The sequence below is a fragment of the Methyloferula stellata AR4 genome (assembly GCF_000385335.1).
Classification (GTDB): Bacteria; Pseudomonadota; Alphaproteobacteria; order Rhizobiales; family Beijerinckiaceae; genus Methyloferula; species Methyloferula stellata.
Genome location: NZ_ARWA01000001.1, coordinates 1,331,155 through 1,388,825, shown reverse-complemented (window position 1 = coordinate 1,388,825; position 57,671 = coordinate 1,331,155). Strand labels below are relative to the sequence as shown.

General features: G+C 56.7%; 41 protein-coding genes (1 of these 41 running past the window's edge). 17 read left to right on the top strand and 24 right to left on the bottom strand.

Going from position 1 to position 57,671, the window contains the following annotated elements; translation table 11 throughout:
* The 3 genes from A3OQ_RS0106810 to A3OQ_RS21570 form a co-directional block, all read left to right on the top strand.
* Positions 1 to 99 carry the final stretch of a putative 2OG-Fe(II) oxygenase gene (locus tag A3OQ_RS0106810; protein WP_020174621.1) on the top strand. It extends 561 nt beyond the left edge of the window, so only the last 99 of its 660 coding nucleotides appear in the window; the start codon falls outside the window, past its left edge; its stop codon occupies positions 97 to 99.
* Between the two features lie 259 nt (positions 100 to 358).
* Positions 359 to 634 (top strand): hypothetical protein, encoded by a 276-nt coding sequence (locus tag A3OQ_RS0106805; protein ID WP_152428342.1) that lies wholly within the window; start codon positions 359 to 361, stop codon positions 632 to 634.
* A 447-nt stretch (positions 635 to 1,081) separates the two neighbouring features.
* A complete protein-coding gene (locus A3OQ_RS21570) occupies positions 1,082 to 2,845 on the top strand; it encodes a hypothetical protein (protein ID WP_152428341.1) in 1,764 nt (587 codons plus the stop codon).
* 489 nt (positions 2,846 to 3,334) lie between these two features.
* On the opposite strand, the gene A3OQ_RS21565 is transcribed toward A3OQ_RS21570, so the two are convergent.
* Genes A3OQ_RS21565 through A3OQ_RS21560 form a run of 3 tightly spaced genes read right to left on the bottom strand, consistent with a single transcriptional unit; the run spans position 3,335 to position 9,405 of the window.
* Positions 3,335 to 4,876 (bottom strand): efflux transporter outer membrane subunit, encoded by a 1,542-nt coding sequence (locus A3OQ_RS21565; protein WP_020174616.1) that lies wholly within the window; start codon positions 4,874 to 4,876, stop codon positions 3,335 to 3,337.
* Between the two features lie 30 nt (positions 4,877 to 4,906).
* Positions 4,907 to 6,178: an efflux RND transporter periplasmic adaptor subunit gene (locus tag A3OQ_RS0106780; protein WP_020174615.1), complete on the bottom strand. Its 1,272-nt coding sequence runs from the start codon at positions 6,176 to 6,178 to the stop codon at positions 4,907 to 4,909.
* A gap of 29 nt (positions 6,179 to 6,207) precedes the next feature.
* A complete protein-coding gene (locus A3OQ_RS21560; RefSeq protein WP_020174614.1) occupies positions 6,208 to 9,405 on the bottom strand; it encodes an efflux RND transporter permease subunit in 3,198 nt (1,065 codons plus the stop codon).
* 745 nt (positions 9,406 to 10,150) lie between these two features.
* On the opposite strand from A3OQ_RS21560, the gene A3OQ_RS0106770 reads away from it, so the two are divergent.
* Positions 10,151 to 10,357, top strand: coding sequence for a hypothetical protein (locus tag A3OQ_RS0106770; RefSeq protein ID WP_020174613.1), 207 nt, complete (start codon positions 10,151 to 10,153; stop codon positions 10,355 to 10,357).
* A gap of 196 nt (positions 10,358 to 10,553) precedes the next feature.
* Positions 10,554 to 11,867, top strand: coding sequence for a glycosyltransferase family 4 protein (locus tag A3OQ_RS0106765; protein WP_020174612.1), 1,314 nt, complete (start codon positions 10,554 to 10,556; stop codon positions 11,865 to 11,867).
* Here the strand turns inward: A3OQ_RS0106765 and A3OQ_RS21555 are convergent.
* From A3OQ_RS21555 to A3OQ_RS24670, 10 genes are all read right to left on the bottom strand, one after another.
* Entirely contained in the window at positions 11,858 to 13,075 is a 1,218-nt protein-coding gene (locus A3OQ_RS21555) for a glycosyltransferase (RefSeq protein WP_020174611.1), read from the bottom strand. The two genes, A3OQ_RS0106765 and A3OQ_RS21555, sit on opposite strands and share 10 nt — an antisense overlap.
* Before the next feature lie 22 nt (positions 13,076 to 13,097).
* Positions 13,098 to 13,727 carry a class I SAM-dependent methyltransferase gene (locus tag A3OQ_RS0106755; protein WP_026595577.1) on the bottom strand — a complete coding sequence of 210 codons (630 nt, stop codon included), beginning with the start codon at positions 13,725 to 13,727 and terminating at the stop codon, positions 13,098 to 13,100.
* An 84-nt stretch (positions 13,728 to 13,811) separates the two neighbouring features.
* Positions 13,812 to 16,136, bottom strand: coding sequence for a glycosyltransferase family 2 protein (locus A3OQ_RS0106750; protein ID WP_020174609.1), 2,325 nt, complete (start codon positions 16,134 to 16,136; stop codon positions 13,812 to 13,814).
* A 4-nt stretch (positions 16,137 to 16,140) separates the two neighbouring features.
* Positions 16,141 to 18,705, bottom strand: a complete 2,565-nt coding sequence (locus tag A3OQ_RS23435) for a glycosyltransferase family 2 protein (protein ID WP_020174608.1) — start codon at positions 18,703 to 18,705, stop codon at positions 16,141 to 16,143.
* A gap of 175 nt (positions 18,706 to 18,880) precedes the next feature.
* Positions 18,881 to 20,158, bottom strand: a complete 1,278-nt coding sequence (locus A3OQ_RS0106740) for a calcium-binding protein (protein ID WP_020174607.1) — start codon at positions 20,156 to 20,158, stop codon at positions 18,881 to 18,883.
* Positions 20,159 to 20,185: 27 nt separating this feature from the next.
* Complete coding sequence (locus A3OQ_RS0106735) at positions 20,186 to 20,938, bottom strand: hypothetical protein (RefSeq protein ID WP_020174606.1); 753 nt, start codon at positions 20,936 to 20,938, stop codon at positions 20,186 to 20,188.
* Between the two features lie 596 nt (positions 20,939 to 21,534).
* Positions 21,535 to 23,478: an SEL1-like repeat protein gene (locus tag A3OQ_RS0106730; protein ID WP_020174605.1), complete on the bottom strand. Its 1,944-nt coding sequence runs from the start codon at positions 23,476 to 23,478 to the stop codon at positions 21,535 to 21,537.
* A 113-nt stretch (positions 23,479 to 23,591) separates the two neighbouring features.
* Positions 23,592 to 24,980: an HlyD family type I secretion periplasmic adaptor subunit gene (locus tag A3OQ_RS0106725; RefSeq protein WP_020174604.1), complete on the bottom strand. Its 1,389-nt coding sequence runs from the start codon at positions 24,978 to 24,980 to the stop codon at positions 23,592 to 23,594.
* Positions 24,928 to 27,126, bottom strand: a complete 2,199-nt coding sequence (locus A3OQ_RS0106720) for a peptidase domain-containing ABC transporter (protein ID WP_020174603.1) — start codon at positions 27,124 to 27,126, stop codon at positions 24,928 to 24,930. Before A3OQ_RS0106720 ends, A3OQ_RS0106725 begins: the two co-directional genes overlap by 53 nt.
* A 969-nt stretch (positions 27,127 to 28,095) precedes the next feature.
* Positions 28,096 to 28,527, bottom strand: coding sequence for a hypothetical protein (locus A3OQ_RS24670; RefSeq protein ID WP_161607313.1), 432 nt, complete (start codon positions 28,525 to 28,527; stop codon positions 28,096 to 28,098).
* A 306-nt stretch (positions 28,528 to 28,833) separates the two neighbouring features.
* Here A3OQ_RS24670 and A3OQ_RS23430 point away from each other — a divergent pair, with 306 nt between their 5' ends.
* The 3 genes from A3OQ_RS23430 (at position 28,834) to A3OQ_RS0106705 (ending at position 34,438) form a co-directional block, all read left to right on the top strand.
* Positions 28,834 to 32,430, top strand: coding sequence for a glycosyltransferase (locus A3OQ_RS23430; protein ID WP_161607312.1), 3,597 nt, complete (start codon positions 28,834 to 28,836; stop codon positions 32,428 to 32,430).
* Positions 32,431 to 32,503: 73 nt separating this feature from the next.
* The gene (locus tag A3OQ_RS0106710; protein WP_083931520.1) at positions 32,504 to 33,265 is read left to right on the top strand and encodes a class I SAM-dependent methyltransferase; all 762 of its coding nucleotides are present in this window, start codon (positions 32,504 to 32,506) and stop codon (positions 33,263 to 33,265) included.
* A 120-nt stretch (positions 33,266 to 33,385) separates the two neighbouring features.
* The gene (locus A3OQ_RS0106705; RefSeq protein ID WP_020174600.1) at positions 33,386 to 34,438 is read left to right on the top strand and encodes a heparin lyase I family protein; all 1,053 of its coding nucleotides are present in this window, start codon (positions 33,386 to 33,388) and stop codon (positions 34,436 to 34,438) included.
* Here the strand turns inward: A3OQ_RS0106705 and A3OQ_RS21540 are convergent.
* The 10 genes from A3OQ_RS21540 to A3OQ_RS0106655 all read right to left on the bottom strand — a co-directional run bounded on the left by A3OQ_RS21540 (position 34,361) and on the right by A3OQ_RS0106655 (position 45,342).
* Complete coding sequence (locus A3OQ_RS21540) at positions 34,361 to 35,200, bottom strand: class I SAM-dependent methyltransferase (RefSeq protein WP_020174599.1); 840 nt, start codon at positions 35,198 to 35,200, stop codon at positions 34,361 to 34,363. The genes A3OQ_RS0106705 and A3OQ_RS21540 overlap by 78 nt on opposite strands.
* Positions 35,201 to 35,331: 131 nt before the next feature.
* Positions 35,332 to 35,997 carry an FkbM family methyltransferase gene (locus A3OQ_RS0106695; protein ID WP_020174598.1) on the bottom strand — a complete coding sequence of 222 codons (666 nt, stop codon included), beginning with the start codon at positions 35,995 to 35,997 and terminating at the stop codon, positions 35,332 to 35,334.
* 64 nt (positions 35,998 to 36,061) lie between these two features.
* Positions 36,062 to 37,033: a hypothetical protein gene (locus tag A3OQ_RS0106690; RefSeq protein WP_020174597.1), complete on the bottom strand. Its 972-nt coding sequence runs from the start codon at positions 37,031 to 37,033 to the stop codon at positions 36,062 to 36,064.
* A gap of 76 nt (positions 37,034 to 37,109) precedes the next feature.
* Positions 37,110 to 37,712, bottom strand: coding sequence for a hypothetical protein (locus tag A3OQ_RS0106685; RefSeq protein WP_152428338.1), 603 nt, complete (start codon positions 37,710 to 37,712; stop codon positions 37,110 to 37,112).
* Between the two features lie 486 nt (positions 37,713 to 38,198).
* Positions 38,199 to 39,578: a glycosyltransferase family 2 protein gene (locus A3OQ_RS0106680; protein ID WP_020174594.1), complete on the bottom strand. Its 1,380-nt coding sequence runs from the start codon at positions 39,576 to 39,578 to the stop codon at positions 38,199 to 38,201.
* Between the two features lie 143 nt (positions 39,579 to 39,721).
* Positions 39,722 to 41,065, bottom strand: a complete 1,344-nt coding sequence (locus tag A3OQ_RS0106675; protein WP_020174593.1) for a UDP-glucose dehydrogenase family protein — start codon at positions 41,063 to 41,065, stop codon at positions 39,722 to 39,724.
* A 570-nt stretch (positions 41,066 to 41,635) separates the two neighbouring features.
* The gene (locus A3OQ_RS0106670) at positions 41,636 to 42,607 is read right to left on the bottom strand and encodes an MBL fold metallo-hydrolase (RefSeq protein ID WP_152428337.1); all 972 of its coding nucleotides are present in this window, start codon (positions 42,605 to 42,607) and stop codon (positions 41,636 to 41,638) included.
* Positions 42,608 to 43,002: 395 nt separating this feature from the next.
* A complete protein-coding gene (locus A3OQ_RS25335; protein ID WP_083931518.1) occupies positions 43,003 to 43,293 on the bottom strand; it encodes a 4Fe-4S binding protein in 291 nt (96 codons plus the stop codon).
* A gap of 82 nt (positions 43,294 to 43,375) precedes the next feature.
* Positions 43,376 to 44,308, bottom strand: a complete 933-nt coding sequence (locus A3OQ_RS0106665) for an NADP-dependent oxidoreductase (protein ID WP_020174591.1) — start codon at positions 44,306 to 44,308, stop codon at positions 43,376 to 43,378.
* A gap of 488 nt (positions 44,309 to 44,796) precedes the next feature.
* The gene (locus tag A3OQ_RS0106655) at positions 44,797 to 45,342 is read right to left on the bottom strand and encodes a carboxymuconolactone decarboxylase family protein (RefSeq protein WP_020174590.1); all 546 of its coding nucleotides are present in this window, start codon (positions 45,340 to 45,342) and stop codon (positions 44,797 to 44,799) included.
* Positions 45,343 to 45,457: 115 nt separating this feature from the next.
* Between A3OQ_RS0106655 and A3OQ_RS0106650 the strand changes: the two genes are divergently transcribed.
* Positions 45,458 to 46,363, top strand: coding sequence for a LysR family transcriptional regulator (locus A3OQ_RS0106650; protein WP_020174589.1), 906 nt, complete (start codon positions 45,458 to 45,460; stop codon positions 46,361 to 46,363).
* A 458-nt stretch (positions 46,364 to 46,821) separates the two neighbouring features.
* Here the strand turns inward: A3OQ_RS0106650 and A3OQ_RS0106640 are convergent, their stop codons facing one another.
* A complete protein-coding gene (locus A3OQ_RS0106640) occupies positions 46,822 to 47,700 on the bottom strand; it encodes a copper chaperone PCu(A)C domain-containing protein (protein ID WP_020174587.1) in 879 nt (292 codons plus the stop codon).
* A gap of 881 nt (positions 47,701 to 48,581) precedes the next feature.
* Between A3OQ_RS0106640 and A3OQ_RS0106635 the strand changes: the two genes are divergently transcribed.
* The 8 genes from A3OQ_RS0106635 (at position 48,582) to A3OQ_RS23980 (ending at position 56,979) form a co-directional block, all read left to right on the top strand.
* Entirely contained in the window at positions 48,582 to 49,226 is a 645-nt protein-coding gene (locus A3OQ_RS0106635) for an SCO family protein (RefSeq protein ID WP_020174586.1), read from the top strand.
* Between the two features lie 256 nt (positions 49,227 to 49,482).
* The gene (locus A3OQ_RS21535; RefSeq protein WP_020174585.1) at positions 49,483 to 49,863 is read left to right on the top strand and encodes a hypothetical protein; all 381 of its coding nucleotides are present in this window, start codon (positions 49,483 to 49,485) and stop codon (positions 49,861 to 49,863) included.
* Between the two features lie 182 nt (positions 49,864 to 50,045).
* On the top strand, positions 50,046 to 51,455 hold the full coding sequence (locus A3OQ_RS0106625) for a c-type cytochrome (RefSeq protein ID WP_020174584.1): 1,410 nt from the start codon (positions 50,046 to 50,048) through the stop codon (positions 51,453 to 51,455).
* 2 nt (positions 51,456 to 51,457) lie between these two features.
* Complete coding sequence (locus tag A3OQ_RS0106620; protein WP_020174583.1) at positions 51,458 to 52,678, top strand: hypothetical protein; 1,221 nt, start codon at positions 51,458 to 51,460, stop codon at positions 52,676 to 52,678.
* Between the two features lie 17 nt (positions 52,679 to 52,695).
* On the top strand, positions 52,696 to 53,034 hold the full coding sequence (locus tag A3OQ_RS0106615; RefSeq protein WP_020174582.1) for a c-type cytochrome: 339 nt from the start codon (positions 52,696 to 52,698) through the stop codon (positions 53,032 to 53,034).
* Positions 53,035 to 53,312: 278 nt separating this feature from the next.
* Positions 53,313 to 53,591, top strand: a complete 279-nt coding sequence (locus A3OQ_RS0106610; RefSeq protein WP_020174581.1) for a FeoA family protein — start codon at positions 53,313 to 53,315, stop codon at positions 53,589 to 53,591.
* Positions 53,588 to 55,471 carry a ferrous iron transporter B gene (feoB, locus tag A3OQ_RS0106605; protein WP_020174580.1) on the top strand — a complete coding sequence of 628 codons (1,884 nt, stop codon included), beginning with the start codon at positions 53,588 to 53,590 and terminating at the stop codon, positions 55,469 to 55,471. Before A3OQ_RS0106610 ends, feoB begins: the two co-directional genes overlap by 4 nt.
* 911 nt (positions 55,472 to 56,382) lie before the next feature.
* Positions 56,383 to 56,979: a DUF29 family protein gene (locus A3OQ_RS23980; RefSeq protein WP_083931516.1), complete on the top strand. Its 597-nt coding sequence runs from the start codon at positions 56,383 to 56,385 to the stop codon at positions 56,977 to 56,979.
* Positions 56,980 to 57,671: the final 692 nt, after the last annotated feature.

Below are 57,671 nucleotides of genomic sequence, written 5' to 3'. Positions count from 1 at the left end.
TTATATGTCTTCCCTGGTTGGCTGCTGCATGTGGCAGAACCATTCCTTGGCCCAGGCGAACGCCGTTCGCTTTCGTTTAACGCCATTGTCGGCGAATGAGCGGCGCGTTGCCCTCATTCTCAGCTCTCTGTCGACTCGATGCGAATGATGGTCTGAGGTTCGAATGAACAGTCGGCGCCAACGCAAGACCTTTGCGCACAAGGCGGGTGGTCAGTGCACGACGGACGCGTTTTCACGGCTCTCCCACACATGCGACTCTAAAAAATAATTCAACTATTTCAAGTACAACTTCTAGTGCTCCGGCATCTATATTTCGCCGCGCCGTATAAGGCTCGATGATGATGACTGGAGCAGTCCCATGCAAACAACTATGAAAAACAAAATCGTTTGCGTCAGTCTGCGCCTCTTGGCTTGCGCCGGTTCGATCGCAATCGCTTCGATCGGAGTCGCGGCGGCACAACAGGCCTATCCAGACCAGCCGCATCGATATAATGGCGTCTACCAGGAGAGCCACGGCACCGTACCGGCATATTCGCGTCAGGATCGCGCCGACTTCGATCGCTCCGGCACGCGCGGTCGCATGGGCCTCGGTGCGAGCCCCCTTCATCCCGAAGGGGCCGGCAATCCCAACTAATTAATGCCAGACGCGAACCGGCTATAGCGATCTGCGCATCATGCACAGGCGCGGCTTCCCATCGCGCCCACATTCTTTGCTCGCGAAAACCGGCATGAGGAACACGCAGGCTTATCACACATAGCGGCGCCATTTGGATTACGGAGTCGCACACATGTTGGGATATGCAGGTCGAACCTCTTAGAATGACGACCGTTTGACAAAAAGAGCGATAAAAACGCCATCAAGGCCAATGCGACAAACCTGCAACAGGCGCTTTCAAAACTTAAAACTAAATTTTTTTTCAATGGTATCCCAGCCCATCCGTATTGATGCTGATACAGCAAAGACCGGCCCGTTGCCGGCTTGAGGTTGGGGGATCTCATGAATTTTAAGAACAAGCCTTCGCGGCTGACGAAGGCTATACCTTGTCCGGCGGAAGATAATGACGCGCGGACCATCCGGTCCATGACCGACTTTGGCACGAGGGCCGCTCGCTATTGGCCCCTGGGCCTCGCAGCAAGCCTCATGCTCACCTGCGCGCCGGCTGCCCTGCACGCCGAGCCGACCGTGACGGTGCAGGAGCTTGCCGCGGAAATCGCGGCGCTGAAGGCCGAAAACCGCGAGATGAAAGCCGCGATTTCCAGCATGAAAGGCGAGACCAAGCGCACGCAAGAAAAGGTCCGCAAGGTTGAAGAGCAGCGGCCTGTCTATGTGGCTCAGCCTGCCGCCGCCGCGATCCCGCCGGGAGCACTTCCGGCCTTCGTTACCGCCGATAAGAAATTGGTGTTTGGCGGAATTACCCTTTCGCCCGGCGGCTTCCTGGCCGGCGAAAGCGTGTTCAGAGGCAAGACGACCAATTCCGACATCAACAGCGCCTGGGGTAATATTCCGCTCGGCAACAATCCGCTTTCACACACGAACGAATATCGTCTGACGGGTCGCCAAAGCCGCGCCGCGCTTCTCGCCGAAGGCTATGTCAATCCGGCGACCTTGGCCTCGGGCTACGCCGAGTTCGACTTCCTCGGCGCCGGCACGACGTCGAACGCGACGGATACGAACAGCTACGCGCCGCGCATCCGCCAACTCTACGCAGCCGTCGATTGGAACGACATCGGCGTGCATCTGGCGGGCGGTCAGATGTGGTCTCTGACCACGCTGAACAGCAGGGGCATCACCCTGCGTAACGAAGTGCTGCCGCCGGTCATCGACGGCCAATTCCTGCCGGGTGTCATTTTTGCGCGTCAGGCAGGCGTCCGCCTGACGAAGAATTTCGGCCAGGATCTGTGGTTCTCTCTGGCGCTTGAGGAAGCTCAGACAACGTTCGCGACAAGCGCATGCAGCGGGGGGGCCATCGCGAGTGGCGTCGGATCGACAGGTATCGGATCGGGTGCTGCCGTTACGACACCCGTCGGAGGACTGACGGCTATCTGTTCCGCAACCGCGAGCGGCGCCGGTTTCAGCCAATATGGTCAGCCTTACTCGTTGAACCATGTGCCTGATGTGATCGGCAAAGTGGCCTATGAGGCCCGGTTCGCCGACCGCGATATCCATCTCGAAGCGATGGGCATTTACAAGGATCTCTACGATGCCTCGTATATAACCGGAACGACGGGAGTCCTCGCAAAACACGATACGACGGGCTACGGCGTTGGCGGTGGTGTCGTCGTGCCGATCATCCCGAAAATGCTCGACTTCCAGGGAAGTGCAATGGTTGGGCGCGGTATCGGCCGCTATGGCGCTGGTCTGCTTGCCGATGCGACCTTCAATCCCGACGGCTCGCTTCGGCCGATCGGCGAGGTCATGGGTTCCGCCGGACTCACGTTGCATGCCACTTCGGCGCTCGATATTTACGCCTTTGCTGGCATCGAGAAAGAAAACCGCGCCTACGGAACCTCTTCGACCGGTACCATCATTGGTTATGGTATCCCGAATGCCGACAACTCCGGTTGCGGTACGCTCAATGCCGCTGGCGCGCTGTGTTCGGGTCAAACCCAGGCTCTTTGGGAAATCACCGGCGGTTTCTGGGATAAGGTCTATAGCGGCTCCTTCGGTGAAGTCCGCGTCGGCCTGCAATATTCCTTCACCCAGCGCGATATCTTTACAACTCAGACAGCTCTGACGGCTCCCTCCTATTCGGCAAAAGCGGACCAGCACATGTTCTTGACCAGCATGCGCTACTATCCGTTCGCGGCTCCGCCGGTGGCGCCGCCGCTGGTTGCGAAATACTGAGCCTCAACCAGGTTGAGACGAATCTTGAAAGCGGGCCTCCGGGCCCGCTTTTTTCTTGCCGTCGTCACGGCCATATTTGCGCGAGCGCCGCTGACTAAACGCGATTTCAAATGAGAATACGGAACATGCGCCACGGCATTCCCGTTTTGAGTTGAAGCGAACAACGAAGTGATTCGCTTTGCTTCAACGGGAGGCGCTCAACATGAAACGGACCATAGCTTTTGCATTGCCGTTGTCGGTTGTATTAGCCGGCGGCTTGGCCATTTCCGCGGCACATGCGGCGCAAGTCTTCTACCCGCCCGCATATCAATATGGCGCAACCTCCGCGCCGGATCAGTATCAGGGGCCGCACGGCAGATATGGCAGTCAGACCGACTTCATCCGGTCGCTCGAAGGTATTCCTTGCGGCTTTAGCTGCTCCGCAAGAGCGGCGGCGCGCTGGCATCGGCCTTATTGACATCGGCGAAGTGCAGCATTGCACCGCCTCGTCTATGGACGCGGTTGCGGACCGAACAACTGCCGCGCAGCCGCAATGATCGCCGGCTGCGGCTGGCGGAGCGGCGGCAGCAGTTCATTGAGCGGCCAGCCTCCCCCAAGCGCTTTGTAAAGTGCGATAAGCTCTTGCGCAGCCTTGCGGCGAGCCGCGACCTGTTGCTCCTCAAGGTCGAATTCCTGTCGTTCGGCGTCGACGACATTGAGGAAATCGGTCAGGCCGCGATCATATTGTTCCGTCGCAAGCTTCGTGGTTTTGTGGGCCGCCGCGAGGGCGCGATCGAGATTTCGCAGGCGGTCCTGCTCGGCACGGAACAGGGCGATCGCATCGTCGACCTGCTGTACGGCCGCTAAAATGCTCTGCCTGTAGCTGACCATCAGCTCGTGGGTTTGCAGGTCGGCGATTTCGATTTTGGCATCGAGCGTGCCGAAGTCGAGCACCGGCCAATAGAGCGCCGGGCCAAGCGATCCGATCATCGTCAAGGGAATGACCGAAGCGGACGTCCGCGGGCCGCCTTGCGCGCCGCCGGCGGCGCTGACGATCACGCTTGGAAAAAGATCGGCCGTCGCGACGCCTATGCGCGCCGTCGCCGCCGCGAGGCGCCGTTCAGCCTCGTGAATATCGGGCCTCCGCCGCAGAAGATCGACGGGCAGGCCGACGGGAATATGGGCCGGGAGGACCGGGATAGGCCCAGGCTTTGCCAATTCTTTGGCGAGGTCCTCCGGGAATTGCCCGAGAAGAGTAGCAATCACATGCTGGCTGACCGCGATTTGCGCTTCGAGCGGTGCGACATCGGATTGCAACGTCGCCAATTGCCGTTGCGCCAAGGTCACATCCATCTCATTGGTGAGGCCTCGGTTGAAACGCGTCTGAGCGAGATCCAAACCGTTTTGCGCGACTCGAATGTTCAGTTGCAAGACGCTCAACTCGCCTTGAAGCGCCCGCATATCGAGATAGGCGCGCGCGACGTCGGCTGCGACCGTTACGAAGACCCAATCGCGCGCGTCGGCCAGGGCTTCGGCATCGGCATTCGCAGCTTCGATCCGGCGCCGGAATTTGCCGAAAATATCGAGTTCCCAGCTCGCCGCGAGACCGCCAAGCTCGTCGATGCGCGTCAGATTGGTCCTATTGTCACCGGATCTGAGCAAAGATAAAGCGCGGCCGTTCGTGTTGTCCGTGCCAGTGCCGGTCGCCGCGCCGCCCGAACCATCGACGCTCGGAAGCGCCTGCCCGATCTCGACACCCATCTGGGCCTGAGCTTCCTGCAGCCGGGTCAGCGCTATTTCAAGATCGAGATTCGATTGAAGCGCGCGAGCGATCAGCGAATCAAGTTCGCGGTCGCGCAGAGAGCGCCACCATTGGTTGAGATCGACGCTCGGGCGTTCCTCGGATTTCGAGACATGCTCGACAGGCTTGCCGATGAACGTCTCGGGAACCGACAGAATCGGCATTTGATAATCGGGCCCGACGGCGCAACCGGCCAAACCGGTGGTGAGCAAAAGCGCGCCAGCGAAAATCTGCCGCCTCACGCTCGCCATTCCAATGTCGAGACGCCCCGCCGGAGAGGATTATGGTGCTGAGGCAGCATGCTTGGGTTCCTGATCGATTTCGTTGGCTTGGACTTTTTCTCCCGCCACGATCTGGCTGCTCATATTGAGTGCCACTTTGTCGCCCATTTCAAGTCCGGAGCCTATATCGACCACGTTCCCATTATCTCTGGCAATCGAAACGCTTTGAAATCTAACTACGTTCTGGTCATCCACGACAGCGACCTGCGGACCGCCGGAGCGAAACAAAAGCGCCGCTGCCGGCACTTGGATCAGGCCGCTACTCTTAAGCCTGAAAGCGACCTGCACATACATTCCAGACACAAGCCTGCCCTTCGGGTTGCTGATATCGACCTCAACCCGAAGCGTACGCGCCTGCGGGTTGATGGCGCGCGCCGTGCGGGTGACTTTGCCTTCGATTCGCAAATCCGGCCGGTTGCTCGATGTGATCGTGGCTGGCGTACCAAGCTGCATCAGCTCCTGCGCGGCACTCTGCGGCGCGTTCACGAAGACGCGGATCGGGTCATCCTGCGTGAGCCGGAAAAGCGAAGATGTGCTGTTCGTGCTTCCGGCCGTCACAAGATCGCCTACGTCAATGTGCCTCTGCACGATCGTGCCATCAAAGGGCGCCTTGACTTTCTTGAATTCGGTCAGCGCCGAGAGCCGGTCGACCTCGGCCTGCTGAAGCACAACTTGGGCGCGCGCCGCGTTGAGTTCGGCAACGGCTTCCGCGCTTTCCGATTTTTTGGATTCCCTATCCTGGTCGGATACGACTCCCTTAGGCGAGTCCCGCCAGCGATCATAGGTCGTTTTAGCGAAATCGGCACGCGCCTGCCGAACCTGCACTTGCGCTTCGCTCGCGTTCAATTTTGCTTTCGCAGCCTGGAGCTCGGCGTCGAGTTCCGGCGTATCGATCGTCGCAAGGACCTGTCCGGCATGGACGCGATCGCCGATATCGACAAGCCACTTGTCGACATAACCGTTCACACGTGCATAAAGCGTCGTCGCATACCAGGCCGCGGTTTCGCCCGGCAGCGACAAAGGTTCCGCTGTCGAAGATGCATTCGCCGTCACAACATCGACGGTCGGCGGTGCGGCCACGTCTTGCCGCGTCGTTTCCGCCAGATGCGCCTCAGCCGTAGCTCTCTCACGATGTGTCAAGACAAAGCCGACGCCGAGCGCGATTGCGACCGAGGCCGCGAGCCAGATCATGCCGCGCCCGCCCGCAGGCTTGGCCGAAGGTCCGCTTTCGCCATCTCTCGAATTCGGATTCGCGGCATCCCTAAGCGACATTATGATTCCTGCTGATTGAAAGGCTGCGCTCATGCATTCTGGAGACTCCTGTCCAGATGAAATCCGACTTCAGCCTTGGTCTTCGGCCGCAGCGTCCGATAGACGACCGGCACAAAAATCAAGGTCGCGAAAGTTGCAAAGAGAAGCCCGCCGATAACGGCGCGTGCGAGGGGCGCATTTTGTTCGCCACCCTCGCCGACGCCCAGAGCCATGGGGATCATGCCCAAGATCATCGCACCGGCCGTCATCAACACCGGCCGAAGCCGCGTATAGCCAGCAACGACCGCCGCGGTCGCCTTGTCGTCGCCTATATCCATCCGTTGATTGGCGAAGCTGACCACAAGAATACTGTTCGCGGAGGTGAGCCCGATGCACATCAAGGAGCCCATCAAAGCCGGCACGCTGATATGGGTCCCGGTGAGGAACAACATCCAGGTGACGCCAGCCAAAGTGAAAGGCACCGCCGCAAGCACGATGATCGGATCGATCCAGCTTTGGAAGTTGATGACAAGAATAAGATAGACAAGCACCACGGCGACCGCCATGCCGGAGAACAGGCCGTTGAAACTTTCACGCATAGTCTCAACCTGCCCGCTGAGCGTCATCGTAATGGCGGAGGCCGGCTTATCGGCTGCAAGCACCTTGTCGATTTCTACGGCCGCCGAAGCCAGATCACGGCCCTGCACATCGGCGTTCACGTCGAAGACGGGCCTGATATTAAGCTGAGACGTCACAATCGGGACGTTCTTACGTCCGAAGTTTGCAATATTCATCAGCAACTGATTGGGCGCCTCTCCCGCCGCCGGCGTCACGGGGATGCTCGACAGATCCTGCGTTGAATTGATGCGATAGGTCGGCACCTGCACGACCAGCGGATAACTCACGCTGTTTTTCGGATCGATCCAGAAATTCGGCACCGTCTGGCCGCTCGAATTCGTGGTGACGAGCACGTTTTTGACGACTTGCTCTTCGCTCAAGCCGAGTTCCCGGGCCAGCGTACGATCGACATCGATCGTGAGCGCCGGCGCGTCGGGCACCTGAAACACATGCGAGTCCACAATTCCCGGGATCGATTTGAGATCGCGCGCGACCTTCTGAGCCAGCGCATAGGTTTCATGGGCGTCAGGACCCGAGACTCTGACATCGATCGGCGCGGGCTGTCCGAAATTCAGGACCTGATTGACGATATCGGCCGGTTGAAAGAAGAATTGCAGATCGGGAAACCGCTGCGGAAGCATGCGCCGTAAATCGGCGACATGTTCCGCAGTCGGCGTGTGCTTTTTTTTGAGCGATATCAGGATTTCGCCGTCCATCGGACCGACCGTCGCGGAATCGCTCAAGGCGATATTGATGCCACTATAAGGCAGGCCGATATTGTCGAGAATCACATCGATCTGGTCCTGCCCCACGATCTGACGGATCGCAGCTTCGACCTCGGCGAAATAATGCTGCGTCTCTTCGATACGCGTGGCCGGCGGCGCCCGCACGTGAAGGCGCATCTGGCCTGCGTCGACCTGCGGGAAAAAATCCCTCCCGAGCTGCGGGAAAAGCATCAAGGAACAGACGATCAAAAGCAGAAAGAACAGGCTCGTCACGCCGGCCCGCGCGACGCAAAAAGCGACGCTGTTGTGATAGGCCTCGCGAAACCGGTTGAAGCCTGATTCAAACCCGCGGTGAATCAGACTGAAAGGGTTGGGGATGCGCCGGCGCACCCGCGCCGCCGGATGGCTTTGCTGATGGGCTCCAACCGAACCACGCATCAGATAGGCAAACAGCACCGGAACAAGCGTGAAGGATAGCGCGAGGCTTGCGATCAACGACACGCAGACCGAGAGCGACAAGGGGGAAAAAAGATATTTGGCCGTGCCCTGGAGCAAGAAAACCGGCACGAAGACGATGCAGATGGCCAATGTCGACAGCACTGTCGGCACCGCGACTTCGCTGCAGCCGGTCACGATCGCTTGGATTAAGGGATCGCCCTCATGTACGTGGCGCTCGATGTTCTCGATCACGACCGTGCTATTGTCGACGAGAATGCCGACGGCGAGCGCGAAGCCGCCAAGCGTCATGGTGTTCAAGGTCTCGCCGCCAAGATAGATCACCAGAACCGCCGCGATGATGGCGAGCGGAATTGTCGCGAGAATGATGAGCGTCAGACGCCAATTGCCCAAAAACAAAAGGATCATGAGCGCGGTCAGTCCGGCCGCCATAGCGCCACCCATGAGCACGCTATCGAGCGAAGCCTTGACGAAGACCGATTGATCGAAAATCGGCTTGATGGTCACGCCCGGCGGCAGCAATTTGGCGATCTGCGGCATAGCCTCCTTGATGCCGTCGATCACGGCAAGCGTCGAGACGCCGCCGGTCTTGCGTACCATCATCAATGCGCCGGGGCGCCCATCGACGGCGACCGAATTGGTTTGAATCTGATAGCCGTCATGAACATGCGCCACGTCGCCGACGAAGACCGTCCGCCCCGCGACCTGCTTCACCGGAAACCGGTTGATGGCAGCAATCGCGTCAGGACTATTGTTCATCGCAAGCGTGTAATCCTTAGCGCCGATTTTCACGTCGCCGGACGGCAGAATGACGTTTTGCTGCTGGATGGCCTGGGCGACATCCGATGGCGAGAGGCCGCGTGAATCAAGCGCCTCCTGATCAAGATCGACCATGATGACGCGGGGCTTGCCGCCATAAGGATAGGGAACCTCGGCGCCATGCACGACCGCGAGATTGGGGCGGATCGTGTTTTGACCGAGATCGTTCAGCTTCGTGTCCGGCAGAGAGCTGCTTGAAAGACTGAGCTGAATGATCGGCACATCCGTCGCGCCATAGCGCAAGACGAGCGGCGGCGTAATATTCGGCGGCATATATTTTAAAACGACGAGCGCGCTGCTCGCCAATTGCGTGATGGCGCGGGTAACATCGGCGCCTTCGTGCAAGTAGACCTTTTCGACGCCGACACCATTATAGGCCGTCGCCTCGATCCGGCTGATGTCATCGACGAGCGACGCGAGCTGACGCTCATGTAGCGTTAGAATGCGGTTCTGGATATCCGGCGCGCTCATGCCGCTATAGGTCCAAACGACGCTGACAACCGGTATGTTGATTTCAGGAAAAATATCGATCGGCATGCGCAGACCCGCGCCAATGCCCATGATGCAAACAAGCATGAGACCGGCGACCACCGTATAGGGTCGTTTGAGCACAAACAGGACCAGCTGCATTAGGATCCCAAAGTCGAGTGCGATTTAAAAAGGATCGGGTTCAATTCACTCTCTGCCCAAACGTGAGGCATGAATCGTGAAATCGTTGTGCTCTCCAATGAATGCCCGGCTGAGTAGGGCGCCATCATTTGGTGCTGTGAACATCTGAACAATTCGAGTTGTTTGCTCCGGCATTTCAGACATGGGCGGCAAAGGTTGGGAGGGCGGTAAACCTATACGCCGTCTATACATATCGGTTCGTCACCGGACCATTGAAATAAATTTCATCTCAACCAGTAGAAGCGCTGCATAAGCTGCCGGTGTGTCAGACGTTGCTATCGATTGAACGCGCTCATCTGAAATTTAAATACTTACGTTGCTGAAAGTTGCAGTGAGAGCATCGAACGAATCCAGGCAAATTTGCCGACCGGAGGGAGCTTTCATCAATCTATTCGATGGGTGAGAGGCTGGGCCCGCAACGGAGCGTCAAGCCTATGCTTCGCTCGATGAGGCTTTCATCGAACCGTCACGGATGACACAAAACTATGAATTGAGCCGATCCCGCCGCTGCGCTATCGAACGGCCGTCGATCCCCCAGATCGTCACGACTACTGGCCCCGCTGGCTGCGCTAGCGGGGCTTTTTGCGCCTTACGTCGGCGCGGCTGTAGAGGCCGGATTGGAATGTGCGATTTCGCACAGCGCGCTTGGCGCGGATCGCCAATCTTTTAGGTTCGTCGAATCACGCTTGAAGATCGGCAGAGCAGCATGGCTGAGCCCAATCCTTCTATCTATCGAGTCTTTCGTCTTGATATCGAGGGGCGCATCACAGGATCGGAGATCCTGGAAGCGGAAGACGACCTCGATGCTTTGACGAGAGCGCAAACCAAAATAGACGCGTTCGGCATAGAGCTTTGGGACCGCGACCGGCTGATTGCACGGCTTGGGCCGGAAAAGCTTTCAGCAACGCAGTGAGCCTTCTCCAGCCGCCTGTAGCGTAGCCGGCAGGCAATTGCCCAAAATCATAGGCTTCCAAGCGCTGTCCTTAACAGTGATGATCGGAATACCGTGCGGGTCCGTGGAAGCTGCTAACTGCGCCGGCCGGCGCATTGCAGAGCCACGCTGAGCTGTCTAAAAGCAGAGGCGCCAACCTTGTCGAGATCACGCCTCAATGCGCATCTTGCACGTGAGTTATCTCCATCCCGCAATAACGCCGGGCGGCGCGCAACAGGTCGCATTTGAACTCTTCCAGGCCAGCATCGACCAAGGCCACGAGGCCGTGCTCATCAGCGCTCTCGAAATCGGACACGAAGACGCATTCGGCAAACCTGGCGCACCGATTGTTCCGTTTCACGGACAATCCAATCAATATTTGTTTTTCCCTCAGTTCTACGAGTTCCCGCATCTTTCGACCGGCGATTGGCGGTCGGTGCAGTTCTTTCGGGAATTCGTCGAGCAATTCTCGCCCGACGTTATCCATTTTCATCACTATCATCGGATAGGCGTCGAATGTATTCGAGCCGCGCGGCTCGGCGCGCCGCACGCGGTCATATCGCTGTCCTTTCACGAGATGCTGGCCATATGCATGGCCGATGGTCAGATGGTGACGACGAAAGATCGGCAGCTTTGCCATGCGGCGACGCCATTGGCCTGTCACCTTTGCTTCAGCCATCTGCGGCCTGAATTTTTCACGCTGCGCACACAGCGGCTGCAAGCCTTGTTGGATGAATGCGACGCCTTCATCTTCCCGTCGGAATTCCTGTCCGACCGTTATTTGTCCTGGGGACTGTCCGGTTCCAAGTCCGTGGTCATTCCGAACGGTCAAATCGACCTGAGTGGCGCCTTCAATCGCACGTCGCATTCGAAAACGCTGAATCGCTTCGGTTTTTTCGGCCAGTTCATCGACAATAAAGGGATAGATATCGTCCTCGAAGCCCTGATCCTGCTTGCTCGCGAAAAGCGCGTGCCGACAGGCGGGATCATCTTCGAAATCAACGGCAGCAGCAAAAATTTCGCGAGCGGCGCTTATCTCGAACGGATCCAGCAGCTTTTGGAAACCCTGAGTTCGATGGAAAATACCGGCATCCGCATCATAGACCGCGGCCGCTATGACCGGCATGAACTGGCGGGGCGCATGAGCACGATCGATTGGGTCTTGGTCCCCTCGACTTGGTGGGAGGTCTTCGGACTGGTCGTGTCGGAAGCGTGGATGTTTGGGCGGCCTGTCATCGCGGCGGCGATCGGCGGTCTGGCCGAGCGGGTCAAGGACGATGTGAACGGCTATACGTTTTCGCCCCGCGATCCAAGATCGCTAGCGGATCGGCTCAGCGATCTGATCGGAAATGAAGAGCGATGGGAAGCCGCGCATACGGGTTGCGAACGGCCATGGACCCATGTCGACATGTTGAACGCGCATATCTCGATTTGGCAGGAGATGCGCCGGCCGAAAATACCGCCCCTGCCGCCGCTCAAACGTCAAGCCTGACTTGCGGTCAAGAAAGCTCTCAACTTCGGCACGCAGATCCGCTTGGCATCATAAGCGGCGACGACTTTCGCCCGGGCCTGTTGGGCCCGCGCGCGAAACGGTTTCGGATCGCGTAGAATCTCAACGACTTGAGCAGCAAGCGCGGCATGATCGAAAAACGAAACGATGGACGCGCTGTCATTGTCGAGCAGTTCGCGAACCGGCGCGGTATCCGAGGCGACGATATTGCACTCCGCGCTCATCGCCTCGACGAGAGACCAGGACAAGACGAAGGGATAGGTCAGATAGACATGCGCGGTAGAGATCTGAAGCACCTTCAGGTAGGTCTGATAGGACGTGTGACCTAGAAAATGGATTCGCCTTCGATCGATCTGCCCGGCGATTTCGTTGAAATAAAGCGCCTTCCATGTCGTGCCGGGCGGCGGCAGCGCTCCATAAGAAACTTGATCCCCGCCGACGATCACGACATGGGCATTAGGCCGCTCCCGCAAAATGCGCGGGATTGCTCGCATGAATATGTGATAGCCGCGCAACGGCTCGAGATTGCGCGAGACAAAGGTGACGATCTCGTCGCCCGCCCGAAGAACCCGGCCAAGGGGAAGCTTGAGTTCGGCATTCGAGTCGGCGCGCACGAGATCGACATCGACGCCTTCATGCACGATTGAGATTTTGGACTGAAGCTCCTTTGGATATGTCGATTGCTGCCAAACCGTCGGCGTCAGACCATGATCGCAATCGATAAGAGCGAGGAGACCATTGGCGTTCTTCGCCGCGAGAGCGACGAGGCCGTCTGCGCTCAGCTCCGGGAATTCGGGATCGAAATTGACGTCCTGTCCATGCGGACGATAATAAAACTCGCAATAGCTGATGATGCGCGCCTTTGGGAAAATGGCACGCAACGGCAGATTTTCACCCCACCCGCTGTGAACGACGATGATATCGGGCCGAAATCCGGTTCCTGCGAGGAAGGACGCCGTATAGAGAACCTGTTCGGCGCGCCGGCATTCGAGATCGAACCGCCGCGCGAAAGGATGCGTCAGCACCACGTCTTGCTTTTCGAGATCGTAGCGATGGAGATCGACGCCGGGCATGGGCTGTGCCGTCCGCGCACCGATCGCCGCGATCTTGCAGTCGGGCTCTTTCGCAAGCGCCTCCACCAGATGTTTATATTGTGCCGGGAAATTATTATGAACGAAAAGAATGTTCATCTTCGACCGTTGGATTCCGTCGTCACGCCATGAGCACGCGCTCGGGCGTATTCACAAGCCAGGATTTAACGGCGTCGAGGTCTGTTTGCGGCAGGCTCATCAAAGCCCACAGGTCATACATTCTTCCTTTTCCCATCCGCACCTCTAAAAATCCGGCCTCTATGGCAGCATTGGCCAGCGATTGAGCCGTGAATCCGCTGTTATGGCACATGAATGTATTGCCGACGGCGATCGAAGCCGCGTGACCAAAAAGCATATCCGCGACTTTGATCGGGCCGGCCGGCGACATGTAAATATCCGCATGCGGCCCTTGCTCCAGCAGAAGCTGGCAAACGGCTTCGAGATCCGGACAAGTCAATAGAACGAAGCCTTGCGGCTTGAGAATCCGGCGGAAGTCCCGCAAGGCAGGGATCACCTCGTGAAAATGAAGATGCTCGATATTATGCGACGACCATATGGCATCGAAGCTTCCATCCGGGATCTTGTCTCGCATGTTTTTAATGTTTGCGAGGACATCTGGATTGACACCTGGGTCGATATCGAGGCGGACCTCATCCCAATACGCGCGATCGAACGCGGGATGCAATTTATTTGGAACAGAGGGGCCGGACCCGGTGTTCAGGACTCGTCGAAGCGGATGCCTACCGTGCATGTGGCCAATATCCTATTGCCATTGGCTCGGTTGAAAGCCGCCGCCAAAACATTTCAAGAATTCGCTTCTGTCGCGATCGCCTTTTCAACGCAGGATCTCATCTCGAAAACGCGCCTCTCTATTCCGCGGAGGCCAAGCCAGACCCGAAAACGGCACATCGAGCGATAGGCACGGATTGTAATAGGGATCGCGCATCAGATCGTGGCCCCAGCGATGACGGAATGCGGCAAGCTCTCGCGTGAAATTCGCGTGTGCTTCAGTGCTCTCAAGACAATCGGTCTTGGCTATTCCATGTGAAACCGCCTTCACGCGCGGTGTTACCACCGTTCGGCGTCCAAGCTGATCCTGTCTGAGACAATAATCCGCAACGGCGAAGACATGAGGAAACGTCTTATGATCGAGACCGCCCGCCTGGAGATAATGATCACGGCGTGTCAGAAACGGCACGGCCGAAAGCGCGGAGCATTCGCGCGCGGCCGCGAGCATGTCGGCAAAACCAAAGGCCTGCGCCGCATAACCGGCACCGCTTGGCGCGAGACTGAAATTCGGCCCCAATACAGCGCCAACGTCACGGACAGTTCCACCAGGCCAAGTGAGGCAAGGGCCGACGGCTCCGACGTCCGGCCGCGCCTGGCGTGACATAAGTTCATCGATTGTGCCGTGATCGCCAAGTTCAACCTGATGATCGAGGAAGAGCAGGTAATCTCCGCTTGCGGCGGCAGCTCCCTCGTGAAACATCGACATCAACGAAGCAGAGGGTTTGAAGCCTATAAATTTCGCGGGGTGCCCTTCGATTTCGTTCAAATAGTCCAGACCGCCAAGCTTGGATGATGCACCCTCGAGTATGATCAATTCCAACTCATGTTGCGTATCCTGTGTCCACAGGGACTCAAGGCAGGCGCGCAGAGACTCAGCGCGGTCGCGGCAGCAGACGAGCACGCTCAAACGCTGGCGCGATGACGAACGCGAGATGTGTATGCTCGGAAGAATCCAGCCACTCGCAGCTTCGACACGTGCCTCGGTTCCCTTTTGTTCGAGATGGTCTTTCGCCGCCGAAAGGAGAGCACCGCTCAATTTATCCGCATCGAAGCTCGGACATTCCGCCAGGAATCCGGGAAAATGGATTGGCATTTTCCGATCGGAAGCGTTTTCATCGGGGCAACTATCCAGCAACAGATGGAAGAGGTTTCCCTGCCCCGCCGACAAGGCTGCGATCACGTCGCCGCGTCGCATGGCGAAAAGATAGATCGCATAGCCCTGCTCAAGCAGACGCTCGTAGTCGAAAGCGGGCAGAGCGAGAGGATGACGCACGCCCCGCGAATCGATCACAACAACATCGCCATAGGCGAGGCTTGCTCGTGGAAATTGCTCAAGCGCGAGTGCCAGCGTTTGAAGCGCTTCGCTCTCGAATATACTTCCGGCCCGCGCGAAGATGATGTGCTCGCAACTCGCACCTTCGTTCGACAAGAACTCCAAGAGCTGATCTTGGTGGAATAGTCCTTCGCCGTCGGAAGACGTAATATTCGCGGCGATCCAATCTCCAAGACAGCGCTCAAGGCTCGCCAGACTGGCCTCGACGTCGAACTCCCCCATGAGGATCACGGCAATGGGCGAAGCAACGTCAACATCGGACGCAAGCGGGAAACGCTTCCGCCAAACGTCGAGCCAGGCAAACGGCATGGACTGGGGACTCAGAGCCTCCGCCAACCGCCCGCGGAGCGCGTCGGGCGCCGTCTCCGCATGGGCTTCAAGGAATCGTTCAAGCCCGTCGGGAAATGCGACGAACGGCACTGGCGAACCTCTCAAAGGTTCCCCGCATGCGTTGACGACTTGAAGCCGCCGCACATGCCCGTCGGCAAAATGCAGGGGAAGATGAAAATCGAAGGTGGGAACGGATTGCCCAGTCGGGCCATAGTCCTGCACCGCCCATCCGGAGGCCATGATGTCGATGACGATCACTTCATCGATGAGGCCGCGAATGCTCGAAGGAATGTCGCTCCTTGGTGCCAGCCAACCGCTGAACCGGAGGCCGCCCTGCCATTTGATCTCGCCCGGGCCCAGCGCTTCGCCAGCCTCCTCATCGGAAAGCCGATCGAGCCCGAACTGATCCAAAACGATGTCGGTATTCGCAATCCGGATTTGCGCCATCGTCTCCGCCAGGCACAGCCCCTCCGGAAGGCAGAACAAAAACCCATGAAAGGCATTCGATACGCCGGTCTCTGCAAGCTGCTGGCTGAAAAGCTCGGCCCTGCACAATTGCGCATGCCATCCGTTCAGGCGCAGTTCAACCGCAAAGCAGGTGTTCTCCCATTCGGGATCGAAGACGAAACCGCTGATCGTGGCCGCATGCGGAAAAACAGCCGAGCGCAACCGGCTGAGCGCGAGCGCCGAACGATCATGCTCCGTCATCGGCTCATTGCCGAAAGAGTGAGTGAACCCAAGTGGCAATTTGTCGGCTTGCTGCATCATCACAGACTCGCGGGTCGATAGCGAGATCATGATCCCGTCGCGACATCGCGCCGAAAGACCAATCGAAATAGGCTTGCGGGCAAGCCAAGTCCTCGCTCAGCCGATCCGCCACCGTAAAGCCTGCCCAACGGTGCGGAAAAAATAAGGCGTCGATTTGGTAATTCCGCAGGACGTCGAGATAATCGTCCCGTGGCACAAAACCTGTGACGAAGGCATTGCCGGCGGACATAAGTCGCAAATCATCCAATGCGTTTCCGATTACCACAACGCGTATATCCAACCGCATGTGCGCAATATATTGGATCAATGTCAGCAAGAGCCGTTCCGTTTCGAATGCGGACTTGAAGTTGAGAATGCCCAATACATTTTGCACGTCGCGCGCTGATTCTGTCGTCATCCCGCTACCGTCGGATCGAAATTCCGGCGTGGCCTCGATGCGGAATTTTTGCGCCACCGCCGCGGCCATGCGGTTGGTGACCACCGTCCGCATTCCGGTCGATCGCATCGACATTGCGATGAAAGACTCCTGCGCCGTCGCTGCCCGCATTCGCTTTGAAAAATCGTCGCTGCAGCCGGCGCAAGGCCGCCCTTCGCCGGGGCTTTGGCAGGGATGATGATAGGCGGGCGAGGCTTTTATGGGCGCCCCATCGAAGAGCAATGTTGCTTCCATGGGCTGTTCGAGGATGAAATCGACGAATTCTTTTGTGCAAGGCGCGCTGGCATCGAGTTCGATTTGCTTGATGTTCGATCGCAACAAATAGGCAGTCAAATTCGAAAATCCGTCGGGATCGCATGCGAAATCAATTACCCATCCATCGTCATCCGAGGAACGCAGGCAAAGCCCACACGGCCCCGCCTGTTGCAGATCGAGATGAAAGACGGTCTTTCCCTGAGCGTTGAGCCAGGCCGTTCGCTCCGTCTTCAGGCTCGAACCGGCGCCAAAGAGCACGATAGCTTCGTCGACTTTCTCCGGATGGGCGGAGGCCAGAAGAGCGCGCGTCTCAGCGAGAGGATCGGCCTTCATGAATGCGGCGCTTTCGGCGCTATGATCGGGAAAACGCGCCGACAGAACGCGCAGGTTGCGAACCACAAGCGCTCGTTTGGAGATCTTGAACGAAGCGCTGCCTTTATGGCCGACATAAACGTCGGCCGCGCAAACATTACGGAACCCCGCATCCCGCAATCTCAGGCAGAAGTCGACGTCTTCGTAGTAGCCGCGCCCGTAATAATCAGGCAGCCGATTCGAGACAGCCAAGGCGGCATGTTTAATATAAAGGCAAAAGCCGATGCCCGTGGGAAGGGTGATGATGGCGCCCGCGTTGGCTTTCGCCAAAGTTGCGTTGATGGCTTCAATCTCGTCGAGGCTTTTGAGGGGATTTGCCTTGAAGGCCGCCGGAACGCTTGTCAGTTCTCCATTATTCGTCAGCGGCGTGACCGTTGCGATATCACCAGCCGAATAGGCAGCCTTGTGGAGTCGTTCGACGCCGCCCTCGGGCAGAATAATATCCGAGTTGAGGAGCAAAACATCGCCGGATTCGATTTGCGCCAGCGCTCTATTGATCGAGCGGGCGAAGCCAAGATTTTCCGGGTTATCGACCACACGGAAACCGGCGTCTTGCTGCGCCTCCTGCGCAAGAGCCTGGAGCTCAACATGGCCCGGATTGTCATTGACCAATATGCAGTCGATCTTGATCGACGCCTTCTGCTTCTTCAAATGCTCCAGGCAGACTCGGGTCATGTCGACATCGTCGTAAAGCGGTACGACGACGGTACAGAGATCAGCCTCCGGCGCCTGTGCGGTACGATGGTTCACGCGCGGGGACTGGGCTTTCAGCGGCGGATCTACATGGATGAAGATGGGATGAAAGGACCCATCCGGGTCGGAGATACGAATGGAATCATGGTCGCCATCTCCGATCGCGACCGCGAAATCCCTGGCGTGGAGGCCTCCTTTCGAAAGCCGATGATGAGGATCACTCTCGATGATCAATTCCTTGGCTTGAACTTCGTCATGATCCGATAGACTGAGAGTCAGGATCATGGAATCGCTGCCACGCCAAACAGCCCATCCATTCAGCGTGTTCGATTGAGGTGAGATGTGGACGACAGCTTGATAGGCCGCTTGCCAAAACACGTTCAGCGCAGTGTCGAGGGCGGTTTCTTCCGCGCGGGGCGAGGCGATTATGTTTTGCGCGAGTTCGATCGGCTCAACCGCGAAGCCTTCCTCCAAAATGGTCTGATTGATTCTCGCGTCGGTCGGATCGAGCTCGTAGGCCCGCATAAAGTCTCGGCGCGCGGCCTCCCTGTCATCCAAAGCGCTTAGGCACAAGGCTCTGAGAACATAGTCCTGGGCGCCCGCGCGGGGAGATATGCGGCATCGCCGATCCGCGAACATGAAGGCGGCCGCCGCTTCGCGCCGCGTGAGATAATGCGCGGCAAGCCTGACCAGCGTCGTCGGATGATAATCTTTATTGGTGAACCGGTGCGCAGCCGCTTCAACGGAGAGCATGAGGCGGCAGCTTATGAAGGTATTTTCGCAAATCACCTCCCCATGCAAGGAGCCGTTTTATGTGTGAACCGGGGCTGCGCGATGCGCACAGCCCCGGTTCGGGATTGGAGTGGAAAGGTGTTCGATTAGGCGAACTCGCTTTCCAATCTGTCTATTCCGGCATGCTCAGATCCGCTCATCCCTTGTGGAATGGATCGGAAGTGCCGATGCCAGATCCGCTATGATGCTGATCTGGTTCACTTGAACCAAATCCATGGGACGATGGATTGGATGCATTCCCAGCCACGCCGCTCTGACCGAAGTCATGGTCATGGTTGCCGGTCCCGCCATCATGGGGATCCTGACCATGTTGGCTTCCATCAAATCCGCCATGCGGCAGGTGGGTGTGACCACCACCCTGAGAGTTGCCGCCCTGGTTGAGATCGGTCTCGCTGCCGTCAGACCAGTAGATCGAATTCACATCGCTCAAGGTCTCGGTCTGCGAGCTATTATCGAAGGTAATGGTCGTTACACCATGCGAGGTATGGATGTTCGCCTGATCTTCAGTGTAGCCGGTGAAGATCACCGAATTCGTACCGGCGCCGCCATCGATCGTGTCATGGCCGGAACCGTTATTCACGAAGACGGTGTCATTGCCGGCGCCGCCCTGAACGGAAGTGCTGCCCGCGCCGATTTCGTAATCAGTGGCATTGTGGTTGCCGGTGAGCGTGTCATGACCGGCCCCTGCGATGAGCGTGTCGTTCGTGCCGGAATTGGTCGTGTCGGCATAGAGCCTGTTGTTGCCTTCGGAAACGCTCAAAGTTTGATCGTCGCCGGTTCCGGCGATCAGAGTGTCATGCGCGTGCTCGGAACTGCCGCCAAACAATTGGCTCTGCCCGGAACCGCCGACGAGCAGGCTGTGACCGCCGCCGATCAGCGTATCCGACCCCTGTCCACCGAACAGATCATTATGGCCGCTTCCGGCAATCAAAAGAGCCTGACCGTCTGGCGACGTGCTGCCATATAAGGTGTCGGCGCCCGAGCCACCCATCACGGTGGAAGATCCAGATCCGGCATGAAGCTCGTGATCGCCGCCATTCGTGCCGGCGAAAAGGAAATTGTTGCCCTCGCCTCCGTAAACCGTCGAGGCAGCGGGGTCTCCGGTGAAGAAAAGGTCTCCGTGTCCGCCGACGACTGTCGTCGCCGCGTCACCTGTGAGCCGGATATCGGTCGAGGCGCCTGCCGCATAAATGACCGGATCGCCGCTCGCATCGATGCTGTTGACGCCATGGTCGTCGATGACGAGCAGATTGACGCCTGACGGCGGCGTGATGTTTCCCGCCGTATTTATGACGTCGACCGAAACCTCGGATAAACCTCTAAGCGATTCTTCGATGGCGTGTAGCGCAGAGGGCGGGACTTGACCGGCTAAGATCTGATCAAGTTGGCCTTGGGGGAGATCATAAACTGCCATTAGATAATCCTTCGTCGAGTTGCCTGTTTATGCCGACGTCGAAACCCGATCACGCGACGCACGAAAAACGCGGACGCCACTTCGCGTACGCTCGTGATTGAGTGTGGAAAGTGCACTCTTTGGCATTGCACTCTCTTCAGCCGCAGGTCCCACGGACCTGGACCGAAGAGCAATCGACTCGAGCTTGATTTTGACGCCGATGAGGGGATCAATCCCAGCACCGCTTCGAAACTCGAGATTCGCACCACTCTTGCGAATGACGGTGGTACCGAGGAAAAGCGCCTCCACGGCTAGTCGATACCTTGATGCTAAAGGACCCGTAAGCCGCACATGAAATCCGGTCAACGACCGCGCATGGCCGCGCGAGCCCGCGAATTCATGCCCAGGACGCCACGGCGTCCATTGTGCATCGCCTGCGATCAGAACGCGCTGTTCTACAAACAGACCGTCGATGAAAGAGCCGGTAAATTGAAGACCCTCGATCGGCGCGGGCGCATCCGGGCCGCCGATCCAATCGCCTAATTTCTGAAAGACATCGCCGCGCCGCGCGACATGCGCCATCAGCAACAAGTCTTCCGGCGGCACCGTGGCGGCCATCGACCTTTGCAAGGAAGGACGCGCATCGCCGTCCTGAGTCGCACTCTGCTGCACGGACACGTGATTGAGGGGCTCGATTTGCAACTTGGCTTGGAGGGAACCGCTCGCAGCATTCGCGCGAACGGTAATTTGCAGTGTGGACGGCCGTTCGGCCACGACGACCATGAGATCGCCGGCGGCCATGCAAGTGTCCGAGCAGCCTGGAGTGGCGACGAGCCGGATGGACTGCTCGCTCCCGACGGAAGGTCTTACGAAAACCAGGGGGGATCGCGGCTGCGCCGCGGAAACATATCTGAGGACGTGGAGTCCGGGCTGTACTGCGAGCGAGGATGTCCGTTCCTGGAATTGCATGATCACCCCAGCATGAACCTAACTCGAGAACTGGCAGCAGGCTATTGAGCGCGCCCTAAAGACCTTTAAAAGGTACAGGACGAATTTGAAAGAATAAACAAAAAGCATTGTCCTTTTTGTGGCAAAATACGTATTCGCAGAGAAAACAAACGTATGACTTGGCTGTATAATACCATATGCAAAACATTTGTGCACTGCATGTAACTTAATCATTTGAATTTTAAAATAAAATAAGATCTATCTAGAAGCATATAGTACCGCTTGGTACTCAATTACCCTCTTTATGTTCCCTAATAAGCACTTCTTTACTTTGTAAAGTAGCTGCAAAAATACATAATTCAGTCATATATACTATGATACCACGTCAAAATAACAGAATAGACTGTATTTTTATCGCTATCTACTGATACAGAATAGCGTGCTTATATTCATGCGGGCGAAGGCATAATATTTTCCTGCATGGATTCAATTCTTTTCAAGTTCTCCTTGGCGGCCTCGTTACCCTGTTCCGCCGCGCGCGAATACCAGGAACGGGCGGCCTCGAGATCAGGCGTGTAACCGTCAAAACCGAGTGCGTGCATGCCGGCGGCGGCAAGCTGAGCTTCGAGCATGCCTTGCTCGGCAGCCCTCTCGAACCATGTGAGAGCGGTCTTTTGATCCATCGGAGCGCCCTGTCCCTTGGAGAGCATCACCGCCAAATTATATTGCGCGAGCCGATGGCCAGACATTGCCGCTTTTTCGTACCATGTCAGCGCCTCCGCAAGATCGACGGCCACGCCGCTTCCCGTGCAATAGAGAACGGCCAGTTGAAATTGCGCCGAAGCATGGCCCTTTTCGGCGGCGCGTTTGAACCATGCAGCGCTTGCGGCATGATCCTGAGGGAGTTTGCGTCCTTCGGCATAGAGCGAACCCAAGATGACTTCTGCATCGGCCTGACCGGCCGCAGCCGCGGCCTCAAACCAGCGCACCGTTTCGGCCTGGTCGGCCGGCTCCGAGTTGCGATTCGAAAATAAAAATCCCAACTGCATATAGGCGGGCGGATGGCCTCTACCAGCCGCTTGGCGCAAAAGCGCTTCGGCCCGCGCCGGATTTGCATCAACGCCTTCGCCATTCAGATAAAGCAAAGCAAGTGCCGTCTCGGCATCGGGATCGCCAGCCTTGGCCGCGCGCGCGAACCAATAGGCCGCCGTTTTCGTGTCGCGTTCGACGCCTTCTCCGGCCAGATAAAGCCGACCGAGCTGCACTTGCGCGACCCTGATATCCGCTTCCGCAGCTTTCGCATACCAGATGGCAGCGGCAGCGCTGTCTTGGGGAACGCCCATCCCTTTGAATAGGAATACGGCATAGTTGAACGCGCCGGTATCATGCCCCTGTTCCGCGGCCCGATGAAAAAATTTGGCGGCTTCCTGCAGGCTTTTCGGCAGGCCTTCGCCACGCGCATAAAGCCTGCCTACGATGAATTGACATTGCACGTCACCCATTTCGGCACCCTTCCGGTACCAAAGTGCCGCCTCCTCCAGATTCGGCGCGATGCCTTCGCCACGGCTGTAAAATTCCGCCAAACTGATAATGGCAGGCAGATAATTTTGTTTGGCCGCTGCTCTTAGAAACGTCTCGGCACGCGGTACGTCCTGCTCTACGCCCTCGCCTCGCAAGAGGAGCAGTCCGGCGGAATGTTGCGCGCGCGCGCTCTTCTGCTCCGCCGCCTTGATAAAAAAACTGGCAGCCATCTCCGCATCGGCAGGCACGCCAACTCCGGAGAGATAAAATGTGCCGAGCGCAATGCGAGCGGGAATATCGTCGGCCTCTGCGGCTTTATGAAACCATTCGACAGCCATCGTCGCATCGCGCGGTACGCCAAGGCCATTGGCATAAAGATGACCAAGGCCCGATTGCGCTTCCGTGATATCGGCGGCGGCAGCCTGCTCAAGCCAATGGCGCGCCGCCTCATAATCGCGCGGACCGCCGAGACCGTGCATCAACATTCGGCCAAACGTCGCCATGGCTGCGAAATGGCCCGCCAGCGCCGCACCTTCGGCAAAATGCCGCGCGGTCGCGTGATCTGGTTCGACGGCGGTACCTTCCGGAAAGAGCAAAGCGTTCATGTCCGCCGCCCATTTCGCATCGGCTTCGGCGGCCGCTTGCTGCCAGCGCACCGCGGCGCTCGCCAGAGGCGTAGGCCGGTCTCCCTGAAGATAAATGAGAGCCAATTGAAATTGAGCCTCGGCATGGCCGATGTCCACGGCCTTGCGATACCAGACGACCGCATCCGGAACGCTACGGATGACTCCTTGTCCCCGCGCGTAGAGAAGCCCGATATTATAATGAGCATCCGCGCTCCCAAGCTCCGCGGCCTTTCGCCAGAACGACAAGGCTCGCGTGTGTTCTTTTCGCGATGCCGCCTGCGCTGCAATCGCACATAGCCGATCAGGCCGGGTTTCCAGTGAAAGCGGTGGCCATTGGTGCATCAACCGCTGAAACATCATCACGGCTCACGCATCGCTTCGCCCAGCCCGCGCAAGGCCGCACCGATCACGTATCGCGCGAGAGAGCGCTGCCCGACTTTGATATCGGCGCCCATCGTCATGCCGGGAATAAGACGGAAGTGGGCGGGCACGCCGACGAAATGAAACGCATCGATCGCGATACGGGCTTTGTAATAGGGATCGGCGGGCGACCCATTGTCGTCGGTCGTGAAAGCGCCCTCGCTGACCCATCTCACCTTACCCTCGGCCGTACCGTGTTCGGAGGCATTGAAGGCATCGATTTTCAGCGTGGCCGCATCGCCGGTCCGCAGGAAGCCGACGTCCCGCGTCGTTATATGCACCTCAGCTTCGACCGGTGTCCGAAGCGGCATCAGCGTCATGAGCGAATCGCCCTCCTTCAGGACGGAGCCGACGGACAGTTTGGCGACCGTCAGGACGACCGCGTCTTCCGAAGATGTCAGACGGACGAGATCTTGATGCTTCGATGCTTTCTCAAGCTGCGATAACGCGCCATCGCGCGTGTTGCGCGCCGTAACGAGTTCCTGGCTCGTCGTCGCGGCCCATTGCTGCTTAAAAACTTCTGCATCGCTGTTAAGAGACGCAAGCTGATGCTGGGACTCGATCAGGGCGTTATGGTCGTTTTCAAGGGTGCGCAGCATTTCGAGACGCTGATCGGTCGCGCCAAGCAAGTTCAAAAGGGTACCGGCCTGCCGTTCCATCAGGGTCTGGCGCATCTGCTCGATTTGCTTCGATATGTTTTCGCGTTCCGAATAGCGGCCTTCGTCGTTTTTCAGCTTTGCGATTGTCGCCTGGGTCTGATCGATCTTTTGATTATAACTCTCAATCTGAGCCTTATATTGCGCGGCGCGCTGCAAAAAGAGCTTCTGCTGAAGCGCATTGTAACGCGCGTGGGCTGGGTCGTCCTTTTGCTCGAAGTCGGGGGTCCGATTGCTGAGCTCTGCCTCGGCACGCTCGATTTGCGCATCGAGGCTCGCTATCTGCAATTTCACCTGCTGGACATCCGCGGCGGCGAAGGTTTGATCGAGCGTGGCTAATAATTGGCCGGCAACGACTCTTTGCCCCTCGCGCACATCGATGCTTTTGATGATCGAAGGGTCGAGCGCCTGAAACACGTTGACTGACTCGGTCGGGACGATCGTGCCGGATGTGCTGCTCACCACACGGTCGACAGGTACGAAGACGGAGATGATCAGACAGCTCACGATAAGTCCGGCCAGGAACCAGATCGCCAACCGCGGATGCAGCGGCACGGGCGCCTCGCGAATGGCATCCGTCTCGGACTGAAACTGCCGGAGCGTGAGATCGGCGGATTGGCTAGGCGGCACTTGGACCTCGCATAGGCTTTTCTGCCAGCGCTTCGCCGACATGGGCGTTCTGCTGATGCCAAAGGCCACTGTAAATATCGCAGCGGTCAAGCAGCTCGTGATGACGCCCGATGTCGTGAACCTCGCCTCTATCGAGTACGAGGATCGCATCCGCGGCGATCAGAGACGACAAACGATGCGAAATGATGATCATCGTGCGGCCGCTGGCGATTCGCTTGATATTGGCGTTTACGATCGCTTCGCTCTCCGCGTCGAGCGCGCTTGTCGCCTCATCGAGAATAAGAATCTTCGGATCGGTGATCAGTGCGCGCGCGATCGCGAGACGTTGCCGCTGGCCACCCGAAAGATTGGGCGAACCTTCGTAAATGAAGGTTTCATAGCCGCGCGGAAGCTTGTCGATAAATTCCTCGGCCCCCGCGAGCCGCGCGGCATAGACCATCTCATCGAAAGAGGCATTGCTTTTGGCCGCCGTAATATTATCGCGAATGGTGCCGCTGAACAGAAAGTTCTCCTGCAAGACGACACCAAGGCTCCCACGCAGGTGATCGACATCATATTCGCGTACGTCGATACCATCGATCTTGATTAAGCCTTGATAATCGGAATGGAGCCGTTGCAGCAGCCGCGTGATCGTCGTCTTTCCGGAACCGCTGCGGCCCATGACGCCAAGCGTCGTCCCTTGCGGTACTTCAAACGACACCGCCCGCAGCGCGGGATTTAGGCTGCCTTTATATTTGAATCTCACATTCGAAAATTCGACCTGCCCCTTAAGCGGTGCAAGAACACCGTGACCGGAACGCCCTTCTTCCTCCGGCTGGTTGACGAGATCCGCCACGACGCCCACGGCGGTTTGCGCCTCGTCATATTGTTGCACCAGATGCGCCATCTGCATCAGCGGCGCTGCGATTCTCTGGCTCAGCATCAGGAAGGCGAATAATGTTCCGATATAGACGGGATCATTCGACGTGATCGCGAAATAGACCCCGAGCGCGAATGTGCCGCTGACCATCAGCCGTTCCATCGGCCGCACGCCCGACTCGATGAGGTTACCGAGAGTGCCTTCCGCCAGACGCGCCTTCGAGACGCGCGCGGTCAGCACATCCCACTGATGCCGCTGGCGTGAATCGAGCGCGAGCGATTTGACGGTCCGAATTCCATAAATATTTTGCGAAAGAAACGCGCCGCGAGCGGCCTCGGCACTCTCAACGGCCGATGAGCGGCGCCGGTAAGCGGGCAGCATGACGATCAGCCATGCCGCGATGATGGCACAAACGCCTAAGATGATGGCGGTCAGCACCGGGCTGAAATAGAACATTACCGGCAGGAAAAAGAGAAGGACACCCGAATCGAGGACGGTGCCGAACAGCTGTCCCGTGAGGAAGGTGCGGATGCGCGAAATCTGCGCCATTTTATAAGTGATCAGACCGGCCGGTGTGCTTTCGAAAAAATCGACCGGCAGGTTCAACACTTTGTCGAACATATAAGTCGATAGCCTGATGTCGACCTTGGTTGTGAGATGCAGGAGCAAATAACGCCGCAAGGCGAAGAAAGCCGTCTCGAATGCGATCAGCACCGCCATGACCAGACACAGAATGGCAAATGTGTTCATCGCGTGGAAAGGAACAACCCGGTCCGACATGAGTCGCCAGAACATGATCGGACTGAGCGCTAAGAGGCTGAGTGCCAGAGCTGCAATGACGATATCGACGACGAGGTGCCGCTCTCGGAATACCAGCGTCGCAATAAAACTGAGGCTGAACGGTTTGGTCTCATCCTCGATTTCGTAATTGCGCTTTATGAGAATGACATCACCGGACCAGACCGCCTCAAATCGCAGCCGGTCGAGAGTCAAGGTCGTATCGGCATCGGTCTTCGGGTCAACCAATACCACCTGCGGAATAGGCGAGTCGAAATCCACACGCAGCAAAACGAGATAGCTGCCATTGGTGAGCCGCACCTGCGCCGGAAGCGCCTTCTTGATTTTGCCAAGCGACTCCCATTTGAGCGTGATGGCTTTTGCAACCAAGCCGACACTTTGCGCGCTCTTCAATGATTCAACAGGCGAAAGTTCGCCGCCTGTCAAAAGGTTGGCGCGGGTCAGTTGCTCTGCCGTCAAGTGGAGGCCGTGATGACGGCCGATGTAGATAAGGCAGCTCAGCGCAGATGGAACGCCGATTTTCGATTCCATGCTTGCGCTCCTTAGAGTCGTGTGACGCGATTAGAAACGAGATCCATTGAGCAGCATCTTATTAATATCGCATTGCAGGTCTGCTTTCAAGATATCGACGCTTGTTCCGTTGATCGAGGCTTTGCATTAATTGGCATGAAATATGAGTCGCTACATATGCATCGTTACAATTCTAGAGATGACAAATGCGAGCGTTGCATGCCGATGCAAAACGAATGCAAGCGATGCTTGTGAACAGACTCACGATGACAAGAATGGCTCCGCCAAGTTATAAGCGTGCAATCGGACTCTGTTATTGTAGGCATCAGATACCGTCAGCACTCGAAGGCGGCGCAAAGCAAATTCAGGGAACACAGCATGCATGGCCGGCTTAACAATTGGCGCCATGCGCACGTGCCTACAATGCGGCGCATATGAAAGGCCGTAGCGTTTATCCTCTGAAATCATAGGCGTGTCACCGACGCGACCGATTCCGGAACGTAAGTTTTTGGGGCCATTGCCGTGAACACGAACAGCCTTCAGTTCCTTGCGTTGTCGATTGCGCGAATGGAACATAAGCTCAATGAAAACATCCGGCTTAAGCAGGATTATCTGAGATTAAGGCTCGAGGAATTCGACCGTTCAGAGACAGAATTTTGGCGAGATACGAACATCAACATTTTATCCGGCTTTGAACCGGAGATTTTGCTTCGAATTTCACTGATACAATCAAGCGGCTTATTTGATGAAGCCTATTACAGGACGCAATTCGACGATCGATTCACATTTAATATGAATCCGCTTCTTCACTATGTGACGCGGGGCTGGACCGAATTCAAAAATCCAAATCCGTTATTTTCCATACGATATTACCTCACCCGATACGCGGACGTGAAAGCGGCGGGCATCGAGCCGCTCAGTCACTACATCGAATGCGGATCGTCGGAGATGCGCGATCCGCATCCATTGTTTTTAAATTACCACTATGCGTCACAACGGCGCAAAGTTCGGATCGATGGCACGACCTGGCTCAAACAATTCATCGACACGGAAGCCTCGGACACGAATGACAAACGCATAAGTCCGACGCCGCTGTTCGATCTCGAATGGTATAATGCTCAGGTTGGAAAAAAATTTTCGAGCTGCATAAGCGCATACCGTCATTATCTGTCGGAGCCGGATGCGAACATAGATTTTTCGCCTCTTTTCAAAAACAGCTTCTATCGGAAGCAAATCGGCACAAAGACCTCCGGGCTCGACGCCTACAGCCATTACGTGCTTTTCGGCGTTCCGAATCGCGTCGATCCGCATCCTTTCTTTGACGTCAGCCACTATCGAGGCCTCGCCACCGACTGCCCGTCTGATCTCGACCCGCTGATTCATTTTCTTTGGAAAGGGGCACGCAAGGGTCTTAGCCCCCATCACATGTTCTCTCCGTCCTTTTACGCGGAGAGGCATACCGCGAAGGATGGACCGGGCCGCGCTTTTTGGCATTTCGTTACAGAAGGGTCACAAAAGGGATATGACCCCCATCCAGCGATCCATTTACCCGAAGTCCTTTCTTTAATTCCCGAAGAGGACCGCGCGCCCGCGCTGTCAAAATGCGAGCGGCTGTTCATCGAAGGTCTGCCGGCTACCGACGGCCATGATCTTTTGGCCTTATTGGGCAAGCAAGAGGATCAACAAGAGCCCTCGCGGTTTTTGTCATCGGCCGTCATGCGAAGCCGCGTGAACACGCCGGAGGCGAAAGATCAAATCCAGGAATTTTCCGGACGGGTTCACGCGCAAAAGGATTGGCCGAACATACTCATCGTCGCACATTTCGTCGGCGAGCATTATTTCGGCAGCGAGCGCAGCTTTCTCGACATGTTGGATGCGGCCGGCGCTCTGCCTGCGAATGTCATTGTCGTTCTTCCGAAAAACGTTCCCTCTTACACGAATGTCGTTCGCGAGCGGTGCAAGCGCGTCTTTGCATTCCGCTATGATTGGTGGCGCGCGAATCAGGACATCGATCCGGGGGTCGTTGCCACGTTCCGCCAGATCATTCAAGATGAAGACATTGCCATTGTTCACGTCAACACGATCATGCTGCGGGAATGCGCGATTGCCGCCCGCGAGCTGTCGATTCCGGTCGTCGTCCATATCAGAGAATTGATCGCTCACGATCAAGCGCTCTGCGACATCATTGGGACGCAGCCGCAGCAGATCGTCAGCGACGTCTGCGAACGCGCCGATTGGCTTATCGGTAATTCGCATGCAACCGCCAAAGCCTATGACAAGCCCGGGCGTATTTTCGTCATTCCCAATACGATCGATTGGGAAAGCATGTCGAAGATCCCGCGACCCGATGGCGAAAGGCTGCGGTTTGGCCTGATCAGCAGCAACATCCCGAAAAAAGGCGTGTTGGACTTCGTCGCTTTGGCCCGGCTCTGCCAGAAGCAAAACATCGAAGCCGAATTCGTCCTTATCGGACCATCGACCGCTCTGGTCGAAGATCTGCGATCCGGTCGAAGCAAGGAGGAGGTTCCTCAGAACCTTATTTTTGCCGGCTATGCCGAGAGCCCGTCGATCGCCATCGCTCAAGTCGACGTCGTGATGAACCTCTCCCATTTCGCAGAATCGTTTGGCCGGACGATCCTGGAAGCCATGGCGGCCACGCGGCCGGTCATTGCCTACGAATGGGGGGCATTGGTCGAGCTTATAGAGCCGGACCGGACCGGCTTCCTGATACCGTATAAGGATCCTGCCGCGGCAGTTCCTCATGTCAAAGGACTGTGCGAAAACCGCCAATTGGTGGATGAACTTGGCAGAGCGGGCCAAGCAAGGGCGCGCAAATATGACCTCAACAGTTTCAAGCAGCTCGTTGCGAGCGCGTATCGGGATATTCTCGCAGATCGCCCGAAGGCATCGGACGCATCGCCTGTTGAACCAATAGTACTCAGAGCCCGCACTTGGCCGAGGGAACGCGCGGAAGAGCCGCTACGGCTCGCTTATTTTTGCTGGCATTTCCCGGTCCCCTCCGAAACCTTCGTGCTGAGCGAGCTGGAAGCCCTCAAGCAGAGGGGCATAGATGTCATCGTCTTTTGCCGTCAAAGCCCGCACAAGACGTTCAAGCCGGATTTCGACATCGAGTTCAAGCAAATCGTCTCCGTCGAAGATCTCGCTGAAAAGCTGATCGCGACGCGCCGCACGATGGTGCATGCGCATTTCGTCTTTCCGACGGTCACCAATATGGTCTGGCCGGCCTGCGAGCGGGCGAATGTGCCTTTTACCTTCATTGCTCATGCGCAAGACATCTTCGTTTATAAAAACGATGAGCAAGCCAGATTGGCGGAGATCGGCGCGTCGAAACTTTGTCTCCGACTCTTCACCCTTTCCCAGTTTCATTACGATTATATTCTGGCGCGGAATTTTCCGCGGGAAAAACTCGTCATCAATCCGAATGCCGTCTCATCGAGAAAGTTCGGTGAGCGCGCCGGACGCGAAAGAGCGAATGGTCCCAAAAAAGCCATCGCGATTCATCGTTTCGTCGAAAAAAAGGGCCTGCATCTTCTGATTAAGGCGGCCTCGCTTCTGACCGACCTCGATCTTATCGTCGAGATCTACGGTTATGGCGATATGGAAGCGGAATACCATGCCATCATAGCCGACCTGAAACTGACCAATGTGATCCTTAAAGGACCGCTTCCGCATGACGAAGTGCCGGAGGTCATAAGCACCGCCGATCTCTTCGTATCTCCCTGCGTGCGGACGGCGACCGGGGACATGGACGGGATTCCGACCTCGGTGGTTGAAAGCATGATGGCCGGTATTCCCGTGCTCACCACGCCTATCGCAGGCATTCCGGATCTGATCGTCGACGAAGTGACGGGTCTTATTTGCGAGCCAAACCCGGCAAGCGTCGCAGCAGCGATTCGGCGTTTCTTCGATTTGAGTTCCTTGAAGCTGCGGGCCATCGTGCAGGAAGCCAAAAAGCGCGCGGGACAGCAACATGACGTTTCGCAGCTTGTCGATGTTTTGCTGAGAGTCTGGCAGCAGACGCCGATAGACGTCGTCGTCGTCAGTTGGAACAATCTGAAGGAATTGCGGCTCGTCCTCGACCGTATTTTGGCCTATACGGCCCTGCCGCTCCATTTGATCGTTTGCGACAACCGCAGCCGCAAAGAACCAGTACCCGCGTTTCTGGATCAGATCTGGGCGCAGGACGACCGCATCACTGTCGTTCATAACCGCAACAATGCAATGGTCGGACCCGGAACGAATCTTGCCGCGATACAAGGCAAAGGCGACACGATCATCTATGTCTGCGGCAAGGAAGGCATGAGCTTCAAGAGCGGCTGGGAACTGCCCTTCGTTCGCGCCTTCGAGAAAGACGAGAAGATCGGACTGGTCGGCACGATCGGATATTCGCCGAGCTATATGACAGGCGCCCAATATCCAACCGGCATCCGGCTTTTTGAGCATTTTCGGAATAAGGACTTCGCTGCCAAAAACCCGGATCGCGTTTTTGGCCATATCCAAGGTGGCCTTTTCGCATTTCGCCGCAGAATGTTTGAAGAGATCGGCGGGTTCAGCGAGGCCGTACCGCACGACTACACAGACGTGGAATATAGTTTCTACGCCGAAAGCATGGGCTGGAAATTCGCTGAAGCCGAAGGGGTTCTCGCCCTCTTCAACAAGACGCGGCCCAGCCTCTCTCAACGCTTTGATGAAAACGTCATCGTGGCGCATCCCGTCTTGCCTGAGCAGATCGCAACTTTCGAAGCCGTCCGGACCGGCAAACTCATGCATTGCAATATCTGCGACTGGTATGGCCCCGCCTTTTCAGAAGACTCCGGCTGCCACTGCCCGCAATGTCTCGCAAGCGCCATGGACCGCACGCTCTATCGCTGGATGAGCGAAACGCATTACATGTTCCGCCGGCTTGTCGCGCTCTCCGTCGGTCTTACCAACAAGATGGAGAAAGTATGGAACGAGCAATTCCAGGGCCCGAAGCTTTCGCTCGATGCGTTTCTGGCGGAACTCGCGGCCAAGGGGAAGCTGCCCAACCGGCCCGGCGTTTCCCAACTGGCATTCGCGCGAATGCCGGCTTCCTCATCCGACAAGCTTGAGATGATCGCGAAAGAACTCGCGCGCCTTCTCGCGCCCGGCGCGCCTGCCATCTTTCAGGCAACGATTGACGCCGCCGATGCCTGGGACTCTTGGCATGGGGAGCTGACGGCGATCATGCGCGACAAGGGCTTCAGGTTCGAACGCGATATCCGTTATTCGAGCAAAGCGGTTGGCTTGGATTACCGTCCATTATGCAAATTCGTCAGAGCGTGAGCCCTTCAACGGCCGGGAGATCGGTCATCCGGTTCAGCGTCGCAGAGGCAGCGACATCCGCGGGAGATTGCCTATGACTGTTCCGATATGTCCCATTTGCTCCGGTACGGAATTTCGCGAATTCAGGGGCCGGGAAAATGCCTGGTGCGTCGGCTGTCACTCCTTGGAGAGAACGAGGTACATTTGGCTATATCTGACGAAGCTGAACATTTTGAGCAAAAGCAGCGTCGTTTTCCATTTCGGCCCCGAGAAGGGAGTGTCGAATAAAATAGCCGAGATCGTCGACGCCCATAACTATTACCCGCTGGATTTATTCCCTCAGACCTATTCGGGCAATCAGGTCCTTCCGTATAAATTCGATATTTGCAACGACATCGCGCACGAGCCGGATTCAAGCGTCGATCTGCTCATTGCCAACCATATTTTGGAGCACCTCCCGGTCTCGGTCGATTGGGTGATTGCCGAGTTCGCGAGATTATTGAAACCTGGCGGAAGCATGATTCTGTCGGTTCCGATGACATCCAATCCTGCCACGGTTGAAGATTTATCCGATCTTCCAAAGAATGAACGCATCAAGCGTTTTGGTCAGGAAGACCATTGGCGCGTCTTTGGCTGGCGGGAGTTCCCGGCGATGCTGGAACGCGTTCTCGCCGCAGAAACGATCGTGCGGCGCGATGAGCACTTTACGGATAGCGATCTTCATCGCGCCGCGATCCCGATAGAAACTGTCGGGCATCCGACGTCGAATACGCTCTTTCACTTCGTCAGGAACGAGCGGACCTCAAGGCGTTTCGAGCGGAGCACTGACGGCCGCCTCGTAAGGCTGAGGGCCTAACTGCCCGGCTAAAGATGCCGAGGTTCTGCAACCGCCAAGATCGCATCGGCCGGCATTGTCAAAATTGAACCGGTTTTGCCTGCTTTCGATAAGTTTCCTGCTTCACCATTGAGGAGAGATATGGCGCGCAGAATCGGATTTTCGCATCTCACAGTTATTCTGGTCTTTTCGGTGGGTGCTACAATGGCGACGGCTGAGCCTGACACGAAGCTGCAATTTTCCAATCAACATTACGTTGACGACGCGGAAATCGCAAAGCGCGATCGCACGAAGCCTTTCTACTTCCACATGCTGGATCGCAAGGACGGCTCAAAAAGCAATCCGCCGGCCTTTACCGTGGACAAAGGAACATCTTTCAATGTCTGGCTCGATAAGCAGGTTCCGCACTCGGCGTCGAAGCTAGGCAATGCCCGCTCTTTGGCCATCCAAATCACCGCGGACCATGATGAGAATGTGAAGGACAAGATTTTTCTTGATGCCGTTCCGCATTGGTCCAATCAAAAAATGCTGGTGAACGGCGGACCGCGGTATATCTCCTTCGATTTCATGCTCGACCCGCACTATGAGCTGCCCACCGCCTGGGCCATCCATCTTCAAGCCTGGCAATGCTGCGGCGGTCATCCGCCCTTCGCGATGAGCATCACGCCGTCAAAGGACAAGAATGGTCCGGCCGAGCTTTTCTTCGGCTTTCGAGACGATCTGCTCGAGCACCAAAAGGGCAGCCCGGCAAAAACAATCTACAATATGAATCTAGCCCGCGGCGAATGGAATAATTTCGTTCTCCAATTGGATCCGGAGACGGACGCCAGCGCGCAGCCGGGCGTTCTCGCGATGTGGCTGAACGGCAAACCGCAATTTTGCTTCAAAGCGCATTGGGGCTTCGATCCTGGGCGCGTTGGCGACGACGGCCATAAGATCACAAACGCGATGGGTGTGGACATCGGCGTCTATAGACGCCGGCAAGCGACGACGCAGACGGTCTATTTCGACAATATCCGATCAGGCGCCACTTTTGAGGCTGTATCGAATTACCCCGTTGGAGCACCGCTCCAATGTCAAAGCATAGAGCAGCCTGCGGCCGGTCGAGCGCAGCCCTCAGACGGTCTCGAGCCAGAACGAGACACCGGGAATCCGCGCGGCATTATTGTAAGTGAGCGGTATTTTTCCCTTTGAAGAGTCGAGCACGGCATCGACCTTTTCGACCAATTCCGAATCGGTGCAGATAAAAAAATTCGGCAACAGCACCTGGAAAGGCGGCGTTTTGCACAACAGCATTGCCGCAAGCATATATTGCTCGGAATAGAGCCTCTCATTCCATGTGGCGACGTAGTCGCTCGGAAGGAATATATCGTGGATATGGACGAAAACGCCCTTTTTCAGTCGCGGCAAAACCTCGAGAAAAAAGACGGTCACGTCCGAATTTTCGAAGACGCGATGTGAGCCGTCGAAGAAAAGGATGTCGCCTTCGTCCAGCTCGTCAAAAATCTGAACGTCGCATTCTTCCAAGGGCTTTCTGATGACCCGGTCGCAGAGGCGATCAATATTCGCGCGCGGTTTTGGATCGACCGAAATGATTGTGGTATCGAGGCGCTGTTCCTTGATCGTGTGGCGCGCAAACATGGTGCAATAGCCGGAGCCTATTTCCAGATAGCGGCGCGGTTTTTTGCGCGACAGAAAATACACCAATGACGTCGCATCGAGATTGCTGAACCATGTATTCGACCAATAGGGTATTTCACTATTTTTTTCATCCCCGCTCATCGGTATGGCGTGCAGTACCGGCTTGATGTTCAGCATATCGTCCAAAATATCGCTGTAGATATGGCGCCGTTCATTCAGAAGCTTTGTCAGCTCCGGATGCGTGGGCTTGCCGTGACCCCATCTGGGAGCAGGCCTGACGTCGTAATAATCCTTTACCGTCTCGCTCCACCGCATCGCGATCCCCTCTCCATATCCATGTCTTCAGGTTAAAGGGCGAAGATCATTCGTTTGAGATCATCAGCGAAACACTAAGACTCGGCATGGCCGCGTTTCGACAAAATATCTCAATGCGTGGATGCGTTACGCTAAAGCCCGTAGACCTCGGCGACCACCGCTCGGTTGGCTTTTTCTTCCGGCGTCTTCGCTTTTTCTTTCGCCAGGAGAAAAAATGCGTCCGCTTCGACCATATCGCCTTCGAAATGGTTGATCGGACTCAGCCTCATCAAAGTCAGTCCGAAACGCCCCAAAAGGGCAACCAAGTCATGCAAGAGCTTCTGCTCCCGGTAGATCGGATAAAAATGCGTTTCGAGTTCGATGCCGATGCAGCCGTCGAGAAGATCTCCGAAGCCTTCAAGGACCTCATATTCGCATCCCTGAACATCGATTTTTATGACATCTGGCTTCGGCACTTCGCCTTTCGCAAAAAGCTCGTCGTAGCGATAACAATCGATCGTTTTTTCGCCGACGACCTTAAATTGCTTGGCGATCGGATATTTCGAAAGAATATCAAAATTAGGCTGGCGCAAGGACACGCATCCCCAATGCTGCGTCAAATGCAGAGTCCGCTGTCCCGACACATTGAACAGGCCTCTCTCCACCACTCTGATATCCTTGTGAGCACGATATTTGTCACGGATCTTGTCAGCTTCCGTGGTATTCGGTTCGAATATGGTCGGCGCGATCGATCCGAGACGCGCTTCCCATTTTCCCTGCAAACCGCCTGCACCGCCGACATCGATCAAATTAAGCATCAGTATTCTCCTCGCCTGTCATTAGAGCGACGGGTGGTCTTGGCATGCTGGAACATTCATTGCCCTAAATTTTAGGCTTAGCGTCGCAGCTTTCCAGTGCGAGGTTGAGGTCGCATTCGAACTTTTTCGCGCGCTCCTCGCCACATTCCAAAGCGACGTCCTCGCGTACCACTTTATCGTAGGTGGCGAGCAGCTCTTTTGGTGCGACGCGCTTTTTGATATCGGCGGCGAGCCTCATCTCCAGCTTTTGAATGAATTCGTCGCCAGATAAAACGGGATGATAGAGCAACTCGTCGGGCTTGGCCGCCATCAGGCGCCGGAGAGATAAAGGCGGCGTCAATTTCAATGTCTGACGCGTATAGGTCGACGGTCCCAAATCGTTCAAATCGCGACACGTAAAGCCGGCGTTCGTTGCAACCGTCGCGCAAAAAATTTCATCGTTCGGCCACAACTGCCGATCTTTAGGCTCGGTATCCATGTAACGCGCCGATATGTCCTTTCGACGCTCGTAAAGGCAGTCCGCCGCGCGGCCGGAAAAACCGACGACGGGAAACACGCATTGATAAAGCTGCGATGAAAACGGAACCATAGCGGAATACCAGGCCCATGCCGGCTTGGCATCGTGATAGCGGCTGCCGATGAAGTCCGCATCCTTGAACCGCGAGAGCTCCATGAAAAAATGTCCGATATCGCGCGTGTTGACGTAGACGTCTCTCTCGATCATCCAAAAAAATCGCGCCTTCGGATATTTGGCTCGAACAAGATAGAGGCAATAATCTCCGCAACGCCATAAGGTATCATGCGCGACAAAAAGATTCATCGCGCCATAGATTTCAATTGTTGCGACGACATGATTGATGTCGGTCAGGAGATTCGCTTCAATCTTCTTTCCGTCCGCGGCCAAGCAAATGCGGAGATCCGTTTTCTTTTCCACATCGGCAAGAAAACCGACAAGCGTATCGTCGATCTTGTCGGTTCTGACAATCAGAACCGTTCCATCGAAATCAGCGGCCTCTTGAACAGGCTCGAAGCTCATGTCTCGTCCTCTGGTGTCTTTCCGCATGATAAAGGGTGAGGTAACTCTCGATCTCATTCACCCCAAAGCCGCTTGACTACTCTTTCCCTATCGAGAGGTTGCCTGAATAGTCGATCAGCTTTCCATCCACGCAGAAGTCGCCTTGCCAAATACCGTTTTCAGGATTGCAACTCACCGACTGCATGAAATGGTCGAGGAAACCTCTGTCATAAAGTGCCAATGGATCATTATCCCGCGGCCGGCTGTTCAGCCATTTCGCATAACTCTCCAATTTCGCGCGGCCATCGGCATAATAAACATATTCGTTTGAACCCGGCCGAACCTTATCGAGCATATTGGCAAACCAGGCGATCCTGCCTTGAATATCGGCGAACTTGAGATGCAGCAGATAAAGATCGTCGAAATATGGACGCATATTTGCTGCGTGGAAACCCGCGGCCCAGACCAAGGGTTGCGCGACCACCGCCGTCTTATTGAGGGCTGCCGTCCGGATGCACCAATGCCGTTGATCCAATAAAGAAGAGGCGTGCAGATCAAGCTGCGCGTCATCGGCGGTCTCGACGACGTCAAGGCCGATCGCGGTCACGTAGGGATGTTCTAAATTCTCGACATAGGCGGCAAGCGAGCCATGCTTACGACGATCCGGAACTAGAAATTCGTCGACATCGCAGCGGATCACGACGTCATTGGTTTGCAAAAGGGCCGAAACTTTTTCGCTGATCGCGGTCGCGCGAAACTCGTCATCGTAAAAACTTTCGGACTCGACAACGGACCCCAAACCCAGGTCCACGAAAGCCGAGCCTAGACCCCGGTAGGTCATGGCATGCAGCTTCGCAACGCCAAACTCGCCCGCATAGTAACGAACCCAGTGAGGGAAAAGATAGCCGGCCGATGTGGCGTCTGTCAGAACTGCTACAGTCTTGGTCACGCAAATCCCGTCTCTCGATCATTTCGACAATGCGGTGAGCTTAATTGCAACCGCCGCATTTAAGTTGCGGATCGCTGCCCGTACAAAGCAAAAATCGCCTTTCGGCATGAGCTCCGATTTTCAACCGGTACAGCAGTAAGAAAGATGCCCGTATCGCCCCGGTTCACCACATACTGCTCACATGCGCGAGATCAATACGGGTATCGATCTTCTAAACCCAAAATATGGCAAAGCCTGTTAGATACGGAAGGCAAGTTCCCTCATCCTCTTTTTGCGGCCGAGACTCTGTCGCCGCTCGTCGAAGAAAGCCCCGTGCCGCGCCGTGAAAAAGAAGCGATTGGCAAGCGCGGCACCGCTATATTCCAGCCCATGTGCCTTTGCGCCTTGTCCCTCGAGATGCACCAGTCTCAGAGCCGGGTCGATTTGCAGCTGCTTGTTTTGTTGAGTCCAACGCAAGCAAAGATCCGCATCCTCGTAGTGGCCATAGATATAATCTCCCGAAAAGCCGCCGAGCTTCTCAAAAGCGCCGCGCTCAAATGTCATAAATGCGCCCGTGACGGCCGTAGCCGGCATGGGCGTTTTCCAGGCTTCCGGTACAAAGGGGACACCTTTGTCATAATGCTCGACGCGCAGGAGACGGCAACAAACGGCAGCCTTGGTTTCGCCGGCGCCGTTCGGTCCCGTGTTCACGACAAAGAGGTCGTCATCCAAATACATGCCTGAATGCATGAGATTGGCGGAATCGTAAAATAAAAGCCCCCCACACAAACTCGTCCCGAGCTTTTCCCGGCCGAGGCTTTCTCTCAAGAGAGAAGCATATCCGGGAATCGGATAGACATCCGGGTTGACCAGAACGATGTTGTCGCTGGCCGCGGCAGCTACAGCCAGATTGTTTGCCGCGCCAAAGCCGATATTATCCTTGACCAATATGACGCTGATCGAGACATCCCAAAGATCGGATATGAGCCGTGCATAACGAAGGGTAGCCTGCGCCTCTGGCGGTGAATTGCAAACATATATCCATTCGCCGAAATCGATGCCGGCCGACCTGAACAAAACAGGCTGCATCATCACCGGTTCCGCAGAACCAAACAGCACCGTGATGAAGGAGCGCGAGACGGCACGCGGCCTGAAACGCTCAACGTGAAAACCGGCTGATGACGCCATCACGTGCGCGCGAAACAGATCGATCGCAGTCGCTCCGCCCGACTGGGTCAGCAACGCATTCAGCGCGATTTCACGGCCCCTATGCGCCTGAAGGCCGGCGATCATTTTCAGAAATCGGTCGAGGAGCCGCTTATCCGAGACAAGCTCCGGTTCGATCTCAACCTGGAATAGGCTTGCCATCGTACTCGCTTCAAAGCGCATTCCGCCGGGCCCGAAGCCGTCGGGGAGCTGCGTTAAGGCGATAAACCCATAGTCATATCCCCTGATACCAAGCGCGTCTGCAACGTCATCGCGCGCGTAGCGCATTATGCTGCTTGCCGGAAAGGTCGCAGCGGTGCCGCCATCGTGAAGGCGCATGACGGGCAGACGATCGCCTTCGTCGGACAGCCAGCCAATCAGAAGGCACGTTCCGTTCGGCGAAACGAAAATATGGTCCAGCGCGCCATCCAATGCACGGCGTGAGATTTCTTCATCCCCTGAAGGAGACTCTGGGCTAGCTGGCAATTGGCGCATCGAATCTCGTTAGAGTAGCCGGCTGCGTTGCTTATCCTCGGAACCGTCTTTGGGGGATGTCGCGCTTGATCCTCATAAGCCTACTCCGCGGCCTTGATTTCGGTTTTGAGCGCGGCGGTGGCGTTGCGGCCGACGCTCGTATAGGCGAAGCCATATTGGGCCGCGAGTTCGGCATTATAGACATTGCGCAGATCGACCAGCACGTCGCCGCGCATCGCATTGCGCAGGCGGGTGAAGTCAAGCGCCCGGAACTCGTTCCATTCGGTCATGATGACGACGGCGTCCGCGCCTTCCGCGCAGCTATAGGGATCGTGCGCGAATGTCACATCGCTCAGGAGCTGCTTTGCCTGCTCGACGCCTTGCGGATCATAGGCGACGACCGCGCCGCCGCCGTCCTGCAGAACCGTGATGATCGTCAGCGCGGGCGATTCGCGCATGTCGTCCGTGTTCGGTTTGAAGGTCAGCCCCAGGATCGCGATCTTCTTGCCCCGCACCGACCCATTGCAGGCCATGATGATTTTGCGCGCCATGGTGCGCTTGCGATAATCGTTCGAGGCGGCGACGACCTCGACGATGCGCAAGGGCGTGCCGGCATCCTGCCCGGTCTTGATCAGCGCCAAAGTGTCCTTCGGAAAGCACGAGCCGCCGTAGCCGGGCCCGGCATGCAGAAACTTGCCGCCGATGCGATTGTCGAGACCGATGCCGCGCGCGACATCCTGCACATCGGCGCCGACGCTTTCGCACAGATCGGCGATTTCGTTGATGAAGGTGATCTTCGTCGCCAGAAACGCATTCGACGCATATTTGATGAGCTCTGAGGTCCGCCGTGCGGTGAACAGGATCGGCGCGCGGTTCAGATAAAGCGGCCTATAGACTTCCGTCATCACCGCGCGGGCGCGCTCGTCCTCGGTGCCGACGACGATGCGGTCGGGCCGTTTGAAATCCTCGATCGCCGCGCCCTCGCGCAGAAACTCGGGATTGGAGACGACCGCGACATCGGCGTCGGGGCGCTTCGCTCTGATGATCCGCTCGACCTCGTCGCCAGTGCCGATCGGCACGGTCGATTTGGTGACGACGACGGTGAAACCTTGGATGAAGGGCGCGATCTCGGCGGCGACCTCATAGACATAGGTGAGATCGGCATGGCCGTCGCCGCGCCGCGACGGCGTGCCGACCGCGATGAAGACGGCATCGGCCTCGGCCACCGCCTCGGCCATGTCGATGACGAAGGACAGGCGTCCTGCATGGATGTTCGTCGCGACGAGTTCGGGCAGGCCCGGCTCATAGATCGGCACCTTGCCGTCGCGCAAAGCCGCGACCTTCGCAGCGTCCTTGTCGACGCAGGTCACGACATGACCGAAATCCGCAAAACAGGCTCCAGACACAAGCCCGACATAGCCGCTTCCAATCATCGCTATCCGCATCGATCACCCTTCAGATTGACCAGACATTCAAAAAAAGCGCACCCGACCAAATCGCTTTGGTCATTCGTGCATGGGATATCTCTTCCACCCGAAAAGTGCATTCAAGGCCCGGGCCATGATCGTCGATAAGAATTGAATCTATTCGTTCACATGTTCGGCAACAGCGCAGTTCTGATGAAGCTCCCACGCAGCTATGAAGTCTGCCATCGAAAAACGGCGCTTCTTAGCACTCCTTTGCGATGTTCTAGAGGTATCTCCATAATCCAATGGATCGTTGCAGCCGGCTGTTGAAAATGACCCGCTTGGCGCTGGTGATCGTGCGACGATCGCTGTCTTCAAATTGGCCTTGTGGGAAAGGTACCTCGATAGTCACGGAAGATTATGCCGCACGTCATGAACGCCCCGTGCTTGGAAAGAAAACGCAAAGCCAGGCCAATAGATTCACGCGGCTGCGAACTCGGCAATGCGCAGCCGTCCTTGGACCGGTGGCAAAGATAATTCGGCGCGGCGGCGGCTTCGTTCGCAGCTGACGATTGGAGAACCGGCTCGAAGATCCAGCGAGTTCCAAACCTAAGGTTCTATTCGAAGTTTGTCCGAGGCAAAGGTGATAGGTCCGGCGTAAAACCGACGAATGGAGGTTTCGACTTCGCCGCGGTTTTCGTCAGTCGCAGGTGAGAGATGCGCCAATAGAAGGCCATGCACTTTGCTGTCATTAGCCAAGCGTCCGATCGCCTCGGGCGGACTATGCAAAGTGTAGAGAATGGGCGGCGCTTCCGGCGGATCCAAAACAACGGAGTTGAAAACCAGGAGCGTTGTGTCCGTGGCTATCTTTCGCAAATTGTCCAAGCCGTCAGCGTCTATATCGCCGGAGAACGTCAAACTTTTTCCGCCGTGGTCGATGCGATAGATCACCGAAGGCGCGTCGCGGTGATGGCCGGGAATAGCCCGGATAACCAAGTCGCCCTCGGAAAATATGATCACCGGCTGCTGCCCAGGCCGCGGCGTCGCGGGCAGATCCTTGACCTGAAAAGTGATATGGCCTGCGAAATCGGGCAGATAAGCGAAGGCGCCTTTGGCGCCGAAAAGCAGTTCGATCAGACGGCTGGTCGAGGGAAAATACGCTGCCTGACCTTTTGCCTCATGCCCCTCCGGTCCGAAGATTTCGAAACGGATCGGGGCGTGCACGGCGACGGCACGTGCCTTGAACAGACCGGGCAATTCACCGGCGTGATCGGCATGCAGATGCGTCAGCAATTGGATATCGATTTTGTCGAGCGGGAGCCCCGTCTCTCCCAGCCGCACGAACGAGCCTGGCCCGGCATCGACCAGGATGCGCGGCACTCCATCGACGAGCACCAAATGACTGGATCCCGCCCGGCCCACGGCACCTGGGCCGCCCGAGCCAAGCACGACAAGGGCGAGCGCTGGCACCTTTGCCGTCGCGCGATCAGCAGGCAATTCCTGTCCGATGGCAGCGGTCGCCAACCCGAACAGGGTCAGGAACAGATAGAAAATACGGCGACGCTGGCGATAGTGGGTCATATGCGGACCTGCCGATCGGTGGATGTGGATAAGGCTTTCATCTATGCCGTTTCGAACTTTGCGAGACCGCACGGCGAGCTTTGTGCCCGCTCCGGTCTTCGGCGTCTGAATATCAGCGCCATTCTTATACGGCGCAATCCGAAGCATCTCGAACGGGTTTTCGCCGGCTCGGGAGTTGGTTCGACGCTCATGAAGTGCTCTTACCGACGATGTATCGACATCGGGACATTTTGCCGTCTTCATCCCGGTACTGGAAGGCGCGCGTCTGACCAACCCTCCATCGCCCGTGCTTCCCTCGACCGGACGACATCCTCAGCTTCCGATCAAGTGCGTGTAGCCCGGGAGCTTAAACCAGCCGTGCACAAGTCACTGCTCGGGACTGACAAAGCGGCAAGTCACGGATTTGCTTTGGCGAGTTTTATGGCATGCTCAGGACATGCCGTAACGCACAAACCGCACGCCCGGCATTGATCCGCTTTTGGTGTATAAGAAACCCTTCCGCCGTGAACCCTAATTTTAAACTTCGAGAAGAACCCCAGATTTGCGTAGTCAGATGGTTCAATTTTTCGAATTTCGAATACGTCGTAAGGGCACACCTCCGCGCAAGGACCCTTCGCTTCACAGCGAGAAAAATCTACGACTGGTATAAATTTACCCTGAGGCTGTTTGCTGACCTCATCTGTCATTCATTGCTCCAGTCGAACGCGGCCATGATTGGTTCGCGCAAAATCTTCGATAGTTGTCGTTGGCTTTGCCCGTTGCCGGCTATCACATGGGAACGATCACCAGCTTGCCCTTAGGAAAGCCTGTCCTCTCGAGTTCGACGACGGCCGAGATCGCCCCAGACAGCGGCACGATGCGGCCGATCGCCGGGACGAGCTGGCCCCGCTCGAGCGCCTCAGCGACGCCGGCCAGGGATTGTTGTGTCGGATTGCCGAACACCAGGTGATGTCGCGACGGGAGCAGGCAGCCAATCAGCTTGGCAAACGTAGGGACGATGTGTAGCGACATGCCGCGGCGTTTCAGCATCGCGCCGCATTGGCTCAGCGACAGCGCGCCAGCCGTATCGAAGATCACGTCGAAGCGATGTTGATACGAAGCGATGTCGAAGGCGCGATAATCGACCACCTCGCCCACGCCCAGCGCCAGCGCTTCCTCGCGTCCGGACGCGCTGCAACTGCCGACGATGTTTGCGCCGCGCATGTGCGCAATCTGCACCGCCGCACGTCCAACCCCGCCCAAACACCCGGTGATAAGGACCGACTGGCCAGCGCTCAGCCTTGCCTTCTCAACCAGCGCGTTCCAGGCCGTCACGCTCACTATGGCCGAGGCGGCCGCCTGCTCGAACGAGATGGATGGCGGCTTGAGCCCGACGTTTGTTTCGTCTGCGACGACGTATTCGGCAAACGCGCCCGCTTGACGGATGGAGGTGACGCCGAAGACTTCATCGCCCTCCTTGAGGCGCTCCACCCCCGGCCCGACGGCTTCGACCACGCCGGCGAAATCATGGCCCAGGCCGCGCGGAAACCGGAACCCGGAAAGCAACTGCATCTCGCCCCGGCGAATTTTCCAGTCCATCGGGTTGGCTGCTGCTGCCCTGACCTGAACACGAATTTGGCCCTGACCCACATCGGGCGGCGTCACCTCGTCCAGCCGCAGTTCCTCCGAGGCGCCATAGTGGAGATATTGAACGCGCTTCATGAGGGCTCCCCTCGCTCAGTCATGGCTCACATGGCCATCCGGCGGATGCATTTTTGAGGCTCGTGGCGTTACAAACTGCCAATTGGCGCGCTCGACTGAACGGCGCCCAACGATGCTTAAAAGTTAGAGGTCCGGACCGGCGTTGATCGGAACAATTGCCACCCTCATCGCGCATCGCCTACTGCTAACTGTGTGAAGCCATTGGGCTTCGGACCGGATTCTAGGTGATCGCATTCAGACGATCTATGTGCAATCGTCCAAAATCTATTGGAGATCGTCCAAAGATGGATCCGCTGTCCGATGTCATCTCGTCCCGGAGCCGAGAAGCTATCGCGTCGGCGGATTTGAGGCAGGCGGCGATTGGTCGATCCGCTTCGAGGCGAATGATGGGATCGATCGCCCTATGTCGAGAAATCCATAGCCCATGATGGTGTGTCCTATCCAAGAGAAGCCAGTTGGCGGCGGCACGGCCGCCAACTGCCGAGCGATCACGCTGCTTCGGCGGCATGCACGACCGGAAAGTCGATCTCGGTTCCAGCGACAATGTTGACGAAGTTCGTGAATATGTTCTCAGCCACGACCGCGATGATTTCGACGATCTGGGCGTCGGTGAACCCGGCAGCCCTGACCGCCTGCAAATCGGCATCGCTGACTTTGCCACGCGCCTCGTTGACCTTGGTGGCAAAGGCGACGGCGGCATTGGCCTTGGGTTCAGCGGAGGTGCCATTGCGGTTCAAGGCAATTTCGGCCGCATCGATCTTGGCGAGGTTCAGGCCGATATAGGTGTGCGCCGACAGGCAATAGTCACAGCCGTTGCTCTGCGCGATTGCGAGCGCGATCCGCTCGCGGGTTTTGAGGTCGAGCGCCTTCACCAGAGCGCCATTCAGGCCGAGAAGGCCCTGCAACGCAGCCGGGCTGAGCGCCAGGAGGCGAAAACTATTAGGAACAACGCCGAGCTGCTTTTCAACAGCCGCGAGCATGGGCTGCGAGGCGGCCGGGGCGGTTTCACGGGTGGGAACGGCAATGCGCGACATCGGTTTATCTCCTTTTTCAACCACCATTTGCGGTGCAATCGAAATCTAGGACCGAAGTGCCGGCGCGATAATCGCCTAAGTTGACAAAACTTTATTGCTGTTTATGCAATAATAAATGGACAACCTCGAAGCCATGCGCATCTTCGTCTCCGTCGCCACGCAAGGCAGTTTCACCGAAGCGGCCCGGCGCATGCGGCTGTCACCTTCCGTCGTTACGCGATCGATCTTACAGATCGAAGAGAAGCTGGGTCTATTGTTGCTCAACCGCACGACTCGATCGGTGCAGTTGACGGAACGCGGCGTGATCTACCTGGAAGATTGCAAACAAATCCTGGAAGACGTCGAGATGGCGGAGAGGCGGGTACGCGGCGAGAATGCGGAACCCCGCGGCACCCTAAGAGTCGCCGCGCCTCTCCTGTTTGGACGTTTGTACGTGTTGCCCCTCGTTAACAGGCTTTTGAACGAGCATCCTGCTCTATCGATCCATCTCACCTTATCGGATCGCAATGTACATCTGGTCGAGGAAGGCGTCGACGTTGCCGTTCGCGTCGGCGAGCTTGCCGATAGCAGCCTGATCGCGGTGAGGCTGGGTCTCGCCACCCCGGTGCTCGCCGCCAGCCCCGCTTATCTGCAAAAACGGGGCGCGCCAGCATCGCCAGCGGCGCTCTCATCGCATGATATCATCCTGTTCGAAGGCATCGGCACCACCAATGAATGGCCTTTTGGCCCCAATGGAAAGACAGTGCGGGTTGAGCCTCGCCTCATTGTCAACAGTGCCGACGCAGCGATCATAGCCGCGGAGGCTGGAGTTGGCATCGCGCGAACGCTGTCCTACCAGGTCTGGGACGCCGTGCGCGCCGGTCGTCTCAGTCTCGTTCTACAGAAGTTCGCGCCGCGGCCACTGCCGGTCAGCGTGGCCTACCAGGCGCGCAGGATTGCCTCTGCCAACGTAGCCACATTCGTCAAAGCCGCGCGAGAGTATTTCAAAGCCAATCCTCTCGCGCAGTTCGACGGAGCGTAAAGCTCGATTCCGTTGTCGGCCATTTCGGCGAGTCGCGGCTCTTGCTCCAAATCGGTGAGTACCATGATGGCGCCGAATGGCACGGCTGGGAACCCGGCGGCCTCGTCTATCTCGTAATCGGCGACGCAGATCTCGCCGCGGGGGTCCTCGTTTAAGAAGCCCAGGATTCGGCCGTTGTCTGCTGAGCCTCTGGAGTCCTTCCCCCGCGTGATGACCATTGTGCTGATATCCCGCTTTTCGAAGGATTTACCGCGACAAGTGCTCATATCGATTGCGTCGCTGCCTTCATCAACGCCAATGCAGTAGAATGGATAGTGCGACCCTTCGAATCGAAGCGCCTCGTTGAGAACTGTGTGATAGAGCAAAAGCAAGATACGCAGGCATAGGGATGCGACAGCCTTCGAAAGGATTCTCATGCGCAGGCCTAGCCCGCGCATGAAGGTTAAACGCACCTACATTCAATGCATATGCATATGATTCATGTCCATGGGCGCGCCCTCGTCACCGATGCCTCCAACCTTGAAGGTGACGTCGACTTTGCCTGCCTTAGCGAAGCTCAATGTGCCGTGAATCGAAGCGCCGGCTTTCAACGGCTCGCTTAGACCCTCGAACATCAGATGATAGCCGCCGGGCTTAAGTTCGACCGTCTCACCAGGTTTGATCTCTAGACCGTTGGGCAGCTCCCGCATGCGCATCGTGCCATTGTCCATGCTCATCTCATGAACAGCACCGGTTTTTGCTATGGGGATGGAAGCACCAATGAGGCGGTCTGACTCGGTTCCCTTATTGATGATGCGAAGATATCCGCCCCCGACCTTGGCGCCGCCAGGCGTCGCGCGCAACCAAGGTGCCGCTACTTCGAGCGAGCCCACTGTCACAACGTCCGACCCATCTTCTGCCGCAAGAATGCGTAAGCGCGCGGCAGGCATCTTAAGCTCAGCTTTCTGGCCTGCTTGAGGAACATCGGTCCAAGCCATTACGGTCTCGCCGCAGCTTTGGATCGACGGAAAGTAGGCGATTGAGTCCGGCTTCAACGTATTTGAGATATGCATGGCAATGACGAACTCGTCATATTCGTCGTCTGGCAGATTGCCACCGCTCCAGCTAATCGTGCTCACGCCTTTTTCGTTCTTGGCTTCATTCAAGGTCCAACCCGGCTTCGGCATAGGCTTCGCGCCAGTGATGCCATCCGGCACCTCGACCTTGAGCGCCGTGGTCGCTTGGCCGTGGCAGCCGTGCGGCACGCGAAAGACACCTTTGTAAAAGCTGCCAGCCGCAGCTTGCGGCGTTTCCAAAAGCACATGGGCGTTCGTCTGTGAAGAGGCAAAGATTATCATTACGGCGCAGACTGCGCCCGTCGTTTTGCTGGTCATGGTCGTCCCAATCCTGAAAGAGTTTCGATGTCGTTTAGGATTGGTATGGCGGCCCTCTCGCGTAAACGAGCTTTATCGGATTTGGTGAAAGGCTCGCTCGGTGTGGAGTTGTCCAGGTGACGACAATGCCAGCACGGAGGGGATCTTTGATGACGTTTAAGACAACCCGCGGCAGAACGTGATCTGCCGCAACAAGGCAGCAGTCCAAGATGCAGCAAGAACGGTCTTGTGGTACTCTCCGGTCATTCTTTGCCGGATCGGAGCAAATGGGGGAGACGCCCATGGCTGCAGGACAAGCCCGGACAAGGATGGGCTGCAAGGCGAAAGCGTAAAGAAGCACAGCAACGATAAAAGGAAGCCCCGCAGCTTTGATCTGCGTGCCTTTCAAACCGCTCAAATAAGCGAATATCCTCAGCTTATGGACCATCGTGCGCCGGCTCACCTTTCGGCGATGGTGAGTATGGCACCAGGGGAACCTCGGTCAATGACGTCATCACAGTTCGCCTGTGAGCCGGTCCTGCGACAAAAAACCTAAGTCTCACATGCGGCTTCGTCGGTTCGCGCTTTAACGTGGCAAAATGCCTAGTTGGCGGAAGCCATATGAAAAGACACGGATGAGTATCCTTTGGGGCTTGATCGACACATGGCGCCTTAAGCCAGACATAGACTCGCGGCTCACCGCCCTCCTGAAGGTCCACCCACGGCCTAAATTCCTTAGGCTTCCGGCTAGTTCGCGAGCTTGCATTGACTTGCTCGCGTTCAAGCGTGGATGGGTACGCGCACGCCGAAGCTATCCATGATCGAAGGCGCGGGGACGCATCCACTCACAACGCGATTGAGGTCACATGAACAATAATGGATACTTTGCATTCGGCATGCTGATTGCCGTCAGCATTGTAATGGGCGGCGTTGGCATGGCCGGTATGCTTCCGGCCTCACCCGCATCCCGAAATTCCATTCTGCGCGAAACATTCACGCTCGTCGATGCCAATGGCACAGATACGCAAGCCACGCTCAAAGGCAAGCCGAGTGTAATTTACTTCGGCTACACATATTGTCCAGAATTCTGCCCCACTACACTGACGGATCTATCACGATGGATCCAAAAACTGGGCGCGGATGCTAATGATTTAAACTACATCTTTGTGACCGTGGACCCAGAACGGGACACGCCAAAGGTCTTGAGCGAATACCTATCTTCATTCAATAATCGTATTCACGGCTATACTGGCACGCCCGATCAGATCGCCAAAGTCGCCAAGTCCTATCATGTCTATTACAAGCGCGTGCCTTCTTCCGATGGCGGGTATTATCTGGATCACAGCGCGGCCATCTATCTTATTGGACCTGACGGCAGAGTCGAAGACATTATCCCTTATAAAGAGGACGATGACGCCGCGGTTGCCAAACTTAAGCGCCTTGCCGGCAGGAAGGCGGCGGACTCGAAAAGAAGACCGGCTGCGGCCAATTGCGCGCCAGCGAAATCTTGAAAATGGATAATCGCCTTCGCAATTGGCGACAGACGCAGCGTTCAGGCCCCAGTCCAAGCGCAGATAATGGAGTCCTGAAAATTGATCTGGCTTCAGGCCTCATCGCATCACATCTCGCAGTGCGGCACAGACTTTCTCCAGATTCGCGTAGAAAACCACCCTCAAACTTGGTCCTGGCTCGGCGCGGCAAAATGTCTAGTTGGCGTTTTGATCACGAAGCAGGACGAATGCGGACTTCTCTGGACTTAACCGAGTCATGCTGCCACTGGCCGGACATAAAATTGCGCGGCTAGCCGCCCTCCTGTTGTATGTGCTGGCAAGCACGACACTCGGGTTTGCGCATCGCTTTGACCGGCTGGCAACGCCCTCCGACCTCGCGCAATTCGCTCTACCGGACGGCACGCTTCCCATCATCTGCGGAAAGGGCCGCAGCAGCGGTCATGACGAGAGCGGCGGTCACGCTTCCTTTTGCGGCGCCTGTTGCCTGACATCCGCGCCGGGATTGTTGTTCGCGCCCCTCGCCGTCTTTTCCGCGCAAGCAACATCGGAGAAATTCGATTGGCAGCCCTACAGGGCGGCCGGGCAATTGCCGCGTTTCTTCGCGACGCTTGGCGCGCGCGGACCTCCTTCAGCCTAACGTGCCCAGCCTCTGATAGACGGCATTCGCCACGTTCACCGCTGATTCGCTTTCGTTTCAGCGAAACCTGACGCGCGTCCTCTGTCCGTCACAAACTCATTTCATCGGCAAGTTCGCAGCATCCGCTGGCCAGGCGGGGCGAAGCGGACGCTTGCCTTCTGGAAACGTTAGGGACTTCCATCATGAACATCATCGGGATGTACCCGACCTTTTATGTGCCTTACATCGGCACAGCCTGGGTCATGGGTATAATCGGCGTCATACACGTCGTCGCATCGCACACTTCAGTAGGCGCTTCGTTCCTATTTGCGCTGCTGGAGACAAAGGCCTATCGGGATGACCAGCCGCAGCTCCTCGACTTCATAAAAAGGTTCGGGGTCTTTCTGCTGGTCTTCTCCTATATCATCGGGTCGATCACAGGCCCCGGCATCTGGTATGCGATCACGGTCACGAGCCCGCGCGGCGTGAGCGGGCTGATTCATAATTTCGTCTGGGTCTGGGCTGCCGAGTGGGTCTATTTCACGGTCGAAGTGATCGGCGTCTATGCGCTCGTCTATCTTATCGGCAAAATCGACGCGAAATCGCATCTCAAACTGACGTGGTCATTCGCGCTCGCCTCTTGGTCGACGATGCTGCTCATTGTCGGAATCCTGTCCTTCATGATGTGGCCGGGTAACGAGGCCTGGTACCAAACAGGCTCGACCAACGATGCCTTCTATAATCTCAACTTCTTCGCACACCTCGGCATTCGAACCGGCTCCATGCTCGTCATGGCCGCGGTGGTTGGGCTGCTGGTCGCGGCGAGCATGAAGGACAAGAACCTCAAGCGGGATGTCATTCGCCTGATAACGCCGGTGGGGCTCGCAGGTGGCTTCTTCGCGACGGCGATGTTCTTTTACTATCTGCAGACCGTTCCCACCAACGCTCGCATTATGCTGAAATATAATCTCTTGCCGCAATATGCGGCGGGCATGATCGCGGTCGTGGCCGTGACGACGGTCTATCTGATCCTCTCCTGGCTTAAGCCGCAATATGTGAGGACTTGGGTCGCCGTGCCGGCTTTTCTCTTCATTGCCATCTTCGGCGTATGGCCTGAGGAACGGATGCGCGAAAGCATGCGCAAGCCTTTCGTGGCGGGACAATATATTTACGGCAATCAGGTCATCGCGCGCGACGTGCCCGGAAAAGGCATCGTCGGGGAAGTCGATCTGATCGCCGACAAAGGCTATCTGAAGCTTCACCCCTTCATTCCGGAGCGGCTTCGGACCATCACGAATGAAAACAAGTTGGAGGTCGGCGCACTTCTGACGAAAATCGCGTGTGCGAACTGCCATGCGCTGGAGCCCGGTGCACCGCTGCGTTCGCTGCCGGACAAGTTCTTTCATTCAACCGATAAAGACATGATCGCGGCCTTCATAGCAGGACCGCTCAAGCATGGAGCCATCCCGTTCATGCCGCGCATCGATCTGCCGGAGGACGAAATCGACGCGATGGCGAGCTATATCGCAGAAGTCAACCAGAGCGTTCCGAAGCCCGCGAGTGAGCCTGAAAAAATCTCCTCGAACGACAAATCTCTGATCGGGAGCAATTAATCATGGATATCGGTTCCGTCATGCACGCCATGCGCGATCAAGCCGGCATTCCGGCGATACCCGCGCTTTTCCAATTCCTGATGGTGTTCACCTGGATCTTTCACATCGCCTTCGTGACGCTGACATTGGGAGCAGCGGCCCTATCGATTTATGCCTTCTACGGACATGCAAACAACGCAGACTGGCAGCGCCTGTCGATCGCTTTGACGAAAGTTGCGAAGGTCGGTGTCTCTTTGCTGATCGTTCTCGGCGTAGCGCCGCTGCTTTTCACTCAGGTGATCTACGATCCGCAATGGTACGCGGCGAACGTGCTTTCCGCGCGATGGGTTATCGGCTTCATAGCATCCTTGATCGTTGCCTATTGCCTCTGGTTCGCCTTCTATTGGGGCAATCACGAAGGGGCGAAGCGCCACATCGGCGTGTATGCAATCTTGGGCCTTCTACTGTTCCTCATGGATGGCCTCATCATGCATGTGCTGTCCTACCAAGCCATTCAACCGCAGCGATGGATGGATTGGTATGCGCCGGGCGGAGTCGTGGATACGAGCGGCGGCACGCTCCACGCAATCGAATGGCCGAGATACTTATTTATCATCTCGCTTTCGATCCCGGCGATTGGCGTCTTTCTTGTCGCCTATACGGATTATTTCGCCGATCGGGCGGATAAGCCGAAGTCCTATCTTGCATTTGTGCGCAAACTTGGAAGAAGGCTTGGATTGTGGGGCTTCCTGATTTCGACGCCTCTTCTGATCTGGTGGCATTTCGATCATCCCCCGGAGACGCACCTAGCTTCACAACCTGTCGGATGGCTCATGGTGATAGCTTTGCTGGTGATGGCAAATGTCATGCGTGATGCCAAGGGCAACGTACACGGCTATGCGCTCATCGGCCTCGGAGTCGGAGTTCTCGCCATGCTGGCAGTGTGGCGCGAGATCGTGCGCGCGACCTATCTGAAGCCGTTCGGCTACGTGATCTCGGACTACAAGGTTAATGTCGATTGGCCGTCGCTATTCCTGTTCTTCGCGACACTCGTCGGGGTCGGCGGGTTGGTCGGCGGCTACTATGTCACCCTCCTTTACCAATCCGGAAAAGTCGCTGGGCGATACGAAGCTAATGGCACCGTAGCCAAGCTCGGTACTGGCGCCGTCGCCGTCCTCGCTGTTTGGATCGCCGTCTTCTTTGCCTATGGCGCGGCGATCTACATCCGTAACGCCCTTGTCTGATGAAAAGGCCCAATCCTATGAACAAGCTCTACTTTGCAATCTCCAGTGCTATCTTGCTCGCCGCGGCCTGCCTCAACACAACCGCTCGGGCTCAGTCGGTCGACATTTCAAAAGGCCGGCAAAAAGCCGAAGTCTGCATGGCCTGTCATGGGCCTGATGGATTTACGACGGCGGCGCCCGGCATCCCGCATCTCGCAGGCCAAGATCGTGATTATTTGATCAAAGCCCTGACGGCCTACAGGATCGGAGAGTCCAGAACAGACGAGACGATGACTGCGATGGCCAAGCCGCTGACGGATGCCGACGTCCAAAATATAGCTGCCTTCTTCAGCACTCTGCCGCCGCCCCGCCAGTAAGCCACGATGAGGTTGCCGAAACATGGAGAAGCGCTCGTGGGGCAGCGCTTCTCCAACTCTTAGGCATCTGGCTTGGGCATCGGCTTGCGTTGAAGTAAATCGCGTTCAAGACGCTCCGCGGAAATCGCTTCACATCGAAAATCGGGTTCAGCCAAGCATCTTGAAAACATTGAGCAGTTTTAGATCGACTCTAAAGAGATAAGTATTCGTTGAACTTCGTCCGGCTCGGGCGTACGGCCAATGGAAAGTAGCGTTTCCGCCGATCACCTGAGCATTCGATGACAAAAGAACAAGTCCGCCTTGGCAGCGCGCCATTAGGGTATCGAGGTTATGTCGAGGCGATCGAACCGCGCGACAGTAATTCTGGAATTTCACCTTTGGAGCTCGAAAGCCGGCTGATCGAATTAGGCTTCATCGAAGGCGCATCCATCGAGGTCCTGCACGAAGGCTTCTTTGGCCGCGACCCCATAGCCATCCGGATCAACAATATGACTGTCGCTCTGCGGAGGCGCGAGGCCATGGCCATCCTCGTGCGCGATCGGGAGGCACATATTTGAACATCGCGCTGCTCGCAAAACCTTACGTCTTCGCGCTTGTCGGTGCGCCCAACTGCGGCAAGACGGCGCTCTTCAATGCGCTGACAGGTAATCATCAGAAGGTTGCGAATTATCCGGGCGTGACGGTCGAGCATAAAAGCGGCCGATTGAAATCGCCCTCAGGCTGGGACATCACGCTGATCGATCTGCCTGGCACCTATTCGCTGCGTGCACGCAGCCCGGATGAGGAAGTCACGCGCGATATCGTGCTCGGGCATATGAAGGGCGAGTCGCAGCCGGACCTCATCATCTGCGTTGCCGACTCGACAAACTTGCGCGTGGGATTGCGTCTTGTCAGCGAGTTGAAGCAAGTCGGTCGGCCATTGGTGCTCGTTCTCAACATGATCGATATCGCGCAAAGACGCGGCATCGAGATCGATATCGATCGCCTATCCAGTGAACTCGGCATAGACGTGATCGCAACATCCGCTGTCCAGCGCGGCGGCACGGACGATCTCGTCTACCGGCTTGATGAACTCGCGGCGGCGGATTGGCCGGCGGCCACCGAAAGCAAATGGGTCGCGCCTGAACCACGGGAACTGCGAACCATCCAACGCGAGGCGGATGCTCTCATCGCAAAGGTGATCGGTAAGCCTACAACGCCCGATACTCTGACGAAGCGCCTCGACAGGGTTCTGCTTCACCCGCTCGGCGGCCTTCTGATCCTATTGCTCATTCTCTTTACGATGTTCCAGGCCGTCTTCACTTGGGCACAGCCTGCCATGGACCTGATTTCCAGCGCCTTTGATCTTTTAGGCTCGCTTGCGCGCGATCATTTGCCGGATGGTTTGTTCGAGAGCTTTATCGAAAACGGTGTGATCTCGGGCGTGGGCAGCGTCATCGTCTTTCTCCCGCAAATCCTGATTTTGTTTCTCTTCATCCTGCTTTTGGAAGATTTCGGCTACATGGCGCGGGCCGCCTTTCTCATGGATCGCATCATGGGCGGCGCCGGTCTCCACGGCCGCGCCTTCATTCCGCTGCTGTCGAGTTTCGCTTGCGCGATTCCGGGCATTATGGCGACGCGGGTGATCGACAATAGGCACGACCGGCTCGCGACAATCCTGGTTGCGCCGCTGATGACCTGTTCCGCTCGTATCCCCGTTTATACTTTGATCATCGCGGCCTTCATTCCGGCGCGCAAAGTTTGGGGTTTCGTCGAGTTGCAAGGCCTCGTGATGTTCGGCCTTTATGCGGCGGGCATCAGCAGCGCGCTCGCCGTTTCATGGGTGCTGAAGCATTTCTTCTGGCGGGATGATCCGACGCCGCCTTTCATGCTGGAGCTTCCGGATTACAAGCTGCCACGGCCGCGCAGCGTCATCATTGCGCTTTTGACGCGCGCACAGATGTTCCTCTATCGCGCCGGGACGACAATCTTCACGATGATGGTGCTTATCTGGTTCCTTGCATCCTTCCCAAGGCCGCCAGAGGGCGCAACGGATCCGGCTATCAACTACAGCCTTGCCGCCAGGATCGGCCACGCGCTCGAACCAGTTCTCGCGCCGATCGGCTTCAACTGGCAGATCAACATCGCGCTCATTCCAGGAATGGCGGCACGCGAGGTCGCTGTCGCTTCCTTGGGTACAGTCTATTCAATCGAGGGCGGCAAGGAGGCGGCCGAACAAATTGGGCATGCGCTTGCCAATAAATGGACGCTGGCCACGGCTCTCTCGCTCTTGGCCTGGTATGTGTTTGCACCGCAGTGCGCGTCCACTTTAGCCGTCATCCGGCGGGAGACCGGCGGCGCACGATGGATGCTCGTCACATTCGCTTATATGCTGGCGCTTGCCTATTGCGCCTCTTTCCTAACCTATCATATCGCGCTGCTGGCCGGCGCCGGTTGAGGACAATGGCGCCGGGCACACCGCTTCAGACGGCCGTTGAGGGGCTTGAATGCACGAGCGCTGCCACCTCAGATTCTAGCTCATTAAGTCTCGCTTAGTTGGGCATCCACAAAAATATGCAGCATAAGGCGGGCGGTGAACTCATCACGATGTTCCACTTCCTATTGAGTTCCATGAATAATGAAACCAGTATTAGCGGTCAGAAGTTCATCGCGCCGGCCGCAGTCAATGATCCGACCTTGATCAAGCACGATGACTTCGTCAACAGCGGCGATGGTTGAGAGCCTGTGCGCAATGACGAACGTTCGCGGCGATACGACAATGCAATTCCGGTCATACATTCAGGGTTCAACCTTATCCATTACGTTTCGCAAGTTGATGCTTTCACCAGTACCGGCTGATCGCTACTCGGCAGCGGCTTTGAGATTCTGGCGACCAGGTCAAATGAGGCCGTTTCGGAATGCCGGGCTTGCATCGCGTCGGGTCCAGCCATTTTGCTAATGAGACCTCGATAGAACGGTTTCTGATACTTCGCTGCATCGGGGTGCCGGACGAGATTTTCTAGCCAAATGGCGCGGCGATCCAACAAGGCCCAACTGGGCAACTAGCCGCACATCAAGACTGAAAAAAAGCCCGTCATGGCAAACCATGACGGGAGAAGAGAAGGCCACCTGATGCGACCGCACCCTATCAAAATGTGAGTATATGTCAAATATATAATTTTAAAGTGAAGTATTATATTACGCATAACAGATAATTGTAAAGTATATATACGAATGTATACTAATGATACATCTTTTGTGCATATTATGCACACGCCTTGCCCCGCTGTTGCCCGCTTTGCCTGATCAAGGCGATTGGTATGGGAATTGATCGCGCCAGCTCAGATCTGAAAAGAGGGCGATGCGACGTTGATTGGCTACGAGACAAGTTCAGTTCACGGCTATATGCATCGCGGCACAGGCGCGCCCAAATTTTTAAAAGCACGGGCCCTATTCACCCGTTGGCGCTTCCGGCCGTCTAGGAAGCGCCTATCGCTCGCCGCTCTTTTTTCCAGCGCCAATCAGCTTGCGAGGGGCGAGACGCTAATCGGCGGAACGCCAGCCCCGCGCGTTGAGGCCGCTTATCCGACAAAAGTCAGCTCGCTTGATCGAGCGGAAGAGCCCGAGAGCTTCAGGCGCGAGCAAGCTTGCGCATTGCGATCTTGCTACAGCAAATTATGTCGCGATCTTCTCAATCGCGAGCTGCACCCATCATGTACAGGAGCTACAGGAGATGCTCTCGTCGCGCATCATCGTGAAATAATCGCGCAACTGCTGGCAGCAAGTCCCGGTCTGAATGGGTTACGCGAGGATCTTTTTATGCAAGCATACCAAGACGAACGCCGGAAACTGGCCGCAGTGACGAACATCGCAATTGCCAACGCAAAATTTCCACATCAACCGCCGTTTTCGGTTGATGAAGTGGAATCACAATTCTTCTGGCCTGCCAGTACAGCATCCATATGAGCCGTGGCATCCTATAGAATCAAATCGAAGAAACGGATCGACCTCTCGTTCCCGCGGAACCCTACAGATCTGCTGCTATGGCAGGAAGTTGAGCCGGACCGCACGAGAGATAACGAGCCTATGCTGGTCCTCATATCGAACCAGAACCAGCCACCCGCGACCGCCATAGACCAGACGCGGGTGACAGTGCGTTGCACTATATAATTAGGACACGTAGTTTAATAGCCATCCGCCTATTGAACTGCGCAGGTATCATATCCCCACATGAGCCCGCAACGCACGCCATCCCGAGAACGGCTTCCATCCGCATCCACAGTGACGCCAGAAACGGGTGGCCTGGCCACGGTCGCCCGCCATTCCGACGACGAATGGCTTTGTTCGGCACTCACAGTAGTACGGCAGGTATCGACTCCCCACATAAGCCCACAACGCACGCCGTTCACAGAGCGGTCCCCATTCGCATCCGTGTAAACGGTTCCGGCTGCCATCTGCGCCGCCTGACGAGTGTCTTGGGCATATGCCGAGCCAAGCACGCCGGCGGAAATCACCACGACGCCGATAAGAAGGACGTTTCTACCTTTGCTCATAATGTGTTCTCCACTTCGTCAAGATTGGCGGGATGCTCTCATTTGAGATCGCTGGTAAACCGCCAATTACTTGCCGTCATCGCAGAACATGTGCCATGTCTAACG

Coding starts and splice junctions, on each gene's coding strand:
- A3OQ_RS0106805 (WP_152428342.1), top strand. CDS start 359: ATGCAAACAACTATGAAAAACAAAATCGTTTGCGTCAGTCTGCGCCTC.
- A3OQ_RS21570 (WP_152428341.1), top strand. CDS start 1,082: ATGACCGACTTTGGCACGAGGGCCGCTCGCTATTGGCCCCTGGGCCTC.
- A3OQ_RS21565 (WP_020174616.1), bottom strand. CDS start 4,876: ATGGCGAGCGTGAGGCGGCAGATTTTCGCTGGCGCGCTTTTGCTCACC.
- A3OQ_RS0106780 (WP_020174615.1), bottom strand. CDS start 6,178: ATGTCGCTTAGGGATGCCGCGAATCCGAATTCGAGAGATGGCGAAAGC.
- A3OQ_RS21560 (WP_020174614.1), bottom strand. CDS start 9,405: ATGCAGCTGGTCCTGTTTGTGCTCAAACGACCCTATACGGTGGTCGCC.
- A3OQ_RS0106770 (WP_020174613.1), top strand. CDS start 10,151: ATGGCTGAGCCCAATCCTTCTATCTATCGAGTCTTTCGTCTTGATATC.
- A3OQ_RS0106765 (WP_020174612.1), top strand. CDS start 10,554: ATGCGCATCTTGCACGTGAGTTATCTCCATCCCGCAATAACGCCGGGC.
- A3OQ_RS21555 (WP_020174611.1), bottom strand. CDS start 13,075: ATGAACATTCTTTTCGTTCATAATAATTTCCCGGCACAATATAAACAT.
- A3OQ_RS0106755 (WP_026595577.1), bottom strand. CDS start 13,727: ATGCACGGTAGGCATCCGCTTCGACGAGTCCTGAACACCGGGTCCGGC.
- A3OQ_RS0106750 (WP_020174609.1), bottom strand. CDS start 16,136: ATGACGGAGCATGATCGTTCGGCGCTCGCGCTCAGCCGGTTGCGCTCG.
- A3OQ_RS23435 (WP_020174608.1), bottom strand. CDS start 18,705: ATGCTCTCCGTTGAAGCGGCTGCGCACCGGTTCACCAATAAAGATTAT.
- A3OQ_RS0106740 (WP_020174607.1), bottom strand. CDS start 20,158: ATGGCAGTTTATGATCTCCCCCAAGGCCAACTTGATCAGATCTTAGCC.
- A3OQ_RS0106735 (WP_020174606.1), bottom strand. CDS start 20,938: ATGGCCGCCGGCGATCTCATGGTCGTCGTGGCCGAACGGCCGTCCACA.
- A3OQ_RS0106725 (WP_020174604.1), bottom strand. CDS start 24,980: ATGTCGGCGAAGCGCTGGCAGAAAAGCCTATGCGAGGTCCAAGTGCCG.
- A3OQ_RS0106720 (WP_020174603.1), bottom strand. CDS start 27,126: ATGGAATCGAAAATCGGCGTTCCATCTGCGCTGAGCTGCCTTATCTAC.
- A3OQ_RS24670 (WP_161607313.1), bottom strand. CDS start 28,527: ATGGGGGCTAAGACCCTTGCGTGCCCCTTTCCAAAGAAAATGAATCAG.
- A3OQ_RS0106710 (WP_083931520.1), top strand. CDS start 32,504: ATGACTGTTCCGATATGTCCCATTTGCTCCGGTACGGAATTTCGCGAA.
- A3OQ_RS0106705 (WP_020174600.1), top strand. CDS start 33,386: ATGGCGCGCAGAATCGGATTTTCGCATCTCACAGTTATTCTGGTCTTT.
- A3OQ_RS21540 (WP_020174599.1), bottom strand. CDS start 35,200: ATGCGGTGGAGCGAGACGGTAAAGGATTATTACGACGTCAGGCCTGCT.
- A3OQ_RS0106695 (WP_020174598.1), bottom strand. CDS start 35,997: ATGCTTAATTTGATCGATGTCGGCGGTGCAGGCGGTTTGCAGGGAAAA.
- A3OQ_RS0106690 (WP_020174597.1), bottom strand. CDS start 37,033: ATGAGCTTCGAGCCTGTTCAAGAGGCCGCTGATTTCGATGGAACGGTT.
- A3OQ_RS0106675 (WP_020174593.1), bottom strand. CDS start 41,065: ATGCGGATAGCGATGATTGGAAGCGGCTATGTCGGGCTTGTGTCTGGA.
- A3OQ_RS0106670 (WP_152428337.1), bottom strand. CDS start 42,607: ATGACCCACTATCGCCAGCGTCGCCGTATTTTCTATCTGTTCCTGACC.
- A3OQ_RS25335 (WP_083931518.1), bottom strand. CDS start 43,293: ATGACAGATGAGGTCAGCAAACAGCCTCAGGGTAAATTTATACCAGTC.
- A3OQ_RS0106665 (WP_020174591.1), bottom strand. CDS start 44,308: ATGAAGCGCGTTCAATATCTCCACTATGGCGCCTCGGAGGAACTGCGG.
- A3OQ_RS0106655 (WP_020174590.1), bottom strand. CDS start 45,342: ATGTCGCGCATTGCCGTTCCCACCCGTGAAACCGCCCCGGCCGCCTCG.
- A3OQ_RS0106650 (WP_020174589.1), top strand. CDS start 45,458: ATGGACAACCTCGAAGCCATGCGCATCTTCGTCTCCGTCGCCACGCAA.
- A3OQ_RS0106640 (WP_020174587.1), bottom strand. CDS start 47,700: ATGATAATCTTTGCCTCTTCACAGACGAACGCCCATGTGCTTTTGGAA.
- A3OQ_RS0106635 (WP_020174586.1), top strand. CDS start 48,582: ATGAACAATAATGGATACTTTGCATTCGGCATGCTGATTGCCGTCAGC.
- A3OQ_RS21535 (WP_020174585.1), top strand. CDS start 49,483: ATGCTGCCACTGGCCGGACATAAAATTGCGCGGCTAGCCGCCCTCCTG.
- A3OQ_RS0106625 (WP_020174584.1), top strand. CDS start 50,046: ATGAACATCATCGGGATGTACCCGACCTTTTATGTGCCTTACATCGGC.
- A3OQ_RS0106620 (WP_020174583.1), top strand. CDS start 51,458: ATGGATATCGGTTCCGTCATGCACGCCATGCGCGATCAAGCCGGCATT.
- A3OQ_RS0106615 (WP_020174582.1), top strand. CDS start 52,696: ATGAACAAGCTCTACTTTGCAATCTCCAGTGCTATCTTGCTCGCCGCG.
- A3OQ_RS0106610 (WP_020174581.1), top strand. CDS start 53,313: ATGACAAAAGAACAAGTCCGCCTTGGCAGCGCGCCATTAGGGTATCGA.